Raw genomic sequence first — 42,212 nt, forward strand, 5'->3', positions numbered from 1 at the left:
CTGCCGTTGGGCAGGGACAGATAGGCGGACAGGATCGGCCCGAGGGTGTAACCCATGAAGCCGGTGAGCGCGAACACGCACAGCACGCCGAGGCTGCTGTTGCGGAACTTGGTCGTCAGGAACAGCAGGCCGAAGTAACCGACCAGCGTGATGATCAACCCCGGATGCGGCAACTGCAGGGCCAGCGAGGCGCCGGCAACCACAGCCGAGAACGCCAGCGTCGCCGCCAGCAGCATATAGGTGTTGCGGATGACCTTGTTCGTCGAAACGACGGCGGCTTCGCCGCGGGTCATCGGAGTTGCCATACGGTTTTCCATGGCGGGAATACCTCCTGTTCGAATTTGAGGCCCTCAGTCTAGCTGAGACGCCCCGGTCGGGAAATATGATTCAGGAAACATTAAAAAAACACTCAGGCGCCGCTGGAGGCCAAGGCCGGCGCCCGTGGGCGCTCACTGCGCTGATGCCGCCGCAAGCGCTGGGCCAGGACCCGGGCCACACGGTCGGCCGCCTCGTCCACAGCGGAACGCACGTCGATCTGGGTGATGGCAAAAACCACGTCTGGCAGATTGCGCAGCCGCAATTGAACCACGCAACGCTTGTCTGCGCCGCCGCGCGGACCGTTCACATCGGCCACCTTGATGCGGGCCCACTGGATGTGATCGCGAAAGCGGCCGATGGCAAAACGCATCCGCCGCGCCACATAATCCCGCATTCCGGAGGTTTCGTCGAAACCGTCACAGCGCAGATCGATTCGCATGGGAAGCTCCTATATGTCTGATGCAGTTGCCAACAGGCCGAGAAACCTGTCGGATGCTAGGGTCTCAGACTGTTCGGCAAAACCCAGGTTCAACAGAATCTTTATCCGTTTTTATCGAACTTTAAGAAATTGCTCAACTACAAGCAGCTTCACCATTTCTGGAATGTGGCCCGGGCCGGTGGCATCGTGCGCGCGAGCGAACGTACCGGCCTCGCGCCGCAAACACTTTCCGGCCAGATCGCAGCCCTTGAGAGCGCTCTGGGCATTACGCTCTTCCGCCGCCAGGGCCGGCGGCTCGCACTCACCGAAACCGGCCAGATGGTGCTCGGCTACGCAGAGGAGATTTTCAGGCTCGGCAGCGAACTTGAGGAAGCGCTGAGCAACCGCTCCACCGGCCGCGCCACTCCCTTTCGTGTCGGCATTGCGGACGTGGTTCCCAAGGCCATCGCCTATCTCCTGCTGGCCCCTTCCATGGCGCTGGCCGACCCGCTGCGCATCATCTGCCGGGAGGGCAAACTGGACGGACTGCTGGGTGAACTCGCCGTCCACAAGCTGGACGTCGTGCTGGCAGACTCACCGATGCCTACCAATGCCGACGTGCGCGGCTACAGCCACCGCCTGGGCGAATCCTCCCTCAGCTTCTTCGCTGCGCCAGGACTGGCCGCAACCTTGAACGGCGCCTTCCCCGCCTGCCTTGAGGGCGCGCCCATTCTGCTTCCCGGAATGGAGGCGGCGGTGCGCGGCCCGCTGATGCGCTGGCTGGAAACCCAGCGGGTCAGGCCACGCATCGTCGGTGAATTCGACGACAGTGCTCTGATGCTGGCCTTCGGCGAAGCCGGCGTCGGTCTCTTCCCCACCGCCTCGCTGCTCGCCGAGCAGATCTGCGGCAAGCATGGCCTGCAACGCCTCGGGGAGGCAGACGAGGTCACCGAATCCTTCTATGCGATCTCCGTCGAGCGCCGGCTGACGCATCCGGCAGTTGTCGCGATCGGCACCGCCACACCAAAGCTGGAAGGAAAACCGGCCAGCAGCGAACAACAGCACCGCATGACCAAGCGGAACGCGGGCTGAGGGCACAACAACGCCGAGGGACAAGCAGGGAAATGGTGCCGGGAGAGGGACTCGAACCCTCACACTGTCGCCAGCGGCGGATTTTGAGTCCGCTGCGTCTACCGATTCCGCCATCCCGGCACGGGATCGACAAGCCGGAAAGCTTGCCGTGGAGGCAGGCCGGAGCTGTCGCGCCCTGGCCTTGTTTTCGCTGCAAAGCCGGCAATGCTAGAATTGCCGGTTCCGCCCGGGGTGGCCGCAGGAAGTGCCGCCGGATGCGAAGGCGCGCATTATCCTCGAATCCCCCCTTCTGCAGCAAGCAAGATGTCTCTGACGCTCAACGACTTCGATTATTTCCTTCCGTCCGACCTGATCGCACAGGCGCCCCTGCCCACGCGCAGCGCCAGCCGTCTGCTGGAAGTCCAGCGCGGGAACCTGGTGGACCGCAGCTTCTCGGACTTGCCTGCGCTGGTCCGCCCCGGCGACCTCTTCGTGTTCAACGACACCCGCGTCATCCATGCGCGCCTGCACGGCGTCAAGACAACCGGAGGGCAAGTCGAAGTCCTGATAGAACGGGCAGTGGGCCCGCATGAGGCGCTGGCGCAGGTACGCGCCAGCAAATCCCCCAAGCCCGGCAGCCGGCTGCGCCTGGCGGGGGCCTTCGATGTCCAAGTGCTCGGCCGCAGCGGCGAGTTCTACCACCTGCGCTTCCCGGCGGAGCGGGCGCTCTTCGACCTGCTGGAGCAGCATGGCAGCCTGCCGCTGCCGCCCTATATAGAGCGCAAGCCGGGGGGCGACGACGAGGCCCGCTACCAGACGGTCTTCGCCCGCCACCCCGGCTCGGTCGCCGCCCCCACCGCCGGCCTGCATTTCGACGATGCGGTGATGGCCGAATTGAAGGCCAAGGGGGCGGACTTCGCCTGGCTGACGCTGCATGTGGGCGCCGGCACCTTCCAGCCGGTGCGGGTGGACGACCTCTCCGAGCACCGCATGCACCGCGAGCACTACCTGATCCTGCAGGAAACCGCCGACGCCATCGCCCGCACCCGCGCCGCTGGCGGACGGGTGATCGCAGTGGGCACCACCTCGCTGCGCGCCCTGGAAGGCGCGGCGCAGGGCGGCGAGTTGCGCGCGGGAGCGGCCGAAACCGAGATCTTCATCCTGCCCGGCTTCCGCTTCCGGGTTGCCGATGCGCTGATCACCAATTTCCACCTGCCGAAGTCCACCCTACTGATGCTGGTTTCGGCCTTTGCCGGCATGGCGCCCATCCGCCGCGCCTACGCCCACGCCGTCGCCCAGCGCTACCGCTTCTTCAGCTATGGCGACGCCATGTTCCTGAGCCGCAACGATGAACTTTGATCTCCTCGCCAGCGACGGCAGCGCCCGCCGCGGCCGCCTCACCCTCGCCCATGGCACGGTGGAAACACCGGTTTTCATGCCGGTGGGTACCTATGGCACGGTGAAGGCGATGACGCCCGCCGCGCTGAACGACATCGGCGCCAGCATCTGCCTGGGCAACACCTTCCACCTGTGGCTGCGCCCGGGGCTGGAAGTGGTCGCCGCACATGGCGGCCTGCATCGCTTCATGGGCTGGGACAAGCCGATTCTCACCGACTCCGGCGGCTTCCAGGTATTCAGCCTGGGCGCGCTGCGCAAGATCAACGAGGAAGGCGTGAAATTCGCCAGCCCGATAGACGGTGCCCGCCTGTTCCTGACGCCGGAAATCTCCATGCAGATCCAGCACACGCTGAATTCCGACGTGGTGATGATCTTCGACGAATGCACGCCCTACCCCGCCAGCCGGGACGAAGCGGCCAAGTCGATGCGCCTGTCCCAGCGCTGGGCGCTCCGCTCCCGCGACGAGTTCGACCGGCTCGGCAACACCAATGCCCTCTTCGGCATCGTGCAGGGCGGGATGTATGAGGATCTGCGGGACGAATCGCTGGCGGCACTGCAGGAAATCGGCTTCCACGGCTTTGCCATCGGCGGCCTCTCGGTGGGCGAACCCAAGGAGGACATGGCACGCATCCTGGCGCACACCGCGCCGCGCCTGCCGCGGGAAAAGCCGCGCTACCTGATGGGCGTCGGTACGCCGGAAGACATCGTCGCCGGCGTGGCGGCCGGCATCGACATGTTCGACTGCGTGATGCCCACCCGCAACGCCCGCAACGGCTGGCTGTTTACCCGCTACGGCGACCTGAAGATCAAGAACGCGATCCACAAGGCCGATCCGCGCCCGCTGGACCCGAGCTGCGACTGCTATGCCTGCCGCAACTTCAGCCGCGCCTACCTGCACCACCTGCATCGCACCGGGGAAATCCTCGGCAGCATGCTGAACACGATCCACAACCTGCGCTATTACCAGGTCCTGACGGCGGAAATCCGGGAAGCCATCGCCGCCGGCGACTTCGACGGCTTCCGTCAGCGCTTCGCGGCGGACCGCGCCCGCGGCACCGCCTGAGCGGAGGGCCTCCTACACGCCGCGGGCGTGGAAGGCCTCGCGGATCTCGTCCAGGAACTCGCTCAGGCCATCCGGGTGCAGGCCGAGTTCGTTCAGGGCTTCGGCGCCGACGCGGTACCACACCCTGTTCTCGGTGCCATTGATGCCGTGGTGGCAGTGGATGGCCAGTTGCAGGATGGCCACCACGGTACGTACCGCCCCCAGCTCTTCACGCGGAATATCGTAGTGGTGCAGGATGGCCTGGGCGACGAAATCCGGCAGCCGCCAATGCCGCGCCACCAGATAGCCGATGGTGCAGTGATCCACGTTGAAGCGCTGATCTTCGTCCTTGACGCTGGGCAGATCGAAGCTCCCGCTGCTGAGCAACCCGGCAGCGTAGTCCGGAAAGCGCTGCATCAGCACCGGCACCCCGCATTCCAGGAAGATCCCCGCCATATAGGCCTGGTCGGGGAAAACGTTGCACACCGACACCCGGTCTTCCGCAACCAGCGCCGCCAGCTGGGCGATCTCGCGGGAGCGGGTCCAGAAGCGGTGCAGGATGGCCTTGCTGCCCTCGGGGACCCTCGCCGACAGGGCGACCGCACGCGCCAGGTTGATCGTCTGCTTCAACCCCAGCCGCACCAGCACCTGCTCCAGGTTGTCCGGCGCCCGGCCGCGGGAGAAAAGCGGGCTGCGCGCTACCTTGAACAGCATCGCGGCAATTGCGGCGTCGCGTGAAATCAGGGCGGCCAGGGAGGCGGCGTCGTAATCTCCATCCTGCAGGCGCGCACTCAGCTCGACCAAAATATCCGGCTGGGGCGGTATGCGGATTCCCCGCCCCACCAGTTCCTCCAGCGCCTTCTCCTCGTCGATCACCACGCGTGCTCCGAACATATTGCAGCGCACATTGTCGGAGCATTCCGCCCTCGCCTCAAGCGCGGCTGCAGGCCGCTCAGGGCAAGGGAAAAAACGCTGCTGCTATAATCGACCGCTTTTTGCAAACTCTGGAGTAGACCGTGCTGATTTCCAACGCTTACGCCCAGGCCGCCGGCCAGGATCCGACCGGAGGCCTGATGGGCATCCTGCCGCTGATCCTGATGTTCGTGGTGCTCTGGTTCCTGATGATCCGTCCGCAGATGAAGCGCGCCAAAGAGCACAAGGCCATGGTGGAAGCGCTGTCCAAGGGCGACGAAGTCGTGACCCAGGGTGGCATCGCCGGCCGCGTTGCCGAGATCGGCGACGGCTTCGTTCACCTCGAAGTCGCCGAGAAGGTCAACATCATCGTCCAGAAACAAGCCGTCGCCACCGTGCTGCCGAAAGGCACGCTGAAGGCGCTGTAATCCGCCGGGCGGAAGCGGGCCGGAGCGCCCGTTTCCGCGGCCAGCCGTGGTCCTCCCGAACAGCTCCAAGCCTGCCTACCTCGTCTACGATGAATCGCTATCCACTCTGGAAGAACCTACTGATCGGCCTGATTCTCCTTTGGGGCCTGATCTACACCCTGCCGAATTTCTATGGCGAGGTACCCGCAGTCCAAGTTTCCAGCGCCAAGGCCACCGTCAAGCTGGACCCGGCCGCCGCGACCGATCGCGTCGCCAACGCCCTGCGCGAAGCCGGCATCGACAACCAGGGCATCTTCTCCGACGCCACCAGCGTGCGTGCCCGCTTCGCCGGCACCGACGAGCAGATCCGCGCCAAGGACGCCATCGAGCGTGCGCTGAACCCGGATCCGCAGGATCCCGGCTACGTCGTCGCGCTGAACCTGCTGCCGGCCTCGCCCTCCTGGCTCACCGCCATCCATGCGCTGCCGATGTACCTCGGCCTCGACCTGCGCGGTGGCGTGCACTTCCTGCTGCAGGTGGACATGCCGGGCGCGCTGGCCAAGCGCCTGGACTCCTTGAGCGGCGATCTGCGCACCGTGCTGCGCGACAAGAACGTCCGCCATGCCGGCATCAACCGTGAAGGCGAAAGCGTGCATATCCGCTTCCGCAGCGAAGCCGAGCGCGACGCCGCGCGCAGCGCGATCCAGGCGTCCACCGCCGACCTGCAGCTCACCAACCGCGACGACGGTGCCGGCGACTTCCGCCTCGTCGCCACGCTGACGCCGCAGGCGCTGCAGACGATGCGCGACTTCGCCATCAAGCAGAACATCGGCACCCTGCACAACCGTATCAACGAACTGGGCGTCGCCGAGCCAGTGATCCAGCAACAGGGCGCGGAACGCATCGTGGTGCAACTGCCCGGCGTGCAGGACGTGGCCAAGGCCAAGGACATCCTCGGCCGCACCGCCACCCTGGAAGTGCGCATGGTGGACGACACCCCGGGCGCGCTGGAGCAGGCGATGGCCGGCAACGTTCCCTTCGGCACCGAGCTCTACACCGAACGTGGCGGCCTGCCGCTACTGGTGAAGAAGCAGGTGGTGCTGACCGGCGACCGCCTCACCGATGCCCAGCCCGGCTTCGACGGCCAGACCCACGAGCCGGCGGTGCATCTCACCCTGGACGCCGCCGGCGCCCGCATCTTCCGCGACCTGACCCGCGAGAACGTGGGCAAGCGCATGGCCATCCTGCTGATCGAGAAGGGCAAGGGCGAAGTGGTGACCGCGCCGGTGATCCGCACCGAGATCGGCGGCGGCCGGGTGCAGATCTCTGGCCGCATGAGCACGACCGAAGCCACTGACGTCGCCCTGCTGCTGCGCGCCGGCAGCCTGGCAGCGCCGATGGAGATCATCGAGGAGCGCACCGTCGGCCCCAGCCTGGGGGCGGACAATATCTCCAAGGGCTTCCACTCCACGCTATGGGGCTTCATCGCCATCGCGGTGTTCATGTGCATCTACTACGCGCTGTTCGGCGTAGTCTCCACCATCGCGCTGGCAGCCAACCTGCTGCTGCTGGTTGCGCTGCTGTCCTTGCTGCAGGCAACGCTTACGCTGCCGGGCATCGCCGCCATGGCGCTGACGCTAGGCATGGCGATCGACGCCAACGTGCTGATCAACGAACGCATCCGGGAGGAACTGCGCAACGGATCCAGCCCGCAAGCGGCCATCGCCGCCGGCTACGACCGCGCCTTCGGCACCATCCTGGACTCCAACGTCACCAGCCTGATCGCCGGCATCGCGCTGCTGGTGTTCGGCTCCGGTCCGGTGCGCGGCTTCGCGGTGGTGCACTGCCTGGGCCTGCTGACTTCCATGTTCAGCGCGATCCTGGTGTCGCGGATGCTGATCAACGTGATCTACGGCCGCCGCCGCAAGATCGACAAACTCTCCATCGGCCAGGTCTGGAAGCCGGGCAACTGATCGCGGAAAAGAGGACAAGCAATCATGGAATTTTTCCGCATCAAGAAAGATTACCCCTTCATGCGCCATGCGCTGGTGTTCAACGTCATCTCGTTGCTCACCTTCCTGCTGGCTGTGTTCTTCCTGGCCACCCGCGGCCTGCACCTGTCGGTGGAGTTCACCGGCGGTACCGTGCTGGAGGTGACCTATGCCGAGGCCCAGCCGCTGGAGCCGCTGCGCGAGGCGCTTGCCGCCGATGGCTACACCGACACCCTGGTGCAGAACTTCGGCAGCGCCCGCGACATCATGATTCGGCTGCCGAACAAGGAAGGCGCCGACAGCAACGGCCTGGCCGAGCGCGTCATGGGCACGCTGCAGAAGGCATCCACCCAGCCGCCAGAGCTGCGCCGTGTAGAGTTCGTCGGTCCACAGGTGGGCAAGGAGCTCGCCAGCGACGGTGCGATGGCGCTGCTGCTGGTGATCTTCGGCATCGTGATCTACCTGGCGATGCGCTTCGAGTGGCGCCTGGGCGTGGCCACCATCATCGCCAACCTGCACGACGTGGTGATCATCCTGGGCTTCTTCGCCTTCTTCCAGTGGGAGTTCTCACTGGCGGTGCTGGCGGCGACACTGGCGGTGCTCGGCTATTCGGTGAACGAATCGGTAGTGGTATTCGACCGCGTGCGGGAAACCTTCCGCAAGAAGCGCAACATGAGCACGCCGGAAGTGCTCAACCACGCCATCACCAGCACCATCTCGCGTACCGTGATCACCCACGGCAGCACCCAGATGATGGTGCTCTCCATGCTGCTGTTCGGCGGTGAGACGCTGCACTACTTCGCCATGGCGCTAACCATCGGCATCTGCTTCGGCATCTACTCCTCGGTGCTGGTCGCTAGTCCGCTGGCGATGTGGCTGGGCATTTCCCGCGAGCAGTTCGTCAAAGTGAAAAAAGAGAAGGAAGAGGCGGTGGTCTGACCCAGCAGATTCTCTGGACGAGAAAAAGGGGCGCCACGGCGCCCCTTTTTGTTTGCCTGCCGCCCCGCCTGGAGCGGCAAACGATGAGCGCTCAGATGGCGAAGACCTGCTTCACCTTCATCGTCTCGCCACGCTCCATCAGGCCGATCAGGCGGTCGATGTTGGGATGCTTGCCAGGATTCAGGCGAGCATCCTCCGTGTGCTCGGCATACAGTTCCAAGCCCTTGCGCGCGGCTTCCGGCGTGATCGCGCCATGCAGTTGCGCCAGGTGGTTGTACACCGCCAGGGAGCCGGCCTGGCCAGGCTTGTTCTCTATCGTCGCCAGCACTTCGCCAGCATCGTTGAGCAGGTTGATCGCCGCCAGGTGGGAAACGCCGGGCAGCTGCTTGAGGTTTTCGGCAAAGGCCATGGATGTTCCTCGTCGGAATGGAAACGGCGCCCGGCTATCACGGCGGGGCGCCGGTGTGCAGGGGCCGCGCGGCGGGGACGCCGGCGGCCGGCGGATCAGATAGCGCGGGCGAGTTCGATTGCCTTGCCGATATAGCTGGCCGGCGTCATCGCCAGCAGGCGCTCGCGGTCAGCCTCGGGGATGGCCAGGCTGCGGATGAACTCATGCAGGGCGTCGCGGGTAATGCCCTTGCCCCGGGTCATCGCCTTCAGCTGTTCGTAGGGGTTCTCGATGGCAAAGCGGCGCATTACCGTCTGCACCGGCTCGGCCAGCACCTCCCAGCATTCGTCCAGGTCGGACGCCAGGCGCTGCGGGTCTGCCTCCAGCTTGCCCAGGCCGCGCAGCGCGCTGTCCAGCGCCAGCACGGTGTGGCCGAAACCGATGCCCATGTTGCGCAGCACGGTGGAGTCGGTGAGGTCGCGCTGCATGCGGGAAATCGGCAGCTTGTCGGAGAAGTGGCGCAGGATGGCGGTGGAGATGCCGAGGTTGCCCTCGGCGTTCTCGAAGTCGATCGGATTGACCTTGTGCGGCATGGTGGAGGAGCCGACCTCACCCTCCTTCAGGCGCTGCTTGAAGTAGCCGAAGGAGATGTACATCCAGATGTCGCGGCAGGCGTCGATCAGGATGGTGTTCAGGCGCGCGATGGCGTCGAACAGTTCGGCCATGGTGTCGTGCGGCTCGATCTGGATGGTGTAGGCGTTGAAGCTCAGGCCAAGGGACTCGACGAAACGGCGGTTGAAACCTTCCCAGTCGAACTCGGGCCAGGCGGAGAGGTGGGCGTTGTAGTTGCCGACCGCGCCGTTGAACTTGGCGGTGAGTGCCACCGCGGCGATGCTGGCGCGGGCGCGCAGCAGGCGGGCAGCAATGTTGGCCATCTCCTTGCCCAGCGTGGTCGGGCTGGCCGGCTGACCGTGAGTGCGCGACAGCATGGGCAGCGCCGCATGCTGGTGCGCAAGCTCACGGAAGCGGGCAATCACCGCATCCAGCGCCGGCAGCAGCACCTCGTCGCGGCCGGCCTTCAGCATCAGCGCGTGGGAGGTGTTGTTGATGTCCTCCGAGGTGCAGGCGAAATGGATGAATTCCGACACCTTCATCACTTCGGCGTTGTGGCCCAGGCGCTTCTTGAGCCAATACTCCATCGCTTTCACGTCGTGGTTGGTCGTGGCCTCGATGGCCTTGACCGCCTCACCGTCCGCCGGCGCGAAAGTGGCCACCACTTCGTCCAGTTCGGCGATGGTGGCCGCGGAAAAAGGCGCGATCTCCGCCAGCGCCGGCTCGGCGGCCAGCGCCTTCAGCCACTCGACTTCGACGCGGACACGGTTGCGGATCAAGCCGTGCTCGGAAAAATGGTCCCTCAGGCTCGAAACCTTGCCGTGGTAGCGGCCATCGAGCGGAGACAGTGCGGTAAGGGCGGAGGGCACAGCGAGGGACATGACAGAACTTCCGGACAAAATGCTATTTTACCGCCGAGGCTCCGCCACGCGGCGGGCAAAAAACAGACCGGGCGTCGGCGGGCAGATTTCTTGCTGGAGAAGGACGCCCAGGCTGGCAGGCCCGGCCTGCTTCCCGGCACTCCCCTTCATCAAGACACAGGCAAGCGAGTGAGTACATCGGACAACTACAGGATCGAAGTCGAAGCCGTCGCCGAGTTCGTGGAAGAGCAGTCCAACCCGGACGACGATCATTATGTCTTCGCCTACCACATCACCATCCGCAACGTTGGCAAGCTTGGCGCCCAGTTGCTGAGCCGCCACTGGATCATCACCGACGGTACCGGCCACGTACAGGAAGTACACGGCCAGGGCGTGGTGGGCGAGCAGCCAACGCTGGCGCCGGGCGAGACTTTCGAATACACCAGCGGCTGCGTGCTGGAAACCGCGGTAGGCACCATGCACGGCAGCTACCAGATGACCGCTGCAGACGGCCACCGCTTCAACGCCGAGATCCCGACCTTCATGCTGGCGATGCCGCGCGTGCTGCACTGAGGCAGCGGGCGCGGCCGGCGCAGTTGCGCGCTCAGGAACGGTAGTCGGCGTTGATCTTCACGTAGTCGTAGGAAAAATCGCAGGTCCACACGGTGGCGGCGCTGTCGCCGCGCGCGAGATCGATGCGCACCGTGAGTTCGGCGTGCGCCATGATGCGCGCGCCGGCTTCTTCCCTGTAACTGCCGGCGCGGCCGCCCTGCTCCGCCACCAGCACCGACTCGTCCGGATTGCCCAGCCAGACCCGCAGGGCGGAAACGTCCAGGTCATCCACGCCGGCGTAGCCGACGGCAGCCAGAATGCGGCCGAGGTTGGGATCGGAAGCGAAGAAGGCAGTCTTCACCAGCGGCGACTGCGCCACCGCGTATGCCACCTGGCGGCATTCCTCGCGGCTGCGGCCGCCCTCCACCGCGATGGTCATGAACTTGGTCGCGCCCTCGCCATCACGCACGATGGCCTGGGCCAGGCGGATCGCGACCGATACCACCGCGTCGCGCAGCGCCTTGTAGTCCGCCCCCGCGGCATCGACGATCTCCGCGTTGCCCGCCTGACCGGTGGCGATGAGGATGAAAGAGTCGTTGGTGGAGGTATCGCCATCCACCGTGATGCTGTTGAAGGACAGATCAGCGGCCTCCTTCACCAGTTCGTCCAGCAGCGGCTGGCTCACCGCCGCGTCGCAGGCCAGGTAGCCCAGCATGGTGGCCATGTTGGGCCTGATCATGCCGGCGCCCTTGCTCATGCCAGTCAGCGTGACGCTGCGGCCACCGATCTGGACCTGGGCGGACACGGCCTTGGCCAGCGTGTCGGTGGTCATGATGGCGTGCGCCGCGTCGAACCAGCCATCCGCCTTCAGCGCGCCAACGGCCTTGGGCAGCCCGGCCACCAGCCGCTCCACCGGCAGCGGCTCCAGAATGACACCGGTTGAGAAAGGCAGCACCTGCTGCGGCGCCACGCCCAGCGCGGCGGCCAGCGCAACGCAGGTTTCGCGTGCGTGGCTCAGGCCGCTTTCGCCGGTGCCTGCATTCGCCACACCGGTGTTGATCACCAGCGCGCGGATGCCGCCCTGGGGCAGGTGCTCCTTGCACAGTTGCACCGGCGCGGCGCAGAAGCGGTTCTTGGTGAAAACGCCGGCCACCCGGCTGCCCTCAGCCAGTTCGAGCACCGTCAAGTCGCGTCGATTGGCCTTGCGGATGCCCGCTTCGGCGACGCCGAGGCGAACGCCGGGAACAGGCAGCAGATCGGCGGGATTCGGGGTGCTCAGATTGACGGCCATGCGATTCTCCGGTGAAAAAGACGCAACAAGGGGACGCAGCAAAGGCGTGCCGGAATGGGGTCGAGGATGATAGCGGATTCCGGTCGCGGCCCACAGGAAGAGGCCGCTGGAACGCCCAATGCAGGACGGCCCCGAAGGGCCGTCCGCGGTATCAATTCAGCTTGCCGTGGCAGTGCTTGTATTTCTTGCCAGAGCCGCAGGGGCAGGGGTCGTTGCGCCCCACCTTCGGCCCTGACAAAGCGGGCTGGGCGCCAGTATCGGCATTCGCCGCCGCCAAGGCTTCGTCGTAGTCAGCGTGATGGTATTGCACGTTCTCCATCTCGGCCGGCGGCTCTACCTCTTCCAGCTGGCTCTCGGTGCGGATCTGCACCGTCATCAGCAGCTTGGTGACGTCGTTGCGCACCATGTCGAGCAGGCTCTCGAACAGCTCGAAGGCCTCGCGCTTGTACTCCTGCTTGGGGTTCTTCTGCGCGTAGCCGCGCAGGTGGATGCCCTGGCGTAGATGATCCAGCGCCGCCAGGTGCTCACGCCAGTGCGTGTCCAGGCTCTGCAGCATGACATTGCGCTCGAACTGCTGCCAGGCGGTGGCGTCCACCTGGGCGACCTTGGCAGCGTAGCTTTCCTCGGCCGCATCGATGATGCGCTTCAGCAGCGATTCGTCGTCCAGGTCCTGCTCGGCCTTGACCAGTTCGGTCAGCGGCAGCTTGAGGCTGAAATCCGAGGCCAGCGCCTGCTCCAGCCCCGCCACATCCCACTGCTCCTCGACGCTTTCCTGCGGCACATAGGTGCGGAACACATCGTTGAGCACGCCGTGGCGCATGGCGTTGATGGTCTCGGAAATGTTCTCGCTTTCCAGCAGTTCGTTGCGCTGCTGATAGATGACCTTGCGCTGGTCGTTGGCGACATCGTCGTATTCCAGCAGCTGCTTGCGGATGTCGAAGTTGCGCTGCTCCACCTTGCGCTGGGCCGACTCCAGCGAGCGGGTGACCATGCCGTGTTCGATGGCCTCGCCCTCGGGCATCTTCAGCCGCACCATGATGGCGTTGAGACGCTCGCCGGCGAAGATCTTCATCAACGGATCTTCCAGCGACAGGTAGAAGCGGCTGGAACCCGGATCGCCCTGGCGACCGGAACGGCCACGCAGCTGGTTGTCGATGCGGCGGGATTCGTGGCGCTCGGTGCCTATGATGTGCAGGCCGCCGGCGGCCAGCACCTGGTCGTGCACCTTCTTCCACTCGCCGCGCAGTTCGGCGATGCGCGTTTCCTTGCTATCGCTCGACAGGCTGGCGTCTTCACGCACCGCGCTCACCAGTTTGTCGATGTTGCCGCCGAGCACGATGTCGGTACCCCGGCCGGCCATGTTGGTGGCGATGGTGACCACGCCCGGGCGGCCAGCCTCGGTGATGATCTCCGCCTCGCGATCGTGCTGCTTGGCGTTGAGCACCTGGTGCTCGACCTTGGCCTTCTTCAGCAGCGCGGACAGGTATTCGTTGGTTTCAATGGAAGTGGTGCCCACCAGCACCGGCTGGCCGCGCTTGACGCAGTCCTGGATGTCAGCGATCACCGCGTCCCACTTTTCCTTCGCGGTGCGGTAGACCTTGTCGTTCTCATCCTTGCGCTGCGTCGGCCGATTGGTCGGGATGACCACCGTTTCCAGGCTGTAGATCGAGTGGAACTCGAAGGCCTCGGTATCCGCCGTGCCGGTCATACCCGCCAGCTTGGCGTACATGCGGAAGTAGTTCTGGAAGGTAATGGAAGCCAGCGTCTGGTTCTCAGCCTGGATGCGCACGCCTTCCTTGGCCTCCACCGCCTGGTGCAGACCGTCGGACCAGCGGCGGCCAGCCATCAGGCGGCCGGTGAATTCGTCGACGATGATGACTTCGCCGTTCTGGACCACGTAGTGCTGATCCTTGTGGTACAGCGCATGCGCCCGCAGGGAGGCATAGAGGTGATGCACCAGCAGGATGTTGCCGGGCTCGTACAGACCGGCCCCTTCGGCCAGCAGGCCCATGCGCACCATGATCTGCTCGGCGTTCTCGTGGCCCTGCTCGGTCAGCAGCACCTGGTGCGCCTTCAGGTCTACCGTGTAGTCGCCCGGATCGGTGACGTTGTCGCCCTCGCCTTCCTGCTTCTTCAACAACGGAGCCACCTGGTTCATCTTCAGATAGAGCTCGGTGTGATCCTCGGCTTGGCCGGAGATGATCAGCGGCGTGCGTGCTTCGTCGATCAGGATGGAGTCCACCTCATCGACGATGGCGAAGTTCAGACCGCGCTGCACCCGCTCCGACAGCGCATAGACCATGTTGTCGCGCAGGTAGTCGAAGCCGAACTCGTTGTTGGTGCCGTAGGTGATGTCCGCCGCGTAGGCGGCCTGCTTCTCGGCATGCGCCATGCGCGACAGGTTGCAGCCAGTGGTGAGGCCGAGGAAGCCGTAGATGCGGCCCATCCAGTCGGCATCGCGGGAAGCGAGGTAATCATTCACCGTGATGACGTGCACGCCCTTGCCGGCCAGCGCGTTCAGGTAGGCGGGCAAGGTCGCCATCAGCGTCTTGCCTTCGCCGGTACGCATTTCGGAGATCTTGCCGTCGTGCAGCACCATGCCGCCGATCAGCTGGACGTCGAAGTGGCGCATGCCGTGCACCCGCTTGCCGGCCTCGCGGACCACGGCGAAGGCTTCCGGCAGCAGCGCGTCCAGCGTCTCGCCCTGCGCCAGGCGCTGGCGAAATTCGTCGGTCTTCCCCCGCAGCGCTTCGTCAGAAAGCGCAGAGATTTCCGGCTCCAGTTCGTTGATCCGCCGCACTTTCTGGGAATACTGGCGGACCAGGCGGTCATTGCGACTACCGAAGATTTTCTTGAGCAGACCGGAGATCATGTGTGGGAGTGACGTTCGTCGTCGATTCGGCAAAGCGGCGAGTTTATCATGTCGGGCAAATCCGCTCTCTGAGCGACCTTCCTTCCGATACCCATCCGATGACGCGACTTCTTCAAGGCTACCTGGGCAGCGGTGACGCCCTGGCGCGGCTGCAGGATCATGCAGCCCGGCTGCTGCGCCTGCAGAACGCGCTCGCCCGCGGCCTGCCGCCACAGTTGGCCGCCGCCTGCAGGGTCGCCAACCTCAAGGATCAGACTCTGGTGATAAGCGCCGACGGTGGCGCGGTCGCCGTGAGGCTGAAACAGATGGCACCCAGCCTGATCGAACATCTGGCTCGCGCCGGCCATGTAATCAGCGACATCAAGGTGAAGGTGGCCACGCCCCAGCAGCAACCGTGGGTGAAGCCGCCGGTGGACCGCCGGATCTCCGTCGAAGCCCGCAACACCCTCACCGACTTCGCAGCCACGCTACCGCCGGATTCGCCACTGCGTATCTCGCTGGAGCGGCTGGCCAGGCGCAGCAAGGAAGGCTGAACTCCGCAACCGGCGTACCGCCGGTAGCTTCAGAGCATGGGTGCCAGTACCCGCTCCAGTGCAAACAAGGCAAGAAAGACGAAGAGCACGACGACGCCGGCGCGGAACATGTTCCAGGCCCAGCGCCGGTAGCGGGGATTACCGGTGAACAGCCACAGCAGCAGCGAACCACCGATGCCCAGCGCCACCAGCACTGCACACAGGCGCAGGATCAACACGCCGGTCCGCTCAGGCCGCCAGGGCCGCCGGCGCGAACTGGTGCGCCACCGCAGCGGGCGTTGCCGCTTCCTGCTCGAAACTCACCAGTTCCCAGGCCGAAGCATCCTCCAGCAGTACGCGGAGAATCTGGTTGTTCAGCGCGTGACCGGCCTTGTGCGCCGAGTAGGCGGCCAGCAGCGGATGGCGGCAGAGGTAGAGGTCGCCGATGGCGTCCAGCACCTTGTGCTTGACGAACTCATCCGCATAGCGAAGACCATCGGCATTGAGCACACGGTACTCATCCATCACGATGGCGTTGTCCAGGCTGCCGCCCAGCGCGAGACCGTTGGCACGCATGAACTCCACGTCCTGCATGAAACCGAAGGTGCGGGCGCGGGCAACGTCGCGCACGTAGGAGTGTTCGGCGAAGTCGACCGTCACCGAAGTCGCGGTGCTTTCGATGGCCGGATGGTTGAAGACGATGGAAAAATCCAGACGGAAGCCTTCGTAAGGCTCCAGGCGCACCCACTTGTCGCCCTCGCGGTACTCGACCGCCTTCTTCACCCGCATGAAACGCTTGGGCTTGGGTTGCTCCTCGATGCCGGCGGACTGCAGCAGGAAGACGAAAGGGCCCGAGCTGCCATCCAGGATGGGAATTTCCGGTGCATCGACGTCGACATGCAGGTTGTCGATCCCCAGGCCGGCCAGCGCGGACATCAGGTGTTCCACTGTGCCCACCTTTTCGCCGCCCTTCTCCAGGCCGGAGCACATGCGGGTGTCGCACACCGAGTAGGGATCGGCCGGCAGGTCCAGCGGCGGATCGAGATCCACCCGATGGAACACGATGCCGGTATCCGGCGCGGCCGGGCGCAGGGTCAGATTGACCTTTCTGCCGCCATGCAGACCGACGCCAGTCGCCTTGACTACCGATTTGAGGGTGCGCTGCTTGATCATTTTGTTGCCGTCCTGTAAGGGCGCGATTCTAACACGCGACCTTTGATGCAACGCCGCACCAGGACCGGCAGACGCCCAGCCGATCACGAAAGGCGCGGGAAAAGCGGAGACGGGCGTTCGCAGGAACCGGAGGCAGCGGCTCCTGCAAACGCCCGTCGTCGGACAGGCCGTCGCGGAAAAGGCTCAGTCGGCCTGGCGACGCAAGAAGGCCGGGATATCGTAGGTTCCCATGCCGTTCGTGCTCATCGCCTCAACCGTGGTACGGCGGCCGCTGCGGATCACCGCCGGCACGTCCAGGTTGTTCATGTCCACACCGCCGACCGCCGGCCCGTAGGTACCGGTACCCTGCACCACCTGCATGACCGGCTGGCGGGCGGAGCGCGGCGTGCCCAGGCCAGTGGCGACCACGGTGATGCGGATGCGGTCGTCCATGGACTCGTCGAACACGGTGCCGTACTTGACGAAGGCTTCCGGCGCGGCGAACGCCTGCACAGTCTTCACCGCGTCACGCACTTCGGACATCTTCAGCGACTTGCTGGCGGTGATGTTGATCAGCACGCAGCGCGCGCCGGACAGCTCTGTGCCTTCCAGCAGCGGGGACACCGCGGCCTGCTCGGCGGCGATGCGGGCGCGGTCCATGCCGGAGGCTTCGGCGGAGCCCATCATCGCGCGGCCCATCTCGGCCATCGCGGTGCGCACGTCCTGGAAGTCCACATTAACCAGGCCAGGCACGTTGATGATCTCGGCGATGCCACCGACCGCGGAACGCAGCACGTTGTCGGCGGAGCGGAAGCACTCCTCGAAGCCGGCGTCGTCGCCGAACACTTCCAGCAGCTTGTCGTTGAGCACCACGATCAGGGAGTCGACGTTGCGGGTCAGCTCCTCGACGCCGCTCTCGGCCACGCGCAGACGGTTCTCGAAGTCGAAGGGCTTGGTGACCACGGCTACCGTCAGCACGCCCATCTCCTTCGCCACCTCGGCCACCACGGGCGCGGCGCCGGTGCCGGTGCCGCCGCCCATGCCGCCGGTGATGAAGCACATGTGGGCGCCATCCAGGGCCTCCATGATGGCTTCGCGCGAATCCTGCGCCGCGGCGCGGCCGGCTTCCGGCTTGGAGCCGGCGCCCAGGCCGCTCGAACCCAGCTGCAGCTTGGTCGGCGCCAGGCAGCGGCTCAGCGCCTGCGCATCGGTGTTGGCGGCGATGAACTGCACGCCCTGCACGCCCTCGCGGATCATGTGATCCACCGCGTTGCCACCCGCGCCGCCGACGCCGATCACCTTGATCACGGTTCCGGTCGGTTCCTTCTCAACGATTTCAAACATATGCCTCGCCTCCTTGATAAACGGCCCTGCTACGCTTCGAATACCCGACCGACCCAGATCTAGTACTAGCAGAAAAGTCTACTACTAAATACGGCATCAGCAACAGGTAGTCATTCAAATGACCCGACGGCCCTCCGCCGGATCAGAAATTCTTTTCAAACCAGGACTTCATGCGGCCGAAGATCTGCCGCACCGAACGCGTCTCCCGCGCCTGTATGCCGCGGCGGCGCTGTGCGGCACCTTCCATCACTAGCCCCATGGCGGTGGCGTAGCGCGGTTGGCAGACCACGTCGGCCAGGCCACCGTCGTACTGCGGCGAACCGACGCGCACCGGCATGTGGAACACCTCTTCGCCCAGTTCGACCATGCCGCGCATGACGGATGAACCGCCGGTCAGCACGATGCCGGACGACAGCAGCTCTTCGTAGCCGCTGCGGCGCAGTTCCGCCTGCACCAGCTCGAACAGCTCCGACACCCGCGGCTCGATCACATCAGCCAGCGCCTGGCGCGACAGCTTGCGCGGCGGCCGATCGCCCACACCGGGCACTTCGATCATGTCTTCCGGGTCGGCCAACTGGTGCATGGCTACGCCCTGGTGGATCTTGATCTCCTCGGCCTCGGCCGTCGGCGTGCGCAGCGCCATGGCGATGTCGTTGGTGATCTGGTCGCCAGCGACCGGGATCACCGCGGTATGGCGGATGGCGCCCTGGGTGAACACCGCGATGTCGGTGGTGCCGCCGCCGATGTCCACCAGGCACACGCCGAGCTCCTTCTCATCCTCGGTCAGCACCGCGTAGCTGGAAGCCAGCGGCTGCAGGATCAGGTCCATCACCTCCAGCCCGCAGCGGCGCACGCACTTGATCACGTTCTGGGCGGCGGACACCGCGCCGGTGACGATGTGCACCTTCACCTCCAGCTTCACCCCGCTCATGCCGATGGGCTCGCGCACGCCCCCCTGGCCGTCGATGATGAATTCCTGGGTGAGGATGTGCAGGATCTGCTGCTCCGCCGGGATGGGCATCGCGCGGGCAACCTCTATCACCCGCTCCACGTCCAGCGGGGTGACCTCCTTGTCCTTGATCGCCACCATGCCGTTGGAGTTGAAGCTCTTGATGTGGCTGCCGGCGATGCCGGTATAGACATCGTGGATCTTGCAGTCGGCCATCAGCTCGACCTCCTGGATCACCCGGGAGATCGCATCCACCGTCGCCTCGATGTTCACCACCACGCCGCGCTTCAGGCCGTTGGTGGGCTGGGTACCCAGGCCGACCACGTTCAGCCGCCCATCGGGCCGCAGCTCCGCCACCATGCAGGTGATCTTGGCGGTGCCGATGTCGAGACCGACGATCAGGTCCTTGTATTCCTTGCTCATTTCTTGCCTTTCGCAGCGGGTGTGGCGTCGGTGGGGGTCAAAGCGAATCCGTTCGGGTAGCGCAGGTCTGCAACCGCGACCTGTACGCCGATGTTGTCCTTGACCCGCGGCCAGGCGGCGACGAAGCGGGCCAGGCGCTTGTCCAGCGGCGACTTGTCCTGCTCGCGGCCGAGCATGATCACCAGGCCGTTATCCAGCGTCAGTTGCCAGGCTTCGCGGGCAGACAGGGCGAGGCCGACCAGCTTGGCGCCCAGCGGCTGCACCGCGGCGGAGAATTCGGCATGACGCGCCAGCAGCCAGCCGGCCGACCCTTGCGGGCCGGAGAACTGCGGCATCGGTGCGTTGCTGGCGGCGGTGAAGACCTCGCCCTGGCGGTTCACCAAGCGGCTATCGCCGCTGTCGGAGACCGTCCAGTAGGCGACTGCTTGATGTTCCTCGATCTTCAGCTCCAGCCCGTCCGGCCAGCGGCGGCGGACTTCAGCACGGCGCACCCAGGGCAGCTTCTCGAAGGCGGAGCGCACCGTTTCCAGGTCGACGGTGAAGAAATTGCCGTGGATCGCGGTGCGGGCGACGTACTCCAGCTGCGAGGCGGTGACCTGCTCCGGCTCGCTGGTGACCACCACCTCGCGCAGCGGGAACAGCGGGCGGGTAACGAACCAGGTCACCAGCGCCCAGCCGAGGCCGATAGCGGCGAACAGCATCAGCAGGTCGGAGAAGAGGTTGAGCAACGCCGGCCGGTGCCAGATGCCGTTTTCCTTCGCGCGCGCGGCCGCGGCCCGCCCGGCGGGGCGTGCTGCAGCGTTGGCGGAGCGGGAACGGACTTCAGCCAAGGCGGCTCTCCGCGAGGATGGCGAGGCACAGCCCCTCGAAAGACATTCCGGCGACGCGGGCCGACATCGGCACCAGCGAATGGCCGGTCATGCCCGGCGAGGTATTCATCTCAAGCAGGTAGGGGCGGCCGTCCTCGGTCAGGATCAGGTCGGCCCGGCCCCAGCCGCGGCAGCCCAGCACCCGCGCGCTCTTCATCACCAGCGCCTGCAGCGTCTGCTCTTCCGCCTCCGGCAGGCCGCAGGGGCAGTCGTAGCGGGTGTCGTCGGTGAAGTACTTATGTTGGTAGTCGTAGTTGCCGTCGGGCGCGACGATGCGCACCAGCGGCAGGGCGCGGTCGTCCAGGAAGGGCGCGGTCAGCTCGGCGCCGGTGATGAACTCCTCGGCGATCACCAGGCTGTCATAGCGCGCCGCCAGTTCCCAGGCCGCACGCAGTTGGCCGGCTTCGGTGACCTTGGTCGCGCCCATGCTGGAGCCTTCATGCACCGGCTTGACGAAGATGGGCAGGCCAAGCTCGCGCACCACCGCGTCCCAGTCGGTATCCGCTTCCAGGATGGCGTAGCGCGGAGTGGGCAAGCCGTTGGCCAGCCACACCATCTTGGTCCGCCACTTGTCCATGGACAGCGCCGAGGCCATCACGCCGCTGCCGGTGTAGGGGATGCCCATCAGCTCCAGCGCGCCCTGCACCGTGCCATCCTCGCCGCCACGGCCATGCAGGGCGATGAACACGCGGTCGTAACCTTCTTCCTTCAGAATATGCAGGTCGCGCTCGGCCGGATCGAAGGCGTGCGCATCCACGCCGGCGCCCTGCAGCGCGGCGAGCACCGCCTTCCCGGACATCAGGGACACCTCGCGCTCGGCGGACGCGCCGCCGAACAGAACCGCTACCTTGCCGAAGTGCGCGCTCACACCAGTTCCTCGCTGCTGGCGAGCTTGCCCGGCACCGCGCCGATGCTGCCCGCACCCATGGTCATCACTACGTCGCCGTCGCGCGCGGCGTCCAGAATCGCCTGCGGCATCGTCGCGATATCCTCGACGAACACCGGCTCCACCTTGCCGGCCACGCGCAGCGCGCGCGCCAGGGAACGGGAGTCCGCCGCCACCACCGGCTGCTCGCCGGCGGCATAGACCTCGCCCAGCAGCAGCGCATCCACCGAGGACAGCACCTTGACGAAGTCTTCGAAGCAGTCGCGCGTGCGGGTGTAGCGGTGCGGCTGGAAGGCCAGCACCAGCCGGCGACCGGGGAAGGCGCCGCGGGCGGCGGCGATGGTGGCCGCCATCTCCACCGGGTGGTGGCCGTAATCGTCGATCAGAGTGAAGCTGCCGCCACTGCTGGCCGCCACCTCGCCGTAGCGCTGGAAGCGCCGGCCGACGCCGCGGAACTCCGCCAGCGCCTTGACGATGGCTGCGTCCGGCACCTGCACTTCGGTGGCCACCGCGATGGCGGCCAGGGCATTGAGCACGTTGTGCCGACCCGGCAGGTTCAGGCTGATCGGCAGCCGGGTGGTGGTGCCGTTGATGCGCACCGCGTCGAACAGCATGCGGCTGCCCTCGGCGCGGACGTTCTCGGCGCGGAAATTCACGCCTTCGCCGAAACCGTAGCGCACCACCTGCTTGGAAACCTGCGGGATGATCTCGCGCACCTGCGGATCGTCGTCGCACAGCACCGCCACGCCGTAGAAGGGCAGGCGCTGCAGGAAGTCGACGAAGGCCTGCTTGAGGCGGCCGAAGTCGTGGCCGTAGGTGTCCATGTGGTCGGCATCGATGTTGGTCACCACCGAGATCACCGGGCTCAGCATCAGGAATGAGGCATCGGACTCGTCCGCCTCCGCCACCAGAAAGTCGCCCTTGCCCAGGCGCGCATTGGCGCCGGCGGCGTTCAGCCGACCACCGATGACGAAGGTGGGGTCCATCGCGCCTTCGGCGAGGATGCTGGCGACCAGCGAAGTGGTGGTCGTCTTGCCGTGGGTGCCGGCGATGGCGATGCCCTGCTTGAGCCGCATCAGCTCGGCCAACATCTGCGCCCGCGGCACCACCGGCACCCGCGCCTCGCGCGCCGCCATCACTTCCGGGTTGTCTTCCTTCACCGCGGTGGACACCACAACCGCGTCCGCGCCGGTGACGTTGCCGGCATCGTGGCCAAGCACCACCCGCGCGCCCATGGCCTTCAGCCGGCGTACCGCGGCGTTGTCGCCGAGGTCGGAACCGCTGACGGTGAAACCCTGGTTCACCAGCACTTCGGCGATGCCGCTCATGCCGGAGCCGCCGATGCCGACGAAATGGATGTGTCTGACCTTATGCTTCACGGCAGCTCCCGCAAAGCGAGGGCCGCGCGGCAGATACCGCCCGGCGAGAAATAGGACCTTGGCTGTTGCTGTGCTTCTTCATGCTTTTCCCCCCGCAGCCAGTTCCTCGCAGATGCGGGCCACCGCCTCGGTTGCGCGCGGCTTGGCCTGCGCCCGGGCATGGACCGCCATCTGCAGCAGGCGCGGACGGTCGAGACTGGCGAGAATGCCGGCCAGTCGTTCGGCGTTGAGTTCAGTTTGCGGCAGCAGGTAGGCCGCGCCGCGGTCGGCCAGGAAGCGGGCGTTGCCCGACTGGTGGTCGTCCACCGCGTGCGGGAAAGGCACCAGCAGGCTGGCGGCGCCGACTGCCGCCAGCTCCGCCACGGTGAGCGCGCCGGCGCGGCAGATCACCAGATCCGCCTCCGCATAGGCCGCTGCCATGTCGTCGATGAAGGGGCGCAGCTCGCCCTCCACGCCGGCGCCGGCGTAAGCCGCCCGCAGCGCTTCGATCTGCTTCTCGCCCGCCTGGTGCACCACCTGCGGACGCTGCTCCCGCGGCAGACGGGCCAGCGCCTGCGGCACGGTTTCATTTAGCACTGCCGCGCCCAGGCTGCCGCCGACCACCAGCACCTTGAGCGGGCCTTCGCGGCCAGCGAAGCGCGCCTCCGGCGTCGCCACCGCGGCGATCTCGGCGCGCACCGGGTTGCCCACCCAGCCGGCTTTCTTCAGCACGCCAGGGAAACCGGACAGCACCCGGTCGGCGACGCCGGCGAGCACCCGGTTGGCCAGCCCGGCCACCGAGTTCTGTTCGTGCAGCACCAACGGCCGGCCGGCGAGCGCCGCCATCATGCCGCCAGGAAAGGTGATGTAGCCGCCCATGCCCAGCACCACGTCCGGCTTCACCCGGCGCAGCTCGCGCAGCGCCTGCCAGAAACCGGACAGCAGGTTCAGCGGCAGCAGCAGCTTGCGCACCAGGCCCTTGCCGCGCAGCGCGCCAAAGCGCACCCAGGCGGTGTCGTAACCGCGCGCCGGCACGATGCGCGCCTCCATGCCGTCCGGGTTGCCCATCCAGACGATGCGCCAGCCCTTCTCGCGCAGCGCCTCGGCCACCGCGATGCCGGGGAAGATGTGGCCACCGGTGCCGCCGGCCATGACCATCAGCGTCTTCACGAGCCCGCCCCCCGCTTCATCTGCCGCACCTCCCAGTCGATGCGCAGCAGGATCGCCAGGGCAACGCAGTTGGCGACGATGCCGGAACCGCCGAAGCTCATCATCGGCAGCGTCAGGCCCTTGGTGGGCAGCAAGCCCATGTTCACGCCCATGTTGATGAAGGACTGCACGCCCATCCACAGACCGATGCCCTGGGCGACGAGGCCGGAGAAGTAGCGCTCCAGCTTGATCGCCTCGCGGCCGATGACGAAGGCGCGCTGCACCAGCATGGCGAACAACCCGACCACCAGCACCACGCCGGCGAAACCCAGCTCCTCGGCGATCACCGCCAGCAGGAAGTCGGTGTGCGCCTCCGGCAGGTAGAAGAGCTTCTCCACGCTGGCGCCCAGGCCGACGCCGAACCACTCGCCACGGCCGAAGGCGATCAATGCGTGGGAGAGCTGATAGCCCTTGCCGAAGGCGTCCTGCCAGGGGTCCATGAAGCCGAAGATGCGCTCGCGCCGGTAGGGCGAGGTCCAGATGAGGATGATGAAACCGATGATCGCGAACACTGCCAGCAGCGCGAACACCCGCACGTTCACTCCGCCAAGGAAGAGAACGCCGAAGGCGATGGTGGTGATGACAACGAAGGCGCCGAAGTCCGGCTCCCGCAGCAGCAGGAAGCCGACGAACAGGATCACCGCCATCATCGGCAGGAAACCACGCTTGAAGCTGCTCATCGCGTCTAGCTTGCGCACCGTGTAGTCGGCGGCGTACAGCGCGGCGAAGATCTTCATCAACTCGGAAGGCTGCAGGTTCACCGGCCCGAGCGAGAGCCAGCGCTGGGCGCCGTTTACCTCGCGGCCGATGCCGGGAATCAGCACCACGATCAGCAGCACCACGCCGCCGACGAAGAGCGGCAAGGCCAGACGCTGCCACTGCGTCATCGGCAGCTGGAAGGCGACCAGCCCGAAGCCGATGCCGACTGCGAGGAACACCGAGTGCCGCATCAGGAAGTAATGCGACTGGTAATTGGTGAAGCGGCTGCCTTCGGCAATGGCGATGGAGGCGGAATACACCATCACCAGGCCGAGCAGCAGCAGGCCGACGGCGGACCAGATCAGCAGCAGGTCCAGCTCGCGCACCGCCGCGCCCGGCGGCATCAGGCGATTGACCGCGCGACTGGTCTCGCTGCCGATCGGCGCGCTGCGGGAAGCGAAAAAGCCGGAGAGGGCACCGAGCTTCATCGCGGGCTCACTTGCGGCAGCGCCCGCGCCGCGTCGATGAAGACCTGGGCGCGGTGGGCGTAGTTGCGGAACATGTCCAGGCTGGCGCAGGCCGGCGACAGCAGCACCGCATCGCCCGGCTGGGCCAGGGTATTGGCACGCCGTACCGCGGTCGGCAGGTCGGCCGCATGCTCCAACGCTGCGCCACTGCCAGCCACCGCCTTCTCAATCAACGCGGCATCGCGGCCGATGAGCAGCACGGCGCGGGCATGCCGGGCCAGCACCGGCTTCAGCGGCGAGAAGTCCTGCCCCTTGCCGTCGCCGCCGGCGATCAGCACCACCTTGCGGCCCAGGCCTTCCAGCGCGGCAACGGTGGCGCCGACGTTGGTTCCCTTGGAGTCGTCGTAGAAACGCACGCCGTCCGCGCGCTCGGCGATCAGTTCAACCCGGTGCGGCAGGCCGTGGAAAGAGCGCAGCGCCGACAGCAGGCTGGCCGGCGCCAGACCGAGGCCGGCCTCGCAAAGGGCCAGCGCGGCCAACGCGTTCACCGCGTTGTGCAGGCCGGCCAGCGGCAGCGCATCCAGCGGGATCAGCGCATCGTCGCCGCGGGCCAGCCAGGTCTGGCCGTCCTTGTCGAGCAGACCGTAATCGCCGGCAGCCGGAGCTCCGCGGCCGAAACGGATGGCCTTGCGCCCGGGCAGCTGCATGGAAACCACATGGTCGTCATCGGCGTTCAGCACCTGCACGCCCTGGCCCTGGAAGATGCGGGCCTTGGTGCGGCCGTAGTCGGCGAGGTCGGCGTAGCGGTCGAGATGGTCGTCGGTCACGTTCAGCACCGTCGCCGCCTCCGGATTCAGGCCGTGCAGGGTCTCGATCTGGAAGCTGGAGAGCTCCAGTACCCAGCACTGCGGCCACGGCCGGCTGGTGTCCTGCCGGCTCATCAGCACATCCAGCGCTGCCGGGCTGATATTGCCGGCAGCCACCGCGTCCAGGCCGGCGGACGCGGCCAGCGCGGCGGTGAGCGCAGTGGTGGTGGTCTTGCCATTGGTGCCGGTGATGGCGAGGATGCGCGTCTGTCCGCGTACGCCCGCTTCGTCCAGCGCCTGCGCGAACAAGCTCATCTCGCCGGTGACTTCAATGCAACGGCGACGCGCTTCCGGCACCACGCCGGCGCGGGTATCCAGGCCGGGGCTGACGGCCACCAGCTCGATTCCGTTCAACACCGCGACGTCGAAAGCGCCAGTGATGATCTCGGCACCCGGCACTTCCGCCCGCAGCACGTCCAGCCCGGGCGGCTGGGCGCGGCTGTCGGCCACGCGCAGGCGTGCGCCCTGCCTGGCGCACCAGCGCGCCATCGCCAAGCCGGATTCACCCAGCCCCAGGATCAGAACGTGTTTGCCCGCGAGAGAGCTCATCTCAGTTTCAGCGTCGACAGCCCGAACAGCACCAGCATCAGGGTGATGATCCAGAAGCGGACCACCACCTGCGTTTCCTTCCAGCCGCTCAATTCGTAGTGGTGATGCAGCGGCGCCATGCGGAAGATGCGCTTGCCGCCGGAAGCCTTGAAGTACAGCACCTGCACCATCACCGACAGGGTCTCGGCCACGAACAGGCCACCCATGATGAAGAGCACGATCTCCTGGCGGACGATGACCGCCATCGTCCCCAGCGCGGCGCCCAGCGCCAGCGCGCCGACATCGCCCATGAAGACTTCCGCCGGATAGGCGTTGAACCACAGGAAGCCAAGGCCGGCGCCGCAGATCGCGCCGCAGAACACCGCCAGCTCGCCCGCACCGGCGATGTAGGGCACGCCCAGGTACTTGGAGAAACCGGCGTGGCCGGCGACGTAGGCGAAGATGGCCAGTGCGCCGGCCACCATCACCGTGGGCATGATGGCCAGGCCGTCCAGGCCGTCGGTGAGGTTCACCGCGTGGCTGGTGCCATTGATGACGAAATAGGTCAGTGCGATGAAACCGAAAATGCCCAACGGATAAGCTATTGCCTTGAAGAAGGGCACGATCAGCTCGGTGTGGCTGGGGGTGTCGGCGGTCATGCCGAGGAAGATCGCCGCAGCCAGCGCGATCAGCGAGGTCCACAGGTACTTCCAGCGGCTCGGCAGGCCCTTGGGGTCGCGGTGCACCACCTTGCGCCAGTCATCCACCCAGCCCACCGCACCGAAGCCCAGTGTGACCAGCAGGGTGACCCAGACGTAGGCGTTGCGCAGGTCGCCCCACAGCAGGATGGTGATGGCGATGGCGATGAGGATGAGCGCGCCGCCCATGGTGGGCGTTCCGGCCTTGGTCAGGTGCGACTTGGGGCCGTCGTCGCGCACCGCCTGGCCGATCTTCTTCGCCGCCAGCCAGCGGATGACGCCAGGGCCGGCCACCAGGGAGATCACCAGCGCGGTCAGCGCGGCCAGCACCGTGCGCAGCGTGATGTAGCCGAAGACGTTGAAACCACGGATGTCCTGGCCAAGCCAGAGGGCGAGTTCGAGCAGCATTTACGAATCCGAGTCCTTTTGGGGGGCGCCATTGTGCAGCGCCGCAAGTCGGTCCGCCACCCGCTCCATACGCATGAAACGCGAGCCTTTCACCAACACCACGGTGTCCGTATCCAGGTATCCCAGCAGGGCCTGGACCAGTGCTTCCGGGTCGGCGAAATGCTGGCCGCCGTCGCCGAAGTTGCCCACGGCCACCGCGCTCATGTCGCCCAGGGCGTACAGCAGGTCGACGCCCTTGCTCTTGGCATAGCCGCCGATTTCGTCATGGACCTGTGCGCTGGCATCCCCGACCTCGCCCATGTCGCCGAGCACCAGCACCTTGCGACCCGGCGTGGACGCCAGCACGTCGATGCCGGCCCGCATAGAGTCCGGGTTGGCGTTGTAGCTGTCATCCAGCACGGTGGAGCCCTTGGGGCCGGGGCGGCGCTGCAGGCGGCCGCCGGTGCCGGCATAAGCGGCCAGCCCGGCGGCGATGGCTTCCGGCGTGGCTCCGGCGGCGAGGCAGAGCGCCGCCGCGCCAACTGCATTGCGCGCGTTATGCAAACCGGGAACCTGGAGCGAGATGTCTATCTTTCCCTGCGGCGTGTCGATTTCGAGCCGCGAGCCGAGGCCGTGGAGGGTACACCGGCCCTGTACCTCCGCCGCCGCATCGATACCGAATGTCACAATCCGCCGGCCGGCATTGAGCGTGCGCCAGTAAGCGGCATGGGCGTCGTCGGCATTCACCACCGCGACCCCGTCCTCGCCCAGGCCGTCGTAGATCGTGCCCTTCTCGCGCGCGACTTCGGCCAGGTTGCCCAGTCCGAGCAGATGGGCACGCTGGGCGTTGTTCACCAATGCGGCGGTCGGACGCGCGAGGCGGGTCAGATAGCCGATTTCGCCCGGATGGTTCATCCCCATCTCGATCACTGCGGCGCGATGCACCGGCGCCAGCGCCAGCAGCGTCAGCGGCAGGCCGATGTCGTTGTTGAAGTTGCCACGGGTGGCGTGCACCGCCTCATCACCGTAGCCCTCCAGGCGCGCCTGGGCGCGGAAGATGGCGGCGCACATTTCCTTGACGGTGGTCTTGCCGTTGCTGCCGGTAATACCCAGCAGCGGAATGGCGAAACGCGCCCTCCAGCCTGCTGCCAGGGCCCCCAGCGCCAGCCGGGTGTCGTCCACCACCAGCAGCGGCAGCGCGGCGTAATCGCCTTCCGCGCGCCAGGCGCTGTCCACCATGGCGGCAGCGGCGCCCGCCTGTAGCGCGGCCAGCACGAAATCATGGCCGTCGAAACGTTCGCCGCGCAGCGCGACGAAGAGCTGGCCCGGCTGTATCGCCCGGCTGTCCGTGCCCACGCTGTCAAAGCGCGGGTCGCCCTGCGCCTGCGCGGCCCGGCTGGAGAGTTCCTTTGCAGCTTCCTGCAGCGTCATCATGACGTCGGCCCCGTGGTGTTCCATGCTGCGAGCGCCGCCCGGGCCTGCTCCAGATCGGAGAACGGCAGGCGCTTGCCGTGAATTTCCTGGTAGGGCTCGTGCCCCTTGCCGGCAACAACGATGACGTCATCCGCGCCGGCTGCACCGATGGCCGCGCGTATCGCCTCAGCACGGTCGATGATGCGTTCGGCAGCGGCGCCGGCACCGCCCGCCACCGCCTCGACGATCGCCGCCGGGTCTTCGCTGCGCGGGTTGTCGCTGGTGACGACGATGCGGTCGGCGAGCTGTCGCGCCACCTCGCCCATCATCGGCCGCTTGCCGGGGTCGCGGTCGCCACCGCAGCCGAACACGCAGGTAAGCCGGCCACCGCGGGCGTGGGCGGTTTCCCGCACCGCCTCGAGCACCTTGGCCAGCGCATCCGGCGAGTGGGCGTAGTCGATGACCACAAGCGGCTCGCCGACACCGCCGACCAACTGCATGCGGCCTTCCGGCGGCGTGAGCCGGCCGGCTACCGCCAGCACTTCCGGCAGTGGAATGCCACGGGCGAGCAAGGCGCCGATGACCGCCAGCAGGTTGGAGACGTTGAAGGGCGCGACCATGCGCACCTGCATCTCGGCGCTTTCACCCTCCCATAGCAGGGCAAAGCGCAGGCCGGCGGCCGAGGTCTGCACCCGATCCGCCACCAGCACCCGGGCACCGGCCACCGCGGTGGCATTGGAGGCGACCTGGGTGTAGCCGATGACTTCGGTCCCTGCATCCGCCAGGCGGCGGGCTTGGTAGAGGCCGAAGCCGTCATCGAAGTTGATGACCGCAGTGGAGATTCCCGGCAGCGCGAACAACCTGGCCTTGGCCGCCGCGTAGGCCTCCATGGTGCCGTGGTAGTCCAGATGGTCGCGGGTTAGGTTGGTGAAGATGGCGACGTCGAAGCGCGCACCGTTCACCCGTCCCTGGTCCAGGCCGATGGAGGACACCTCCATCGCCGCGGCACCGGCACCGGCGGCCAGGAAGCTGGCCAGCATGCGGTGCAATTCCAGCGCATCCGGCGTGGTGTTGGCGCCCGCCTCCAGCTGACCGGGAAAACCGCAGCCCAGGGTGCCGACGATGCCGCAGCGGGTACCCAGGTCTTCCAGCGCTCGCGCCAGCCACTGGCTCACCGTGGTCTTGCCATTGGTGCCGGTGACGCCCGCCAGCCACAGGTGGGCGGAGGGGCGGCCATAGATTTCGTCCGCCACATGGCCGGACAACTCGCGCAGCCCGGTGACCGGCAGCGAGGGCACCGGCAGCGTTTCAGCCTGGAAGCCGTCGCCGTTCTCCCACAGCACCGCGGCGACGCCCTTCTCCACCGCGGCGCGCAGATAGCGACGGCCATCGGTGGTGAAACCGGGCCAGGCGGCGAAGACGTCGCCAGCACCGACGCGCCGGGAATCGGCGGTAATGCCAGTCGGCGTCACCCCGGCCTTGCGCAACTCGTCGAGGAGCATGAGGGCGGGCGTGCTCACATGTTCTCCCGCGCCTGGGTGGCGGTGATGGCCTCGCCCGGCTTGCGCGCCAGTTGCAACGGCGCCAGCGGCTTGTCCGGCGCAATGCCCAGCGTGCGCAGCGAACCTTCCATGATGCGTGAGAACACCGGGCCGGCCACCGTGCCGGCGTAGTAGCCGCCGGCGGTGGGCTCGTCGATCATCACCGCCACGACCAGCCGCGGGTTGGAGGCCGGGGCAAAACCGACGAAGGACGCCACGTACTTCTTGGTGTAGACGCCCCCCTCGATCTTGAGCGCGGTACCGGTCTTGCCGCCCACGCGGTAACCCGCGACGTTGGCGCGGGTAGCAGTGCCGCCTGCCTCGGTCACCGTCTCCAGCATGGCGCGCATCTCCTTCACCGTCTGCGGCGAGAACACGCGTCGGCCATTGGAGGGCAGACCGTCCAGCTTGGTCAGGGACAGCGGAATGAGTTCGCCATCGCGAGCGAAGACCATATAGGCACGCGCGATCTGGATCAGGCTCATCGAAATGCCATGGCCATAGGACATGGTGGCCTGCTCGATCGGCCGCCAGGTTTTGGCCGGCCGCACACGGCCGCCGGTTTCGCCGGGGAAGCCGAGGTTCAACGGCGCGCCGAAACCCAGCTGCTCGAACAGGTGCCACATCTCGTCCGGCGAGAACTGCAGCGCAATCTTCACCGTGCCGATGTTGGACGACTTCTGGATCACCTCGGCCACGGTCAGCGCACCCATGCGGTGCGAGTCGGAGATGGTGGCGGTACCTATGGTCATCCGGCCGGGGGCGGTATCGATCACAGTGGTCGGCTTCACCTTGCCGCGCTCCAGCGCCATGCCGACGATGAAGGGCTTCATTACCGAGCCGGGCTCGAAGGCATCGGTGAAAGCGCGGTTGCGCAGCTGCGCGCCGGTGAGGTTGCTGCGGTTGTTCGGGTTGAAGGTGGGCGCGTTCGCCAGCGCCAGTACCTCGCCGGTGCGGGCGTCCAGCACCACCGCGGCACCGGCCTTCGCCTTGTGCTCTTGCATGGCGTCGCGCAGCGCGGTGTAGGCGAGATACTGGATCTTGCCGTCCATGGACAGCACTACGTCTTCGCCCTCGCGCGGCGGGCGGATGGACTCGACGTCCTCCACGATCTGGCCGCGCCTGTCCTTGATCACCCGGCGCGAGCCCGGCGCGCCGGCCAGGATCTTCTCGTAGGCCAGCTCGATGCCTTCCTGGCCTTTGTCCTCGACGCCGGTGAAACCCAACATGTGGGCGGTCACCTCGCCGCCCGGGTAATACCGGCGGTATTCCTGCTGCTGATGGATGCCTGGCAATTTCAGTGCGGCAATCCGCTCCGCCAGGTCCGGCGACAGCTGGCGCTTCAGATAGACGAAATCACGACCGCTGGACAGCCTGTCGTTCAGTTCCGCAACGTTCATCTCCAGCAGCGCCGCGAGCCTGCGCGCATCCGCCGGCTCCAGCTTGGCGTCGGCGGGAATCGCCCACACGGAACGCACTGGCGTGCTGACCGCCAGCATGTCGCCATTGCGGTCAGTGATGCGGCCGCGAGTGGCCGGAACCTCGATCACTCGCGCATAGCGCGACTCGCCCTTGGCTTGCAGAAAGGCGTTGTTAATGCCCTGCAGGTAGGCCGCGCGGCCCACCAGGGCCAGCGAGCAACCCAGCAGGGCGAGCAGCACGAAGCGGGGACGCCAGGCCGGCAACTCACGCTTCAGCAGCGGATTGTGGTTGAAGGTGACAGGACGCTGCTTGCTCACGACTGCGGCTCCACCACGATGACCTGCGCCGAAACCGGCGGCCGCATGCCGAGCTTTTCACGCGCCAGCTTTTCCACCCGGGCGTGCGCCGCCCAGGTGCTCTGCTCCAGTTGCAGCTGCCCCCACTCCACCTCCAGGCCGTGCGAACGCGCCTGCTGGCGCTCCAGCTCGGTGAAGAGCTTGCGCGCCTGGTGCTGGGCGGCAACCACGCCGAGCGCACTGGCAACCACCAGGGCCACGAGCAGGGCATCGAAACGGATCATGCGGCCTCCGCGCGTTCGGCAACCCGCATCACCGCGCTGCGCGCGCGCGGATTGGCAGCGACCTCGGCTTCGCCCGGGCGCACCGCCCTGCCCACCAGCAAGAGCCGCGGCTGCGGCAACTCGCTCGCCCGCACCGGCAGGCGAGAGGGCAGTTGCGGCGGCCGGGCTTCGTCACGCATGAAGCGCTTCACGATGCGGTCTTCCAGCGAATGGAAACTGATGACCACCAGCCGGCCGCTCGCCCGCAAGCGCTCCACGCAAGCCGGCAACACCTTGCTCAGCTCTTCGAGCTCTTGATTGATGAAAATCCGTAGAGCCTGGAAGCTGCGCGTCGCTGGATGCTGCCCCGGCTCGCGTGTCCGGACCGTTTTCTCCACGATCGCGGCAAGTTGTCCAGTGGTCGCAACAGCCCCCCCTGCCCGAGCAGCTGCAAGCGCCTTTGCAATCGCATAAGCAAACCGTTCTTCCCCATAATCTCTCAGCACCTCCGTAATCTCGGCGACGGAGGCTTCCGCCAGCCACTCCGCCGCGGTCTGCCCGCGGCTGGTATCCATGCGCATGTCCAGCGGCGCATCGAAGCGAAAACTCATCCCCCGGCTGGCATCGTCCAGTTGCGGCGAAGACACCCCCAGGTCGAGCAGCACGCCATCCACCTGCGCCACGCCCAGCCGACTCAGTTCCTCGTCCAGCGCACTGAAAGGTGCATGCACCAGGGTCAGCCTGGCGTCGGCCAGCGCCTTGCCGGCCTCGATGGCGGCGGGGTCGCGGTCGAAAGCGATGAGACGGCCATGCTCGCCCAGGCGGGCGAGCAGCGCGCGGCTGTGCCCACCCCGGCCGAAGGTGCCATCTACGTAGATACCGTCAGGCTTCACGGCGAGCGCCTCCACAGCCTCGGCCAGCAGAACGGTGACATGGGAGAGCGGGCCACTCACAGAACGAGGCTCTCGAGGCCCGGCGGCAACTCGCCGCCAGCCAGCGCCAGCATGGCGTCCTGCTGACGCTGCCAGCCTTCGTCGGACCACAGTTCGAAATGACTGCCCTGGCCAACCAACCAGACCTGCTTGTCTAACTCGGCGAACTTGCGCAGCGAGGGGGCAACCAGCACCCGGCCGGCGCCGTCCAGGACTTCTTCCTGGGCAAAACCGATCAGCATGCGTTTGAAGGTGAGCGTGCCCTGGTCCATGCCGGGCATGCGGGTGATCTGGTCGCGAATGGGCTCCCAGGCGGCCAGGGGATAGACCAGCAGGCAGCGGTGCGGGTGCACCGTCATCACCAGCGGAGCGCCGTCCGGCGTCAGCGCGTCACGATGCCGCGCCGGAATCGCAAGGCGACCCTTCGCATCGAGACTGAGCGCGCTGGCTCCCTGGAACATTTTCCCCCCTGAACCGGAAGGGTGACGCGGTTTTGTCCACGTTCACCCACTTTTCACCACTAAGCCCCACTCTAGAGCAAAGCTAGTGCACGGTCAAGCGAGACACCCAGGGTTTTCCGTTGTTACACAATGACTTAACGCCACCTTCAGAAGTGCGTCGAAGCCCCTGAAAAACAAGGCAAATAGGACAAAGCGGCGCGGCCTGGGCAATGCGCACGCCAACCGGAACGCCAAAGTGGAGAAAAGTGGGAAACGAGGCCAGAAACGGCCTCGGTGGCGCCGGAAGCAGCGCCTTCGAACGAAGGGAAGAGAAAGCGAATTGGGAAGTTCGCCGATAAGCCGGGTTCTGTCGAACGCCGCGGCTTGCACCAACGGCATCGGGCAGTCATTCCTCTGGGCGACGCGTTACCGCGCCGCTCTAGCAGCCTACCCGGGAGCGACGCGAGCCACGCCAATGCTCCCCTATTTGGCCTTGCCCCGGATGGGGTTTACCGTGCCAGGTCCTGTTGCCAGTCCTGCGGTGGGCTCTTACCCCACCGTTTCACCCTTACCTGTGCCGGAGCTTGCACTCCAAAAGACGCTGCCGCCTTGCGGCGGCAGATCTGGCCATCGGCGGTTTGCTTTCTGTTGCACTTTCCGTCGCCTCACGGCGCCCGGCCGTTAGCCGGCATCCTGCTCTACGGGGCCCGGACTTTCCTCCACGCACCGAGGTACGCAGCGACTGCCTGGCGAACTTCCCGCGACGGATTATACGCGGCGCAGGCGCAAATCCGGGTCTTCATTGTGCGGCGGGCGTTTGCTCCCGGGTAAAGGCGGGGGCGCCGTCACGCAGCTGAAAGCGCCCCACCAGCGGCCCCGGCGGCTGGCCGCCGGGATTATCCCAATCCTGCACCAGACAGCGATCGGTCCCAGCCAGGTACCAGCGATTGCCCTGGTGCAGTGCCCACAGACGGTCACCCGCCTCATACACCTGCATCTCCTCCATCACCGTCGGCCCCGGATGTATGGTGACCTTGCGCTGGCAATCCGGGAGACGGGACGCCACCACCGCCTGCCCCACGCTGCTGTCCCACAGCCAGCGCTGCTCGCGCACCAGGATCAGCGCATGCTGGCTGCCGTCGATGGAATAAGCGGTGGCGTTGTTCTCGCAGGCCGCCAGCAGCGGCAGAGCGGCCAGAGCGAACAGGATGCGCGGCAGAGGGGAGGTCATGGGAGGTCTCGGCAGGGTCGCGGCGTAAACCGGGGCAGCCTCAGGCGGCCATCTTCCAGCCCAGCGACTCGCCGGCACGCAGCGGCACCAACGGATCGCCCGGCAGGTAATCGTAGGCGGCAGGCACCGTCCAGCTCTCGCGCCGCAAGGTGATCTTGTCCGGGTTCGGCTGCAGTCCATAGAAGGCCGCGCCGTTGAGGCTGGCGAAGGCTTCGAGACGGTCCAGCGCCCCCACCGAATCGAACAGTTCCGCATACAACTCGATGCCGGCGTGCGAGGAGTAGCACCCGGCACAGCCGCAACTCGTCTCCTTGGTGCTACGGGCGTGGGGCGCGGAATCGGTACCCAGGAAGAAGCGGCTGCTGCCCGAGGCGACCGCCTCGACCAGCGCCAGCCGGTGAGTCTCGCGCTTGAGTACCGGCAGGCAGTAATGGTGCGGCCGGATACCACCGGCGAAAAGCGCATTCCGATTGAACAGCAGATGCTGCGGGGTAACGCTGGCAGCAACGTTACCGCCCGCAGCGCGGACGAACTGCGCCGCCTCCGCGGTGGTGATGTGCTCGAACACCACCTTCAGAGCAGGGAAGCGGCGCACCAGCGGCGACAACACCTTCTCGATGAACACCCGCTCGCGGTCAAAGGTATCCACATCGCCTGCCACTTCGCCATGCACGCAGAGCACCAGGCCACGCGCTTCCATCCGCTCCAGCACCGGGTAGATCTTCTCGATGGCGGTGACGCCGGCGTCGGAATTGGTCGTTGCCCCGGCCGGGTAGAGCTTGGCGGCGATGATGTGGCCGCTGTCCTTGGCGCGGTCGATCTCGTCCGCCGGCATGTTGTCGGTGAGATACAAGCTCATCAGCGGCTGGAAGCTGCTGCCCGCCGGCACCGCCGCCAGGATGCGATCTCGATAGGCCAGTGCTTGGGTAGTAGTGACAACCGGCGGCTTCAGGTTAGGCATGATCAGCGCCCTGCCGAAACGCTCCGCAGTGTGCGGCACCACTGCAGCCAGGGCGGCGCCGTCGCGCACATGCAAATGCCAGTCATCGGGGCGGGTCAGGGTCAGGGTGTTCATGCGGACATCTCTCGAGGCGTTCAGCTTGGCAAAGCCGGATTATAGGCGGGCTTCAGCCCTGCTTGAGTTCGAGCGCACGGCTGTAGAGCGCGTTTCGCGACGCTCCCGTGATCTCGGCCGCAAGCTTGGCCGCCGTCTTCAACGGCAGTTCGGCCAGCAGCAGGCTCAGCACCCGCTCGGCCTCGCCATGCACGCCTTCGCGCTTGGGCGCCCCGGCCACCGCCAGCACAAACTCGCCGCGCACCCGGTTGCTGTCCGCCGCAAACCAGGCCGCCGCGTCGCCCAGCGGCATACGGGCGATTTCTTCGTGCAGCTTGGTCATCTCCCGCGCCACTAGCAACTCGCGCTCCGCGCCGAGTTCCGCAGCAAGATCGGCCACGCATTCGCAAACGCGGTGAGGTGCCTCGTAGAAAACAAGCACAGCGGCATCATCCCGCAGGGAGGCGATCTGCGCCCGCCGCGCCGCCTGCTTGGCCGGCAGGAAGCCGACGAAGCGGAAGCCTGCCTCGGCAACGAAACCGGCAACCGACAGCGCCGCCGCCACCGCGCTCGGCCCCGGCACCGGCACTACCGGATGCCCGGCGGCGCGCACTTGCGCCACCGCCCTGGCCCCCGGGTCGGAGACCGCTGGCGTACCGGCATCGGTGATCAGTGCAATGTGCTTGCCGGCCTCCAGGTGTTCGATCAGTTGCGTCGCCGCCCGCTGCTCGTTGTGTTCATGCAGCGCCAGCAGGCGCGTCTTGATACCGCAGGCGTCCAGCAGGCGCTGGCTGTGACGGGTGTCCTCGGCGGCAATCATGCCCACCTCTCGCAGCACCGCCAGCGCCCGCAGCGTGATGTCCTGCAGGTTTCCGAGTGGCGTGGCCACCACATACAATGACGGCGTCCTGGAAAGCGGCGATGCGCCGGTGGCGGAGGGGAGAGTCATGAGCAGCAGCCGAAAGGGGGAGCGGGCGCCGATTGTGGGCGCCCAGCCGACGCCCGCGCAAGCCCGCGGCCGCGCGGCGGAGGAAATCGCCGCCGCCTTCCTGGGCAAGCAGGGCCTGCGCCTGCTGGAGCGCAATGTGCATTGCCGGGGCGGCGAAGTGGACCTCATCGGACTCGATGGCGACACCCTGGTCTTCATCGAGGTACGACTGCGCGGCAACAACCGCTTCGGCGGCGCCGCCGAGAGCATCACACCGACCAAGCAGCGCCGCGTCATCCTGGCCGCCCAGCACTGGCTGCAGGGCATGGGCCGCAAGCATGCCCACCGCCCCTGCCGCTTCGACGCGGTGCTGCTGGATACGCTGGCGCCACCTGCGCCAGTGTGGTTGCGTGCCGCCTTCGACGCCGGTTGAGCCGGGCCGGGCGCCCTCCCCAGGCCCACTGACGATCACCAAGGCGCACAAAGCGTAAGCTGCGGTAATTCCCGCAGCCTCCCGGCGCGGAGGAGGCACACTACCTATTCGCCGGGGCCCGGCAGGCTGCCGAGCCGACCTCGCCCTGCGTGCTAGACTTTCGCCCCCGATCGCACCACCGTCCCCGACCATGGACCTCATCGACCGCATCTCCCGCCAGTTTGAAGACAGCGCCCAAACCAAGCTCGCCGCCATCGAGTGGCTGGCCGGGCCGATTGCCCAGGCGGTTGAGGCGATGACCGGCAGCCTACTCAACAACGGCAAGATCCTCGCCTGCGGCAACGGCGGCTCGGCGGCGGATGCGCAGCACTTCGCAGCGGAACTGGTCAACCGTTTCGAGATGGAGCGCCCGCCGCTGGCCGCCGTCGCGCTCACCACCGACACCTCTACGCTGACCTCGATCGCCAACGATTACGACTACGTACAGGTGTTCTCCAAGCAGGTGCGGGCGCTGGGGCAACCGGGCGACGTACTGCTGGCGATCTCCACCAGCGGCAATTCGCCCAACGTGATCGACGCGATCAGCGCCGCCCATGAGCGCGAGATGCGGGTGGTGGCGCTGACCGGCAAGGGCGGCGGCAAAATGAACGAACTACTCGGCGAGAACGACATCCACATCTGCGTTCCCGCCGACCGCACGGCACGCATCCAGGAGGTTCATCTGCTGGCCCTGCACTGCCTGTGCGACGGCATCGATTGCCTCTTACTCGGAGTGGAAGACTGATGATGGAAACTAGCCTGAGACCCGCCAACAGCCGCCGCACCCTGATGCTCGGCCTGCTGGCCGTAGGCTCGCTGCCCTTGCTGCAGGGTTGCTTCCCGGTGGTGGCCGGCGGCGCGGTGGCCGGCGCGGCGATTGCCACAGACCGCCGCACCAGCGGCGCCTACGTGGAAGACCAGGGCATCGAGTGGAAGGCCTCCAGCCGCCTCAAGGAACGCTTCGGCGACGCCATCCACATCAACGTCACCTCGTACAACCGCAACGTCCTGCTGACCGGGGAAGTTCCGAACGACTCCGTGCGCGCGGAGATCGAGCGCATCGCAGCCGGCGTCGAGAACGTGCGCGGCATCATCAATGAGGCGGTCGTCGCCGGGAATTCCTCGCTCACCGCGCGCGGCAACGACACGCTCATCACTTCCAACGTGAAGGCCCGCTTCGTTGACAGCCAGCGCTTCTCGGCCAATCACGTCAAGGTCGTCACCGAGGCCAACGTGGTGTTCCTGCTCGGCCTCGTGACCCGCGCCGAAGCCGACGCCGCTTCCGAAATCGCCCGTACCAGCCAAGGCGTGCGCAAGGTGGTACGCGTGTTCGAGTACATCAGTGACGACGAGGCCCGCCGGATCGACCGCGGCCTGCGCAGCGACACCGAAAGCCGCTGAACTCCGCCGGGGCGGCGCCTGCCGCCCCGCTGCAACCGCGTCTCACCCGGCAAGCGCGCTCAGCAGCTTGCCATGCACCCCGCCGAAGCCACCGTTGCTCATTACCAGCACATGATCATCCGCCCTGGCTGACGCCGCCACCGCGGCCACCAACGCGCCCAGATCCTCGAACACCCTCGCCTTAGTTCCCAGCGGAGCCAGCGTTTCCGCGGCGTCCCAGCCCAGGCCGCCCGCATAGCAATAGACCTCGTCCGCAACCGCCAGGCTGCCGGGCAGCTGCGCCTTCATCACCCCCAGCTTCATCGTGTTCGAGCGCGGCTCCAGCACCGCCAGGATGCGCCCGCGCGGCTGGCGGCGGCGCAGGCCATCCAGCGTCAGCGCGATCGCGGTCGGATGGTGAGCGAAGTCGTCGTACACGCTGACGCCCCTTACCTCGCCGCGCAGCTCCAACCGGCGCTTGATGCCCTCGAAACGCCCCAGGCTGACCGCAGCCTGAGCCGGCGTGATGCCGACATGGCGAGCCGCGGCCATGGCGGCAAGCGCGTTCTCCCGGTTGTGGCTGCCCGCCAGGGCAAAACCGGCCCGCCCCACCTCGCACCCCGCCAGCGAGAACACAGCCTCCGCCTCGTCCGCCCCCGCGGCGGCGGACCAGCCCTCCGCGTCGTTGAACCATTCCAGCTCGGACCAGCAGCCACGCGCCAGCACCCGCTTGAGGCTCTCTTCCCGCGCATTGGCGACGATGCGCCCGCTGCGCGGCAGGGTGCGCACGAGATGATGGAACTGGGTTTCGATGGCGGCAAGGTCGGCAAAGATGTCTGCGTGATCGAACTCAAGGTTGTTGAGGATGGCGGTGCGCGGCCGGTAATGGACGAACTTGGAACGCTTGTCGCAGAAGGCAGTGTCGTATTCATCCGCCTCGATGACGAAGAAGGATGAGTCGGTAAGCCGCGCCGACACGCCGAAATTCTTCGGCACGCCGCCCACCAGGAAACCCGGATTAAGCCCGGCGTCCTCCAGCATCCATGCCAGCAGCGAAGTGGTCGTCGTCTTGCCGTGGGTGCCGGCCACCGCCAGCACCCATTTGCCGGCGAGTACATGCTCGGCCAGCCACTGCGGCCCGGAGACATAAGGCAGACCGCGGTCCAGGATGGCCTCCAGCAGCGGGTTGCCGCGAGAAATCGCATTGCCCACCACATACACGTCCGCACCACGCTCAAGCTGCGCCGGGTCATAACCTTCGGTCAGACCGATGCCCTGCTCCTGCAGTTGGGTGCTCATCGGGGGATAGACGTTGGCATCGCAGCCGCTGACGGTATGGCCCGCCGCACGCGCCAGCAGCGCCACCCCGCCCATGAAGGTGCCGCAAATACCCAGGATATGGATGTGCATGGAGACTCCGGATAGGCCTGGATGCGTTTCGAACCGGCCCGTGTAGAATGGCCGCCATTCTACCCGATGGCGATCCGGCCTCCCCCAAGCCATGCCTTCGCGCCCCGCCTCTCCCCGCACCGGAAATCTCCGCCGCGAGATCGCAGCCCTGGCCGCCCGCATGATGGCCGAAGACGGCATCGCCGACTTCGGCTTCGCCAAGCGCAAGGCGGCGCGGCAACTCGGCGCCACCGAGTCCGAGGCGCTGCCGAACAACGCCGAAATCGAGGCCGAGCTACGTGCCTGGCAAGCGCTATACCAGGACGAGGAACAGGCCGAGCGGTTGCTCGAGATGCGCAGTGCGGCAGTGGAGATCATGCGTCTGCTCACCCCCTTCCGCCCCTATTTGACCGGCGGCGCGCTGGACGGTACTGCCGGCCGCTATTCCGAGTTGGAGATCGAGGCCTACCCTGAGAGCGCCAAGGAAGTCGAGATCTTCTTCCTGAACCAGGATTTCCCCTATGAGCACCGGGAGCCGCGGCGCCCCGCGCCGAATACGCCGGAAGCGATACTGAGCTTCGACTGGAACGAGGTGCCGGTGCGCCTCTCCCTGTATTCCGCCGGCGCCGAGCGCAGCGGCCGCCGCAGCCAGGAGAGAGCGCGCCTCAGCCAGGTCGAGGCCCTGCTCAACACCTCCCGCCCCAGCGAGCCCGCCTGATGAAGAAGACCGCACTTTGGGCCGGGATCGCCTGTGCCGCCATCGCCCTGGCCATCGCCGGCGACTTCGCGCGCCGCTCGCTGCTCGCACCGGAAGCCGACAAGCCGTCCAGCGTCGCCGTGGCGCCAGCCGACCTCGATGCAGCCTCCGAAGCGCTGTTCAGGCAGCGCTTCCCGGACGCCCACGGCAATGAACAAGCCCTGGAGCAGTGGCGCGGCAAAGTCCTGGTGGTGAATTTCTGGGCTACCTGGTGCGCCCCATGCCGGGTGGAAATGCCGGAGTTCGCCGAGGTCAGTCAGCAATATGCCGGCGCAGGCGTGCAGTTCATCGGCATCGGCATCGACTCCGCCGCGAACATCCTCAAGTTCGAACAAGCGACGCCCATGCCTTACCCTCTCCTGGTCGCCGGCCCGCAGGCGCTCGGGCTTGCGAGCCTCTTCGGCAATACAGCCCAGGCCCTGCCTTTCACCGTGATCATCGACCGCCAAGGCAAGGTTTCGAACATAAAGCTGGGGGTCTTGAAGCGCAGCGAACTGGAAGGCAAAATCCGCCCGCTGCTGGCAAGCTAGCGCTTCCGGCGTACCAATCGCTGCTGGACAGATTGTTGCGATTTGCGGCAAACTCGCCGCCATGACGCGCCCAAAACGCAGCCAAAAGACGGAACCGCCCCCACCACCCCAGGGCCGGATCCTCACTCTCCACGGCCCGAACCTGAACCTCCTCGGCAGCCGTGAACCTGATATCTACGGCCACACCACCCTCGCAGACATCCATTCCGCAATGGAGTCACGCGCTCGCGTGGAAGGCGTCGTCCTCGAATCGTTCCAGAGCAACCACGAAGGCCAGTTGATCGATCGCGCCCAGGCGGCAGCCGCGGAAGGGGTGAACTACATCATCATCAATCCCGCCGCCTACACGCACACCAGCGTGGCGCTGCGCGACGCACTGGCCGCTGTCAGCATTCCCTACGTGGAAGTGCACCTTTCCAACATCCATACCCGCGAGCCCTTCCGCCACCACTCGTATTTCTCGGACAAGGCCCTGGGTGTGATCTGCGGATTGGGTGCATATGGCTATATGGCGGCCCTCGAATTCCTACTCCCGCGGCTGCGGGAACACAAAAACTAGTCGTCCAAGACGGCCGCCGGCAACAGCGGCCCGTCATGTCCGGAGAACAGCATGGATCTGCGTAAGCTCAAGAAACTGATTGACCTCGTCCAGGAGTCGGGTATCTCCGAACTGGAGGTTACCGAAGGCGAGGAGAAAGTACGCATCGCCAAACATCTCGCCGCTCCCGCCCCGGTTAGCTATGCCC

Annotated in this window: 42 protein-coding genes, 1 tRNA gene, 1 other RNA gene and 1 pseudogene (1 of these 45 running past the window's edge); 15 read left to right on the plus strand and 30 right to left on the minus strand. The window is 66.5% G+C overall.

What is annotated here, in order from left to right; genetic code table 11:
- On the minus strand, positions 1-317 hold the 5' portion of the coding sequence (locus tag GRF61_RS02900; protein WP_169149225.1) for a Bax inhibitor-1/YccA family protein. Its footprint begins 352 nt before the window's first position; the window shows 317 of its 669 coding nt (coding positions 1-317); it begins with the start codon at positions 315-317; its stop codon lies off the left edge, out of view.
- 92 nt (positions 318-409) lie between these two features.
- Positions 410-757, minus strand: a complete 348-nt coding sequence (locus GRF61_RS02905) for an HPF/RaiA family ribosome-associated protein (RefSeq protein WP_169149226.1) — start codon at positions 755-757, stop codon at positions 410-412.
- 129 nt (positions 758-886) lie between these two features.
- Between GRF61_RS02905 and nhaR the strand changes: the two genes are divergently transcribed.
- A complete protein-coding gene (gene nhaR / locus GRF61_RS02910; RefSeq protein WP_169149227.1) occupies positions 887-1,828 on the plus strand; it encodes a transcriptional activator NhaR in 942 nt (313 codons plus the stop codon).
- Between the two features lie 33 nt (positions 1,829-1,861).
- On the opposite strand, the gene GRF61_RS02915 is transcribed toward nhaR, so the two are convergent.
- Positions 1,862-1,948 (minus strand) — tRNA-Leu (locus GRF61_RS02915).
- Between the two features lie 183 nt (positions 1,949-2,131).
- Here GRF61_RS02915 and queA point away from each other — a divergent pair.
- Positions 2,132-3,166: a tRNA preQ1(34) S-adenosylmethionine ribosyltransferase-isomerase QueA gene (gene queA / locus GRF61_RS02920; RefSeq protein ID WP_169149228.1), complete on the plus strand. Its 1,035-nt coding sequence runs from the start codon at positions 2,132-2,134 to the stop codon at positions 3,164-3,166.
- Entirely contained in the window at positions 3,156-4,268 is a 1,113-nt protein-coding gene (tgt, locus tag GRF61_RS02925) for a tRNA guanosine(34) transglycosylase Tgt (protein WP_169149229.1), read from the plus strand. The genes queA and tgt overlap by 11 nt, the downstream gene beginning before the upstream one ends.
- A 12-nt stretch (positions 4,269-4,280) precedes the next feature.
- Here tgt and GRF61_RS02930 read toward each other — a convergent pair whose 3' ends face one another.
- Positions 4,281-5,141: an HDOD domain-containing protein gene (locus tag GRF61_RS02930; RefSeq protein ID WP_211165699.1), complete on the minus strand. Its 861-nt coding sequence runs from the start codon at positions 5,139-5,141 to the stop codon at positions 4,281-4,283.
- A gap of 122 nt (positions 5,142-5,263) precedes the next feature.
- Between GRF61_RS02930 and yajC the strand changes: the two genes are divergently transcribed.
- The 3 genes from yajC (at position 5,264) to secF (ending at position 8,496) form a co-directional block, all read left to right on the plus strand.
- Positions 5,264-5,587 (plus strand): preprotein translocase subunit YajC, encoded by a 324-nt coding sequence (gene yajC, locus GRF61_RS02935; RefSeq protein ID WP_133591729.1) that lies wholly within the window; start codon positions 5,264-5,266, stop codon positions 5,585-5,587.
- A gap of 89 nt (positions 5,588-5,676) precedes the next feature.
- Positions 5,677-7,539, plus strand: a complete 1,863-nt coding sequence (gene secD, locus GRF61_RS02940) for a protein translocase subunit SecD (RefSeq protein ID WP_169149230.1) — start codon at positions 5,677-5,679, stop codon at positions 7,537-7,539.
- 24 nt (positions 7,540-7,563) lie between these two features.
- Positions 7,564-8,496 (plus strand): protein translocase subunit SecF, encoded by a 933-nt coding sequence (gene secF, locus GRF61_RS02945; RefSeq protein WP_169149231.1) that lies wholly within the window; start codon positions 7,564-7,566, stop codon positions 8,494-8,496.
- A 91-nt stretch (positions 8,497-8,587) separates the two neighbouring features.
- On the opposite strand, the gene GRF61_RS02950 is transcribed toward secF, so the two are convergent.
- Together GRF61_RS02950 and purB are read right to left on the minus strand one after the other, a co-directional pair.
- Entirely contained in the window at positions 8,588-8,905 is a 318-nt protein-coding gene (locus GRF61_RS02950) for a DUF2322 family protein (protein ID WP_169149232.1), read from the minus strand.
- Between the two features lie 95 nt (positions 8,906-9,000).
- Positions 9,001-10,377, minus strand: coding sequence for an adenylosuccinate lyase (gene purB, locus GRF61_RS02955; RefSeq protein ID WP_169149233.1), 1,377 nt, complete (start codon positions 10,375-10,377; stop codon positions 9,001-9,003).
- 168 nt (positions 10,378-10,545) lie between these two features.
- On the opposite strand from purB, the gene apaG reads away from it, so the two are divergent.
- Complete coding sequence (apaG, locus tag GRF61_RS02960) at positions 10,546-10,929, plus strand: Co2+/Mg2+ efflux protein ApaG (protein WP_169149234.1); 384 nt, start codon at positions 10,546-10,548, stop codon at positions 10,927-10,929.
- Positions 10,930-10,960: 31 nt separating this feature from the next.
- Here apaG and argJ read toward each other — a convergent pair whose 3' ends face one another.
- Positions 10,961-12,199, minus strand: coding sequence for a bifunctional glutamate N-acetyltransferase/amino-acid acetyltransferase ArgJ (gene argJ / locus GRF61_RS02965; RefSeq protein ID WP_169149235.1), 1,239 nt, complete (start codon positions 12,197-12,199; stop codon positions 10,961-10,963).
- Between the two features lie 151 nt (positions 12,200-12,350).
- Complete coding sequence (gene secA / locus GRF61_RS02970) at positions 12,351-15,071, minus strand: preprotein translocase subunit SecA (RefSeq protein ID WP_169149236.1); 2,721 nt, start codon at positions 15,069-15,071, stop codon at positions 12,351-12,353.
- Between the two features lie 98 nt (positions 15,072-15,169).
- Between secA and GRF61_RS02975 the strand changes: the two genes are divergently transcribed.
- Positions 15,170-15,604 (plus strand): DUF721 domain-containing protein, encoded by a 435-nt coding sequence (locus GRF61_RS02975; RefSeq protein ID WP_169149237.1) that lies wholly within the window; start codon positions 15,170-15,172, stop codon positions 15,602-15,604.
- 29 nt (positions 15,605-15,633) lie between these two features.
- On the opposite strand, the gene GRF61_RS02980 is transcribed toward GRF61_RS02975, so the two are convergent.
- The 21 genes from GRF61_RS02980 to rsmI all read right to left on the minus strand — a co-directional run bounded on the left by GRF61_RS02980 (position 15,634) and on the right by rsmI (position 36,959).
- Complete coding sequence (locus tag GRF61_RS02980; RefSeq protein ID WP_133591747.1) at positions 15,634-15,822, minus strand: hypothetical protein; 189 nt, start codon at positions 15,820-15,822, stop codon at positions 15,634-15,636.
- A 10-nt stretch (positions 15,823-15,832) separates the two neighbouring features.
- Complete coding sequence (gene lpxC, locus GRF61_RS02985; RefSeq protein ID WP_169149238.1) at positions 15,833-16,756, minus strand: UDP-3-O-acyl-N-acetylglucosamine deacetylase; 924 nt, start codon at positions 16,754-16,756, stop codon at positions 15,833-15,835.
- A 183-nt stretch (positions 16,757-16,939) separates the two neighbouring features.
- Entirely contained in the window at positions 16,940-18,079 is a 1,140-nt protein-coding gene (gene ftsZ / locus GRF61_RS02990) for a cell division protein FtsZ (protein ID WP_169149239.1), read from the minus strand.
- 142 nt (positions 18,080-18,221) lie between these two features.
- Complete coding sequence (gene ftsA / locus GRF61_RS02995; protein WP_169149240.1) at positions 18,222-19,451, minus strand: cell division protein FtsA; 1,230 nt, start codon at positions 19,449-19,451, stop codon at positions 18,222-18,224.
- Complete coding sequence (locus GRF61_RS03000) at positions 19,448-20,281, minus strand: cell division protein FtsQ/DivIB (protein WP_169149241.1); 834 nt, start codon at positions 20,279-20,281, stop codon at positions 19,448-19,450. The genes ftsA and GRF61_RS03000 overlap by 4 nt, the downstream gene beginning before the upstream one ends.
- Entirely contained in the window at positions 20,274-21,188 is a 915-nt protein-coding gene (locus GRF61_RS03005) for a D-alanine--D-alanine ligase (RefSeq protein WP_169149242.1), read from the minus strand. Before GRF61_RS03005 ends, GRF61_RS03000 begins: the two co-directional genes overlap by 8 nt.
- Positions 21,185-22,585 carry a UDP-N-acetylmuramate--L-alanine ligase gene (murC, locus tag GRF61_RS03010; RefSeq protein ID WP_169149243.1) on the minus strand — a complete coding sequence of 467 codons (1,401 nt, stop codon included), beginning with the start codon at positions 22,583-22,585 and terminating at the stop codon, positions 21,185-21,187. Before murC ends, GRF61_RS03005 begins: the two co-directional genes overlap by 4 nt.
- A gap of 78 nt (positions 22,586-22,663) precedes the next feature.
- Complete coding sequence (gene murG / locus GRF61_RS03015; protein ID WP_169149244.1) at positions 22,664-23,734, minus strand: undecaprenyldiphospho-muramoylpentapeptide beta-N-acetylglucosaminyltransferase; 1,071 nt, start codon at positions 23,732-23,734, stop codon at positions 22,664-22,666.
- Positions 23,731-24,960 (minus strand): putative lipid II flippase FtsW, encoded by a 1,230-nt coding sequence (gene ftsW, locus GRF61_RS03020; protein WP_211165700.1) that lies wholly within the window; start codon positions 24,958-24,960, stop codon positions 23,731-23,733. The genes murG and ftsW overlap by 4 nt, the downstream gene beginning before the upstream one ends.
- The gene (gene murD, locus GRF61_RS03025; protein ID WP_169149245.1) at positions 24,957-26,354 is read right to left on the minus strand and encodes a UDP-N-acetylmuramoyl-L-alanine--D-glutamate ligase; all 1,398 of its coding nucleotides are present in this window, start codon (positions 26,352-26,354) and stop codon (positions 24,957-24,959) included. Before murD ends, ftsW begins: the two co-directional genes overlap by 4 nt.
- The gene (gene mraY / locus GRF61_RS03030; RefSeq protein ID WP_169149246.1) at positions 26,351-27,439 is read right to left on the minus strand and encodes a phospho-N-acetylmuramoyl-pentapeptide-transferase; all 1,089 of its coding nucleotides are present in this window, start codon (positions 27,437-27,439) and stop codon (positions 26,351-26,353) included. The genes murD and mraY overlap by 4 nt, the downstream gene beginning before the upstream one ends.
- Positions 27,440-28,852, minus strand: coding sequence for a UDP-N-acetylmuramoyl-tripeptide--D-alanyl-D-alanine ligase (gene murF, locus GRF61_RS03035; RefSeq protein WP_169149266.1), 1,413 nt, complete (start codon positions 28,850-28,852; stop codon positions 27,440-27,442).
- The gene (locus GRF61_RS03040) at positions 28,849-30,333 is read right to left on the minus strand and encodes a UDP-N-acetylmuramoyl-L-alanyl-D-glutamate--2,6-diaminopimelate ligase (RefSeq protein ID WP_169149267.1); all 1,485 of its coding nucleotides are present in this window, start codon (positions 30,331-30,333) and stop codon (positions 28,849-28,851) included. The genes murF and GRF61_RS03040 overlap by 4 nt, the downstream gene beginning before the upstream one ends.
- Before the next feature lie 14 nt (positions 30,334-30,347).
- Complete coding sequence (locus GRF61_RS03045) at positions 30,348-32,111, minus strand: penicillin-binding protein 2 (RefSeq protein WP_169149247.1); 1,764 nt, start codon at positions 32,109-32,111, stop codon at positions 30,348-30,350.
- On the minus strand, positions 32,108-32,374 hold the full coding sequence (ftsL, locus tag GRF61_RS03050) for a cell division protein FtsL (RefSeq protein ID WP_169149248.1): 267 nt from the start codon (positions 32,372-32,374) through the stop codon (positions 32,108-32,110). The genes GRF61_RS03045 and ftsL overlap by 4 nt, the downstream gene beginning before the upstream one ends.
- Positions 32,371-33,306: a 16S rRNA (cytosine(1402)-N(4))-methyltransferase RsmH gene (rsmH, locus tag GRF61_RS03055; RefSeq protein ID WP_169149249.1), complete on the minus strand. Its 936-nt coding sequence runs from the start codon at positions 33,304-33,306 to the stop codon at positions 32,371-32,373. The genes ftsL and rsmH overlap by 4 nt, the downstream gene beginning before the upstream one ends.
- On the minus strand, positions 33,303-33,746 hold the full coding sequence (gene mraZ, locus GRF61_RS03060) for a division/cell wall cluster transcriptional repressor MraZ (RefSeq protein ID WP_133591776.1): 444 nt from the start codon (positions 33,744-33,746) through the stop codon (positions 33,303-33,305). Before mraZ ends, rsmH begins: the two co-directional genes overlap by 4 nt.
- Positions 33,747-34,065: 319 nt before the next feature.
- Positions 34,066-34,483: RNase P RNA component class A (gene rnpB / locus GRF61_RS03065), an RNA gene on the minus strand.
- Positions 34,484-34,524: 41 nt separating this feature from the next.
- Positions 34,525-34,956, minus strand: a complete 432-nt coding sequence (locus GRF61_RS03070; protein ID WP_169149250.1) for a hypothetical protein — start codon at positions 34,954-34,956, stop codon at positions 34,525-34,527.
- 40 nt (positions 34,957-34,996) lie between these two features.
- Positions 34,997-36,031 carry a dihydroorotase gene (gene pyrC / locus GRF61_RS03075; protein ID WP_169149251.1) on the minus strand — a complete coding sequence of 345 codons (1,035 nt, stop codon included), beginning with the start codon at positions 36,029-36,031 and terminating at the stop codon, positions 34,997-34,999.
- 52 nt (positions 36,032-36,083) lie between these two features.
- Complete coding sequence (gene rsmI, locus GRF61_RS03080; RefSeq protein ID WP_169149252.1) at positions 36,084-36,959, minus strand: 16S rRNA (cytidine(1402)-2'-O)-methyltransferase; 876 nt, start codon at positions 36,957-36,959, stop codon at positions 36,084-36,086.
- Here rsmI and GRF61_RS03085 point away from each other — a divergent pair.
- The 3 genes from GRF61_RS03085 (at position 36,958) to GRF61_RS03095 (ending at position 38,811) form a co-directional block, all read left to right on the plus strand.
- Positions 36,958-37,371 carry a YraN family protein gene (locus GRF61_RS03085; RefSeq protein WP_169149253.1) on the plus strand — a complete coding sequence of 138 codons (414 nt, stop codon included), beginning with the start codon at positions 36,958-36,960 and terminating at the stop codon, positions 37,369-37,371. The genes rsmI and GRF61_RS03085 overlap by 2 nt on opposite strands.
- A 190-nt stretch (positions 37,372-37,561) precedes the next feature.
- The gene (locus GRF61_RS03090; RefSeq protein WP_169149254.1) at positions 37,562-38,155 is read left to right on the plus strand and encodes a phosphoheptose isomerase; all 594 of its coding nucleotides are present in this window, start codon (positions 37,562-37,564) and stop codon (positions 38,153-38,155) included.
- Positions 38,156-38,157: 2 nt separating this feature from the next.
- Entirely contained in the window at positions 38,158-38,811 is a 654-nt protein-coding gene (locus GRF61_RS03095; RefSeq protein ID WP_169149268.1) for a BON domain-containing protein, read from the plus strand.
- A 42-nt stretch (positions 38,812-38,853) separates the two neighbouring features.
- Here GRF61_RS03095 and mpl read toward each other — a convergent pair whose 3' ends face one another.
- Positions 38,854-40,200, minus strand: coding sequence for a UDP-N-acetylmuramate:L-alanyl-gamma-D-glutamyl-meso-diaminopimelate ligase (gene mpl / locus GRF61_RS03100; protein ID WP_169149255.1), 1,347 nt, complete (start codon positions 40,198-40,200; stop codon positions 38,854-38,856).
- 160 nt (positions 40,201-40,360) lie between these two features.
- Here mpl and GRF61_RS03105 point away from each other — a divergent pair, with 160 nt between their 5' ends.
- From GRF61_RS03105 to GRF61_RS24710, 4 genes and pseudogenes are all read left to right on the plus strand, one after another.
- Positions 40,361-40,897 (plus strand): hypothetical protein, encoded by a 537-nt coding sequence (locus GRF61_RS03105; protein WP_248281080.1) that lies wholly within the window; start codon positions 40,361-40,363, stop codon positions 40,895-40,897.
- The gene (locus GRF61_RS03110; protein WP_169149257.1) at positions 40,897-41,466 is read left to right on the plus strand and encodes a TlpA disulfide reductase family protein; all 570 of its coding nucleotides are present in this window, start codon (positions 40,897-40,899) and stop codon (positions 41,464-41,466) included. The genes GRF61_RS03105 and GRF61_RS03110 overlap by 1 nt, the downstream gene beginning before the upstream one ends.
- Before the next feature lie 61 nt (positions 41,467-41,527).
- Positions 41,528-42,025 carry a type II 3-dehydroquinate dehydratase gene (gene aroQ, locus GRF61_RS03115; RefSeq protein ID WP_169149258.1) on the plus strand — a complete coding sequence of 166 codons (498 nt, stop codon included), beginning with the start codon at positions 41,528-41,530 and terminating at the stop codon, positions 42,023-42,025.
- A gap of 51 nt (positions 42,026-42,076) precedes the next feature.
- Positions 42,077-42,212, plus strand: a pseudogene (locus GRF61_RS24710) (acetyl-CoA carboxylase biotin carboxyl carrier protein); the annotation flags it as partial.

Source organism: Azoarcus sp. TTM-91, assembly GCF_012911025.1.
In the GTDB taxonomy this organism is placed as follows: domain Bacteria; phylum Pseudomonadota; class Gammaproteobacteria; order Burkholderiales; family Rhodocyclaceae; genus Azoarcus.

Bases quoted from the DNA above. Each gene is read 5' to 3' on its own strand.
- GRF61_RS02905 (WP_169149226.1), bottom strand. From the start codon at position 757: ATGCGAATCGATCTGCGCTGTGACGGTTTCGACGAAACCTCCGGAATG.
- queA (WP_169149228.1), top strand. From the start codon at position 2,132: ATGTCTCTGACGCTCAACGACTTCGATTATTTCCTTCCGTCCGACCTG.
- tgt (WP_169149229.1), top strand. From the start codon at position 3,156: ATGAACTTTGATCTCCTCGCCAGCGACGGCAGCGCCCGCCGCGGCCGC.
- GRF61_RS02930 (WP_211165699.1), bottom strand. From the start codon at position 5,141: ATGTTCGGAGCACGCGTGGTGATCGACGAGGAGAAGGCGCTGGAGGAA.
- secD (WP_169149230.1), top strand. From the start codon at position 5,677: ATGAATCGCTATCCACTCTGGAAGAACCTACTGATCGGCCTGATTCTC.
- secF (WP_169149231.1), top strand. From the start codon at position 7,564: ATGGAATTTTTCCGCATCAAGAAAGATTACCCCTTCATGCGCCATGCG.
- GRF61_RS02950 (WP_169149232.1), bottom strand. From the start codon at position 8,905: ATGGCCTTTGCCGAAAACCTCAAGCAGCTGCCCGGCGTTTCCCACCTG.
- purB (WP_169149233.1), bottom strand. From the start codon at position 10,377: ATGTCCCTCGCTGTGCCCTCCGCCCTTACCGCACTGTCTCCGCTCGAT.
- argJ (WP_169149235.1), bottom strand. From the start codon at position 12,199: ATGGCCGTCAATCTGAGCACCCCGAATCCCGCCGATCTGCTGCCTGTT.
- secA (WP_169149236.1), bottom strand. From the start codon at position 15,071: ATGATCTCCGGTCTGCTCAAGAAAATCTTCGGTAGTCGCAATGACCGC.
- GRF61_RS02975 (WP_169149237.1), top strand. From the start codon at position 15,170: ATGACGCGACTTCTTCAAGGCTACCTGGGCAGCGGTGACGCCCTGGCG.
- lpxC (WP_169149238.1), bottom strand. From the start codon at position 16,756: ATGATCAAGCAGCGCACCCTCAAATCGGTAGTCAAGGCGACTGGCGTC.
- ftsZ (WP_169149239.1), bottom strand. From the start codon at position 18,079: ATGTTTGAAATCGTTGAGAAGGAACCGACCGGAACCGTGATCAAGGTG.
- ftsA (WP_169149240.1), bottom strand. From the start codon at position 19,451: ATGAGCAAGGAATACAAGGACCTGATCGTCGGTCTCGACATCGGCACC.
- ftsW (WP_211165700.1), bottom strand. From the start codon at position 24,960: ATGAAGCTCGGTGCCCTCTCCGGCTTTTTCGCTTCCCGCAGCGCGCCG.
- murD (WP_169149245.1), bottom strand. From the start codon at position 26,354: ATGAGCTCTCTCGCGGGCAAACACGTTCTGATCCTGGGGCTGGGTGAA.
- mraY (WP_169149246.1), bottom strand. From the start codon at position 27,439: ATGCTGCTCGAACTCGCCCTCTGGCTTGGCCAGGACATCCGTGGTTTC.
- murF (WP_169149266.1), bottom strand. From the start codon at position 28,852: ATGATGACGCTGCAGGAAGCTGCAAAGGAACTCTCCAGCCGGGCCGCG.
- GRF61_RS03040 (WP_169149267.1), bottom strand. From the start codon at position 30,333: ATGCTCCTCGACGAGTTGCGCAAGGCCGGGGTGACGCCGACTGGCATT.
- ftsL (WP_169149248.1), bottom strand. From the start codon at position 32,374: ATGATCCGTTTCGATGCCCTGCTCGTGGCCCTGGTGGTTGCCAGTGCG.
- mraZ (WP_133591776.1), bottom strand. From the start codon at position 33,746: ATGTTCCAGGGAGCCAGCGCGCTCAGTCTCGATGCGAAGGGTCGCCTT.
- GRF61_RS03070 (WP_169149250.1), bottom strand. From the start codon at position 34,956: ATGACCTCCCCTCTGCCGCGCATCCTGTTCGCTCTGGCCGCTCTGCCG.
- pyrC (WP_169149251.1), bottom strand. From the start codon at position 36,031: ATGAACACCCTGACCCTGACCCGCCCCGATGACTGGCATTTGCATGTG.
- GRF61_RS03085 (WP_169149253.1), top strand. From the start codon at position 36,958: ATGAGCAGCAGCCGAAAGGGGGAGCGGGCGCCGATTGTGGGCGCCCAG.
- rsmI (WP_169149252.1), bottom strand. From the start codon at position 36,959: ATGACTCTCCCCTCCGCCACCGGCGCATCGCCGCTTTCCAGGACGCCG.
- GRF61_RS03090 (WP_169149254.1), top strand. From the start codon at position 37,562: ATGGACCTCATCGACCGCATCTCCCGCCAGTTTGAAGACAGCGCCCAA.
- GRF61_RS03095 (WP_169149268.1), top strand. From the start codon at position 38,158: ATGGAAACTAGCCTGAGACCCGCCAACAGCCGCCGCACCCTGATGCTC.
- mpl (WP_169149255.1), bottom strand. From the start codon at position 40,200: ATGCACATCCATATCCTGGGTATTTGCGGCACCTTCATGGGCGGGGTG.
- GRF61_RS03105 (WP_248281080.1), top strand. From the start codon at position 40,361: ATGATGGCCGAAGACGGCATCGCCGACTTCGGCTTCGCCAAGCGCAAG.
- GRF61_RS03110 (WP_169149257.1), top strand. From the start codon at position 40,897: ATGAAGAAGACCGCACTTTGGGCCGGGATCGCCTGTGCCGCCATCGCC.
- aroQ (WP_169149258.1), top strand. From the start codon at position 41,528: ATGACGCGCCCAAAACGCAGCCAAAAGACGGAACCGCCCCCACCACCC.